Below are 57,671 nucleotides of genomic sequence, written 5' to 3'. Positions count from 1 at the left end.
CATTTCAAATTGATGAAACGATGAAGTAATGTTGCTCAAGCGCTTCTGCGATGGGTTTTAAATGACTTTATGCGGCGTTAAAGAACAAAAATATAGACTGACTATGTTTACGTTCTTCTCCTTGACTAAAGTCATTTAAATTCCCACTGAAATCGAGCACTTTGAATGGTAACGGGTATAAAGCTTAAAAAAAAGGCTTTGCAACTATGGGTAAGTAAACAAAGCCTTGATATATATGGTCACCATAGCCTCATAGTGACATAACTAACTGAGGGCTAGCTCCATGCATCTGGAACAAATAAATAACCTTGGCCCCAAATAGTCTTAATTCTAAACGGTGTATCAGTACTGTCATGTAATTTTTTACGTAAGCGAGAGATACGAACATCAACACTTCTGTCTAAACCATCATATTCACGGCCAATTACCGCTTTATAAATATAATCACGGTTTTGTACTTCACCAGCTTTACTTGACAACAACCATAATAAATCAAACTCTTGGCTCGTTAAGTCAATATTTTCATCATGTAAAGTCACTTTACGTGAGGCCTTATTGATATATAAACTTCCACAGTTAATCTCACCTTTCTCTTCACTTTGATTAGGTAAATCACCGCGACGTAATAAGGCGTTAACACGCGCTAATAATACGCGTGGTTCAACTGGTTTGATAACGTAATCATCAGCACCAATTTCTAAACCTAACACTTGGTCAAAATCAGTACTTTTTGCTGTTAGCATAAGTACAGGGCCATTAAAGTCTGGGCGTAAATCACGACAAACACCAAAGCCATCTTTACCGGGTAACATTACATCTAAAATAATAAGGTCAGGTGAAAACAGCTTTACTCGTTTAGCAACAGTGTCACCACGAAACTCTTGCTTTACATGAAAGCCTTCATTGATTAAGAAGTCAGTGACTAAGTCGGACAATTGACGATCGTCTTCAACTAATAATATTTTTTTTACGTTTGGGTTACTATCTGGCATGTTCATTTCCTTATTTATTACGTGCTATTTATTTTATAAAAAATAGCATTACGAATAACGGTACTTAATAACTGTATTAACAGTTTTCTATGCTGTGTTGCTCATTTAGGGTTAGCTTAAACAAGTTATTACGGTTAAACAATAGCTTCTACCAGTTGTTACGTTTAAATTACACTTTATAACAGAGTGTGAAAAATAAAACTTGCGAGAAGATAGATAAACACGCAAGATCATCAGCTTAATTTACCAAGCAATACATGTCGATATTGTTCGCTAAAAGTCATTAGGAATTCTATGAAAATCATCTCTTTTAATATTAACGGCCTTCGTGCTCGTCTTCACCAATTGCAAGCGATTATCGATAAACATCAACCCGATATTATTGGCTTACAAGAAATCAAAGTTCATGATGAAGTTTTTCCTCTAGAAGCGGTTGAAGCCATGGGTTACCACGTATATTTTCATGGCCAAAAAGCACATTATGGTGTTGCTATGCTCTGTAAAAAAGAAGCTGAATCTGTCCAGCGCGGTTTCCCTACTGATGACGATGAAGCACAGCGTAGAATGATAATGGTAACAACGACCAATGATAAAGGTGAAAAAGTTACCATATTAAATGGCTATTTCCCTCAAGGTGAAAACATTAGCCATGAGACTAAATACCCGTACAAGCGTAAATTCTACCAAGATTTAATGAACTACCTTAACGAACATCACACCAATGATGAAAATGTCATCGTCATGGGTGATATCAATATTTCCCCTCTTGATCTTGATATCGGTATTGGCGAAGTGAACCGTAAACGTTGGTTAAAAAGCGGAAAATGTTCTTTCCAACTAGAAGAACGTCAATGGTTAACTACCTTAATGGATTGGGGATTTATTGATACTTTCCGCCAATTACACCCAGAAACAACCGAACGTTACTCTTGGTTTGATTATCGCTCACGTGGCTTTGATGATAATCGCGGCCTTCGCATTGATGTGGTACTGGCAACAAAAGACATGGCAGCGCAATGCATTGAAGCTGATATTGATTATGAATTACGCGGCATTGAAAAACCTTCAGATCATGCACCTATTTGGTCAACATTTTCATAAGGTTCGCTATTGATGAGTACTGAAAGTTTAGCTCCTAATTTAATCACGAATATGGCCCAATACCGCTGTCCGCTTTGCCAACAAGCGTTATTACTTGTTGATAAGAGCTACCGTTGTGAAAATAAACATAGCTTTGATCAAGCCAAGCAAGGTTATGTTAATTTATTACCGGTGCAGTTTAAGCACTCAAAAGAGCCCGGCGATAATAAAGCCATGGTACAAGCTAGACGAGCCTTTTTAGATAAGGGCTATTACCAGCCTTTAATTGACAGTATGTTAGCGCTCTATGAAAAGTATGGCGATAAAACAGCAGCAGTTTTTGATGCCGGTTGTGGTGAAGGCTTTTATACTCATCAGCATAAAACTGAGTTAAATAAGGTCTACGGCGTCGATATTGCCAAAGAAACGGTAAAAATTGCGGCGAAGCGCTATCAAGATTGCTTTTTTAGCGTGGCAACGCTGTCTGATCTGCCTTTTAAGGATGAACATTTCGGCTGGCTTTATAGTGTTTACGCACCCATTTTAGAAAATGAGTTTACCCGCATTTTGCAAGATCAAGGCTATTTATTGACGGTTACCCCTGCTGATAATCACTTATTTGAACTTAAATCGTTGATATATCGCCAAGCGAATAAACATGACACGTCCAAGCTAGCCATTGAGCAATTAACCTTGGTTGAAGAACAGCGCTTAAACTACTCAATGAACTTCACCAATAGTGACGATGTGCTGAACTTATTAGCAATGACGCCCTTTGCCTTTAAAGCCAGTGAAGAGTTGATTAGCGAATTAAAGCAACAAAAAGAGTTCAGCTGCCAAGCGGACTTTGTCCTACGTTTGTATCAAAAGAAATAATATTTCGAAGGGATAGTAGTCAAAAGAAAGAGCAATCTAATGAACAGATGGCCTTGGTAACTCACTTTATGACTACAAACTTTTTCCGCAACAATAAACAAAGTAACGAGAGTTACTTTGTAGTCGCGAAAGTTAATTGTAAAAGTTGCGCAAGGTCAATATAACGTGGTTTATACGTTGCTAACTTCGCAATAGCATTTTTATTACGGTGACTATAGCTATGACCATTATTTCGGTCATTGCTATGCTCTCCTTGCTCAGGAAATTGTTTTTTCCCCTGCTGTTTTACCTTCTCTAAGCCACTGTGATACCAAGAAGCCAGCGATGGTGGTAACAACTTATCGGCTTTAACACCTGAAAGAACTAAGGCTTGTACCGGCATACTTATTAAAAACAAGCCATAGACCAGTGCTTGCGGCAATGCATTTATAGCATTATTTATCGAGCCTTGGCCCATGGGATATCCAGAAGCGACATAAAGCTGCATAATAACGGTAAACATGGCTAAAGCAGGAAAATATCGACAAACAAAGCGAGCACTCTGTACTCCTCGATAATCTTCGAAATACTGGGTTAATTCTGGCTTGTCAGGCCAAAGAGATAAGTATTTTTGCCCCAATTTAATGAGTTGTACAACAGAGATATTCATAACACTACTATAGCAGCTAGTGCTTATAAGCAACAGTTAGAAATGTAACTAACAGATTATTGCAAATATAAACAATTAAACGTCCACAAAACCGATTTTTATTGCCGTGCATCAAGATTTTTAAGCAACTCCAGCGCTATAATAAGAACACTGTTATTGTTCTATATAATTATTGTTACATGTAATCATTTAATATCTATTCACTTTTTTAAAAGACAACAGACATGACTCAACAAAAAACGCATAACAAAGCCGCTGTTAAAGCAGATGCCATTTTAGTGATCAACTGTGGCAGCTCTTCTGTTAAATTTTCTCTAATAAGGCCATTAAGTGGCGAAACGTTATTATCAGGTTTAGCTGAATGTTTACTCAGCTCAGCAGCTGCAATCACCATCAAGCACCATGGAAAAAAACAGTCCTATAAACTAACCACGCCTTTTAATCACCAAACCGCATTGGCTGTCTTGGTAGAACAATTACAGCAATTGAACTTAGTGAAAGATATCAGCGCAATTGGCCATAGAGTAGTGCATGGTGGTGAACAGTATTCAGAGCCGACATTACTTAACCCACAGGTAGAACAAGCGATTGGCGAGTTGGCAAAACTCGCGCCCTTACATAATCCAGCCAACCTAAATGGCATTAAAGCGTGCCAGCAAGCTTTTGCCGACTTACCGCAAGTCGCAGTATTTGACACGGCGTTTCATCAAAGTATGCCAGAGAAAGCTTATATCTATGGCCTGCCCTATTCTCTGTACAAGGAACATGGCATAAGGCGTTATGGCTTTCACGGTACTAGCCATTACTTTGTTGCGAAGCAAGCAGCAAAGTATTTAAACAAACCACTAGAGCAATGTAACTTGATCAGTGCTCATTTAGGTAATGGCTGTAGTGTTACTGTCATTAAAAATGGCGAAAGTGTTGATACCAGTATGGGTATGACACCTGGCGAAGGTGTTTTGATGGGCACCCGTTGTGGCGATATTGATGCCGGCATTATCTTCCATCTAGTCGATAATTTAGGTTACTCGATTAATGAGGTTGATAAATTAGTTAATAAAGAAAGTGGTTTATTGGGTGTTTCAGGGCTAAGCAATGATTGCCGCACTTTAGAAGACGCCATGCTAACGGGTAATAATGCCCAAGCTACATTAGCAATGACCATTTTTTGTTACCGTATTGCTAAAAGCATTGCCTCTTACAGTGCCAGTTTAACGCAACTAGACGGTCTTATTTTTACCGGTGGCATTGGTGAAAACTCAACGTGGGTGCGTACTGAAATCGTTAAGCAGCTTGGCTTATTAAACTTCTCTTTAGATGAAGAAAAGAACCAAGCTACACGTTTTGGCGCATCAGGTAATATTGCAGATAAAAACTCAAGAGCATGTTGGGTTATTGCCACCAATGAAGAGTGGGTTATAGCCGAGCAATCAGCTCAATTACTAGAAAATACAGCTAAGTAGATGCTACAAATAAAGATTAAATAGGATTAAAGTTATGCCACATAGAATTATGTTAATCCCTGTTGGCTCAGGTGTAGGGCTAACCAGTGTATCGCTAGGTTTATTGCATGCTTGCCAGCAAAAAGGCATTAAAGTCGGGCACTTCAAACCCATTAGCCAGCCATCGCGCAATAGCTTAGCTAAAAAAAATAAAACCATTGATGCCATTAGTTTATCGCAAAATAGCACGAGTCTATCGCTTAGTTATGTTGAAGAAAAAATGGGCGATGGCTTGCGCGATATAGTGTTAGAAGAAATTGTTGCCAACTTTGATGCCTTTAAAAAAGATCACGACGTAGTTATTATTGAAGGCTTAGTACCCACATCAAGACAACCTTATGCTGGTCGTATTAACCGTGATGTAGCTCAGGCACTCGGAGCCAACATCGTTTTGGTTGCTAGCCCAGGTAATGACAGCCCAGAAGAATTTGAAGATCGACTTGAAGTCACTGCTGAAACTTATGGTGGTATCAAAAACAAACACCTTATTGGCTGTGTTATCAATAAACTAAACTGCCCAGATCAAGACGAATACGGCATATTGCCGAAAGAAGAAGAGATAGAAAGTGATTTTAAACTAAAAGACTGGTTAGATTTAGCCATTTTCAAAGACAGACACTTTGACTTACTAGGCACTATAATATGGGACATAGACCTCATTGCGCCGCGCATCTGTGACATTAGTAACTACCTTGATGCCAAGATCCTTAATCATGGTGATATGGCGCATCGCCGTTTTCGCAGCGTTGCTTTTTGTGCTCGTACCGTATCAAATTTAGTCAGCTATTTAGTTCCCGGTCGTCTTATTGTTACCCCTGGCGATCGCACCGACATTATTATTGCTACCTGTTTATCGGCATTAAATGGTACAAAATTAGGCGGCATGATTTTAACTAATGGTTTTGAGCCATCAAAGCAAGTTTGGGAGTTATGCAAGCAAGCGCTGGATGCCGGTTTACCTGTATTATCTGTGCCATGGGACACCTGGCAAACATCACGTCATATCATGAGTTTTAACCCAGAAATACCACAAGATGATGTGCAACGCCAAGATAAAGTTAAGCAGCATGTTGCCGATAATTTAAGTAGTGATTGGCTGGAAAACCTAACCTCGAAAAACCATAGTTATAATTTATTATCACCGCCAGCTTTTAGGCATAAATTAACCGAACTTGCTCGCAAGGCCAACAAACTAATAGTTTTACCTGAGGGTACCGATATACGCACCATTAAAGCGGCAGCAATTTGCTGTGAGCGTAACATAGCTCGGTGCCAACTTATTGGTAACAGGGAAGAAATACTACAGATTGCTGAACATCAAGGCATTAACCTACCTGATAATTTATTAATAACAGATCCCGACTCTATTAGAGATAACTATGTTGGTCCTATGGTTGAATTGCGAAAAAACAAAGGGTTAACCGATGTTGTTGCGCAAGAAAACCTCAAAGATAATGTTGTTTTAGCCACTATGATGTTACAACTTGGTCAAGTAGATGGCCTAGTTTCAGGAGCCGTTAATACCACAGCTAACACCATAAGACCCGCGTTGCAATTAATTAAAACCGCACCAAATAGCTCTTTAGTTTCATCGGTGTTCTTTATGTTACTGCCAGATCAGGTGCTAGTTTATGGTGACTGTGCCATTAACCCTGAGCCTAATGCTGAGCAGTTAGCGGATATTGCCATTCAATCTGCAGACTCGGCAAAAGCGTTTGATATTGAACCCAGAGTTGCCATGATCAGTTACAGTACCGGCCGTTCAGGTCAAGGCGCTGATGTAGAAAAAGTCGCCAGGGCAACTGAAATAGCTAAGGCCAAACGACCTGATCTTATTATTGATGGTCCACTCCAGTATGATGCCGCCATTATGGAGAATGTCGCTAAGAAAAAAGCGCCAAATAGTCCTGTAGCGGGTAAAGCGACAGTGTTTATCTTCCCTGACTTAAATACCGGTAATACTACTTATAAAGCGGTACAGCGCTCAGCTGACTTATTAAGCATAGGCCCTATGTTACAAGGAATGAATAAGCCCGTTAATGATCTGTCACGCGGAGCCTTAGTCGATGATATTGTTTATACCATTGCCCTAACAGCAATACAGGCGACACAATAACGTTATACCAAACGGATTAATTAATTGACCAACTTAGAGCGGCACTAGCGAGCTTAGAACAAACAAAATGGATTAAACATAGTTATTCTATATTTCATTCATTTTGTGATGTTATCAGTTTGCTAATGAGCTCCCGAAGGGCGAGTTTAAAAGGCTTACATGCAGCGTTCTTGATTTTGATAAGGGAATAACCATTCTCTTCAATCAATGCCTTGCCTCTAAGCCTTTTAATTCTCGCTAAGTGATCAATAAATTAGTCCGATTGGTATTAGCCACCTTTTTATAGCCTGTTAAAAAGTGTTCATTTAAAGGTTTCGAGTGCGGTTAAAGTGACTTTTAACCAGTTTAACCGCATTAAAATGTTAATTTTACCAATAATAGGATCCAACAGGCTCTTTTGATCACTTATCCAATTTATTAGTATTAAACACCTAACTAGTCAAAAAATGAGCTGCTCGTTTTATCCTTATATTTCAATGGTAAAGGTAGTTACTACAGGATTACTCACAATTCTATCCACAGGTTTTGTGGATAGAATATTTCAAGATAACTATTAATAATCACCTAAGACGACCTAGTAAAACTTTCGTAAATAGGCGTTTTATATAAATTTCAGTTAAAGCTTTACATTTTCAAACACAGCTAGCGATCAAACCTATAGTCATCTTGGTCATTTAAGCCTGACGGTAATTAACAAGTGCTATAGTTAAACGACTTTAGCAATCTTTAAGGACATTGATGTCACAGTTAACACTTAGACTAATTAACGAGCACTTTGCCATTCATAGCTTATCCGAAAGTGCAACTATCCCAGGAGAGGTATTTAGCGCCAGTATTTTTTTTATCGCTAAGACTTTCGATGAAATTTCCATTGTCTTGCCACAGAGCATTACTATTGCAAGTGATGAAGTGGAGTTAAATTGGCAAGCTTTAGAGGTTGTTGGTCCTTTGGCTTTAACCATGACCGGTATTTTATCGAACATTTCTACGATATTAGCCAATGAGAAAATTAGTATTTTCGCCATATCTACTTTCGATACTGATTATATCCTGGTTAAAGAAGAGTTTATTAATCAGGCAATTGCAGCGCTGCGGGATAATCAATATCTAGTGATATAGAGCTAAAACATAATAGTCATCGACTTATAAAGCAGATTAAATTATTCAAAACTAGAGACGCAATCGGTACGTCAGCGTACATAAATATTTGGGAGACAATGGGTACTCTGTTCCCATTGAGGATAAATTTATGACTGGTTTTACTTAATGGCTACAGACAGTATTGAGTAATCTTATATATAGTAAATGGACGTTCCAAGTTCTTTTTTAGCTTCATACATTGCTTCATCTGCCAATTGTATTAAGGTGTGGGCATCGCCATTGTTATTTAAATACACAGAAACCCCAATACTAGCTTTTACCGGTATTAAATGTTTTTGAACTTTAAAAGGTGAATTGAATTCTTCTTGTAATTTATCAGCCATTATTTTTATAGATGAACGATCTTCAACACCACTTATTACTACAAGAAACTCATCACCGCCCATGCGAGTAACAATATCTGATTCTCTAATACAATGTTTTAATCTATTCGCCGTACCGACTAAAATTTCATCGCCAACACTATGACCATGTGAATCATTAATAAGCTTAAAATGGTCAAGGTCAATAAAGAAAAATCCGATCAATGTGTTTTTTAACTTTGACTTTTTAAACAGCTTTTCTAATTTATTTTCAAGTGCTCTTCTGTTAGGAAGTTTAGTTAATGGGTCTAAATTAGCTAATTCCAATGCTGCTATTTCTTTCTTTTTGCGTCTTGAAATATCTCTTACGATTGCCAGCAAATAACATTTAAGATTATATTCAATGAAACTAATGCTCGCTTCTATGGGTAATTTAGTGCCATCTTTTCTTGTATGTGTGGATTCAATAACTATGTTTCCTGCAAGCTTTATCCGTTTACAATGTTCTTTCCACTTACCTTCTATATCGAATTTCGAATTAAGGTCTGAAACTGATAGCTTGAGTAATTCATCTTTGGAGTAACCTAATCTTTGATGCGCCAACTGATTACAATTTAAAATTTGGCCATACTCAGGTTCAACAACATAAATTGCATCATTGGATTTATTTACTAAATGATTGAGTAGTATTTCTGCCGCATCTGATTTTTTGATAGTTGTTAAATCTATTAACTGTGCAATATACCTTTTTATCAAGTTGTCATTATCTGCTTGTGCAACAATATTCAATTGAACAGAAATAGTATGTCCTAGTTTATGTTTATATCTTTTTTCCACTTGAATGGGTACAAATGGGTGCAGAGTTAATTCTTTTCTTATAGCTTCATTAACATGAATATCATCAAGGTGGGTAATAGTGACTTTATTAGCATATATTTCGTCACCTTCATAACCAAGCATTCTTTTAAGTGCAGGATTAACATATTCAAGTTTGCCGCTAGGAAAAGACAAGGCAATTGGAACAGGGGTTATTTCAAATAAACGATAGATAGACTTTTCTAAGAGGAGATCATTTTCTTTCATTACTACACACACCTTTTCTTTCATAAAGATCCTCCGTGAGCAATATAAATAAATCCTTAGGAATGATTATAGACTATCTGTTTTAATTTATAGGATAGCAATAGTTGTATTCTCCACCATATGATCGAGTACTTTATATTTCTAGATAACCCGTTCAGGCGTAATGTGCTGTCGGCAAAAAATTAAAATTTAACAACGGTTCTATATTTTATTATCATCAATGCTTCTCTACATCAGTCAGGATTCCTCGCAATGAAAATTCTGCCCCGTTTTATAAATTAATGAATTATCGAAATTATATAAGCTGATTTTTTATAAAAGAAGTTATTAGTTAAAGGTTTTACATATTCGAGCAAAAGGTACTTAATCCTTTGCTATAACAGCTCTATAGCCTACTACCAGCTCATAGAGCTAACATTAAAAAAGACATCGTTTCACTACCGACAGGGCACTCATCTAGCCAAAGAAAAGCGGATATAGCCTATCGTTTCTGATATCATCTTAAGCCTTATTTATTAGATGTTTGGATACCCCCTAACTATGATCACCCTTTATGGAATAAAGAATTGCAAGCAGTTTTTTATACTAGTGCCGTAAACTGTCATCACCCCAGAACAGACCTCCCCCTAAGAAAGACGAACATTCACTTATAAATTAGCTGAAGTTTTAGTTCTGCTATTATCACAAATCGGTCTAAATTTGTTGTTCAAAATCAACCAGTATAATGACCACTTTGATACGATAGCTGACCTTAATAAAAACTCTACTTTAATACTTAATTTGTTCTGTTGGCTCATAAAATAGATGCAACGAGGGGCAGCTTTCCATTCATAAAGCTGACATTTTCACTTCATACTTCTGCGGCGTTCAGGGGCTCATAGCGCCTTAGGAACATAGTACCAATGTATGATTAGGGGTTATACCAATCAGACCAATTAAGTAATCACTTAATTAGTCTGATTGGTATTAATGAAGCCATTTAGGTGGAAATAGTTACTAATTGATATACTTCACATCAAAAATTGCTTGCACACCATCAATCGAAACTGTGCTTATCTCAACATTAAAGATAGTGTAACTTTCACCCGCTTTTAGCGCGAAGCTGTCATTGAATAGCTCTTCATCTGGGTCTAGCATGGTTGAGGTTGTTAACGTATACTGATTCGCAGGATTTCTTGCTCCGGTATAGCGAATTTGAATGCCTTGGCTATGCTCTTCTAATAATGGGTGTTTAAGGGTTTCATCATAACCATTACCGGCATGGTAACTCAGGTATAAATAACCCCCTTTAACTTTTACTTTAGTAAGACTTGGCCCCTGCGTACTGTAAACATCATTAATGATGACGCCTTCACTGCTGCTATCAATCACGTGAATATCATTACTATCTATCCAGCCCAAAAATTCCCGTGTTGATGGCGCTAAACCAATACTATGCCCTCTTGAGCCCATAATACTAAATTGATCACCATAGGAAACAGAATTCCCTGGCCCCCAACTATTGTTTATCAAGCTTGTTTCTAAGGTTTTAAAAATACTATTATCAAGACCGTACCTACTTAAGCCATTGTCATGCGTCCCTACCCCCAGCAGGTGAATAAATTCATGGGCCGTGCTACTTTCACTTAATGTTAGTGGTACCTGCCCTTGAGTATAATAGTCAGACATTATCTTGCTATTTTCTTCGAGTATGTCGTGCTCAGCCATCGTCCTATCCTCAGTATCTATTTCGAGATAAAGCGCTTCATCAAAAGGCTGATTTTGATTGTCATTCATATTAGTTATTGCGTATGCATAGCCGTCTAGCCCTTTTTCACCTTGCTTAACATTAAAGTCTTTGGTAAATCCAGAAACCAAAGGCGCATGAAAATTTTCATCATCATAGAACATAAATAACATGCTATGGTAATCATCGATGTTTATATGCTCAGGTATATTAAGGTACTGGGTAGCCATTATACCTAGATCGAAATATTGACATTTAGAGAAATCGTCAAGCTTTTCACTAAAGGTAAAATCTGCCTCGGTGCTAACGTTTTTACCTGCTTTATTCTCATTATACCAAGTGCGTGCTAAAGGTATCGTCACTGTTAGATCACATGTAATGGATGAATTAGGAGAAACAGTATTTAAAGCTGTTTGACTTAAGTAGAGAGTTCTCATTTTTTCACGCGACACTGTCATCGCCTCTAAATGAACAATATCAAATATGACTTGTTGTTTGCCGTTAGAGAGATAATTAAAATAGGCAGTCACATTTTGGTAATGTTTGTCGATGTCCGCTTGGGTAATGCTGGTTTCACTATCTGCATAGGTCGCACTAAAGACAATATGCTTAGTGATTATTTTACCCGCTTCATTGGTGATAACGATGTTAAACGGCTTAGTGCTTTTCACTTGCCCGTTGAGTGTGGCAATAATTTCAATATCAAAATAGACATATTCAACATTTTTATGAATGTTGATAAATGGCTTGGCCAACCCGGTAATAGCGCCATATTTTTCATTAAAAATTAACCAGTTAAGTTTATTTTTAATGGTAAACGTAACATCGGTATTATTATTCCAGTCAGCAAAATCGGCGCGGTAAGCATATGTCTGGCCATCAACAACACTGGTGATAGGTTTATCACTAAATGCAATATCTGCGGCATCATCAGAAGTAGAATGCTTGTTTTCGGCGCTATCATTGGAATTATTTGAGCTTTCGCTGCTAGCACTGCCGCTACCGCCGCAGCCAGTAATACTTATGACTAAAATAAGTAATAGGGATTTTAATAAAAAGGTCATTTTGTTCATATATTCTCTGTTTATATGGGAGGAGTTTACCTGTTTTAAGGGACAAACTTACTAGTATCGAAAACATAAATAGCAGAAAAACACGTTATTTAAAAAACAATCATTTATGACAAACTCACTGTTAAGCCTTGCTATTGTAAAGTCGAGGTAAAAATAGCAATACTCAACAGTGAGTGTCTGAATAAATGTTAGAACATGAATTCGGGGATAATGTTTTTACTTTTGTTCAAAAGCAAACATTGGTTAATCTAGGTAACTTATATTAAAAATCGCTTGCTCGCCGTCAACCGAAACCGTGCTTATCTCAATATTAAAAATAGTGTAACTTTCACCGGATTTTAGCGCGTAGCTGTCATTGAATAGATCTTCATCTGGGTCGAGCAATGTTGAGCTTGTTGGATACTCAGACATTTTTTCTGGGGTTCTTTCATCAGTATAGTAAATTTGAATACCTTGGCTATGCTCGACTAATAATGGATGTTTAAGGGGTTCATCATAACTATTACCTGCATGATAACTCAGGTATAAATAACCACCTTCGACTTTTACTTTAGCAAGGGTTGACCCTTGTGTGCTGTAAATATCATTAATAATGACGGCCTCACTGCTGTTATCAATAGTGTGAATATTATTACTATCTACCCAACCCAAAAGCTCTCGTGATGAAGGTGCTAAACCAATACTAAAAGCTTTTGAGCCCATAATACTAAATTGATCTCCATAATTAACGGCTCCCCAATAACCTTGTTGCAAGTTTGTTTCTAACGTTTTGAAAATACTGTTATCAAGACCATATCGAGTTAAGCCATCGTCATGATTCAAAACCCCCAGTAGATGAAAAAGCTCATGTGCCGTGCTCTTTTCACTTGATGTCAGTGGTGCTTGCTCTTGAGTATAGAACTCCGACATAATACTGGGATTTTTACGGAGTATCTCGAGTTCAGCCCACGTCCTATTGGTAGAATCTATGTCGAGATAAAGCGCTTCATTAAAATCATCGTCATTCATACTAGCTATGGCAAAATGATAACCGTCTAGCCCTTTTTCACCTTGCTTAAGGTTAAAGCCCGGCTCGAAATTGCTAGCAAAAGGCTGGTGGAAAATCTCGTCATCATAGAAGGTAAAAAGCATACTATGGTAATCGTCGATATTTATATTTTCAGGAATATTAAGGTAATGGGTAGCCATTGTAGGTAAGAAGAAAGATTCACATTTATTGATATCGCCAAGTTTTTCGGTAAATGAAAAGTCTGGTTCGGCGCTAACTGATTGACCTTCTTTATTCTCATCATACCAAGTGCGTGCTAGGGGCATCATCACCGTTAGATCACACTTGCTGGATAAATCAGCCGAATTTTCAATATAAACAATACTTAAAGCCGTTTGACTTAAAGATATTGTCCTCATTTGTTCACGCGATACTGTCATCGGCTCTAAATGAACAACATCAAATTTGACTTCGTGTTTGCCGTTAGAGAGGTAGTTCACATAAGCTGCAACACTGTTGTAATGTTTGTCGATATTCGCTTGGTTAATGCCCGTTTCACTGTCTGCATAGGTCGCACTAAAGACAATGTGCTTAGTGACTATTTTACCCGCTTCATTGGTGATAACGATGTTAAACGGCTTAGTGCTTTTCACTTGGCCGTTGAGTGTGGCAATAATTTCAATATCAAAATAGACATATTCAACATTTTTATGAATGTTGATAAATGTCTTGGCAATACCGCTAATAACGCCCTGTTTTTCATTAAAAGTTAACCAGTCAGGTTTATTTTTAATGGTAAAAGTAACGTCAATATTATCATTCCAGTCACCAAAATCAGCGCGGTAAGTATATGTCTTACCATCAATAGCATTGGTGATAGGTTTATCACTGATAATCACATCTACACCAGTGTCGGTGTCATCATTTGATTTTTTTTCACTGCCACAACCAGAAGTGCTTAGCGTTAACACTAACAATAAGAGTGTTAACATAGTTCTTTGTATATTCATCTGTAACCTGTTTCTTGTATAACCTGTTTCTTGTATAACCTGAGTTAGGGTAATAAGTGCTATTTGCTTACCCTCCTAAAATTTACTGGTCAATTGTTATAATTTTAGCGTTTTCTCGTTAAAGAAATTACTTTATCAACGACAGACAATTGACTGATTCAAAAAAAATAAGGTAATCATGAAGGTATATTCACTCCGTTTTGACGCCCTACTTTTTTTGGGAGCGAGAAGATAGCACAAAAAATTGGGTGGTGCAATATCACTCAACGTGTTTTTTACCTACAAGGATCAAGGTAAGGGACTAGTTCGAACTTGATCATATATACTATTTAATGTTGACTGCATTTTAAGTAGCCGACGTAATAGCGGTGGGTATCCAAAGCAAGAAGGTATTGTTTTTATTTATAAAAACCAAAATAGCTGATTCGAGGTCGATTAGAGTTAGTATGATGAATTAAAGCAATAACACAGACTTATAGAGCTAGTGCTATTTAGCTTTTGCGCAAGCGCCTTAGAGTAGCTATGTTAATTTTAACTATCCTTGAAATAGTCGACATAAGAGTGAGCATAACTATTACAACAAAATGTAAGCAATTGAAATTCACACATCGATGAATTCTCTAGTTTATATAAGCAGACGTTATCTAAAAGTTGTATTGGTAAAAATATTTACATGATCGAGAAAAGATGCTTAATCCTTAGATCTAGCTAACACATTGCCTATTACTAGCGGATATAGCCTACTGATTCTGATATCATCTTAGGCATTGATTATTAACTCTTGGATACTGCTCAAATATGATTACACTTTATGGGATTAAGAATTGCGACACGGTAAAAAAGGCCACTAAATGGCTTACAGCAAACGACATTGCTCATCAACTTTATGACTTTAAAAAACAACCTTTAACTGCAGAGTTATTAACACAATTTGTTAATCAAAGTGATTGGTCGTTATTATTAAACAAGCGCAGTACCACTTTTCGTAACCTACCTGAAGAGATAAAAAATAATCTTACTGATGAAGTAATGTTTGCCGCAGTGCTTGAGCAACCAACATTACTGAAGAGACCACTATTACCATTAAATGGTGAACTCAATCTCGGTTTTAAAATTGACCAGTATCAAAGTCTTTTCGACAGCAAATAATCAAAAAATATTGCAGTTAAAAGCCAGGTATTAAAAATAAATTAAGGGTAATCGTTGTGAGTCAAACCGAACAAAAAAATGAAAGTGCTGTTATCGAGTTAGCAAAAGAACTTATCGCCAGAGCTTCCGTCACCCCAGAAGATGTTGGTTGCCAAAAATTGATGGCAGAGCGCTTAGCAAAACTTGGTTTTAATAATGAAAGCATGATCTTTGCTGATACCACTAACCTTTGGTCTCGTCGCGATAGTAGCGTGTGCAAGGACAATGACTTAGTTTTTTGTTTTGCTGGCCACACCGATGTAGTGCCGGCTGGTAACCTTGAGTTATGGGATACGCCGCCATTTGAACCAACCATTATCGATGGTATGTTATATGGTCGTGGTGCTGCAGATATGAAAGGTAGCTTGGCGGCAATGATAGTGGCGACAGAGCGTTTTGTTAAAGACCACCCAGATCATCAAGGTGCTATCACCTACTTAATTACCAGTGATGAAGAAGGTCCCTTTATTAATGGCACCACTCGGGTTATTGATACCCTAGAAGCACGCAATGAAAAAATCACTTATTGTATTGTCGGTGAGCCTTCTAGTACTAATGTAGTTGGCGATATTGTTAAAAACGGCCGCCGTGGTTCAATTACTGCAGAAGTCGACATTAAAGGTAAACAAGGCCATGTTGCCTACCCTGAACATGTGAGAAATCCAATCCACTTAGCCATGCCAGCCTTAACTGAACTCAGCCTAGTTGAATGGGATCAGGGCAATGAATATTTCCCTGCGACTAGTTTTCAATTATCAAATATTAATGCCGGTACTGGCGCTACCAATGTTGTCCCAGGCCATCTCACCGCATTATTTAATTTACGCTATAGCACAGAATTAACCGACCAAATGATTGTGGAGCAAGTCGAGTCGATTTTGAACAAACATCAACTTGATTATGAGATAAAGTGGACTTTTAATGGCAAGCCATTTATTACCAAGCATGTAAACTCAGAGCACGGTTTTTTAAACGCCGTCAGCCAAGCCATACTCACGGTTACTGGTAAGAAAACTCAGCTTTCAACCGCTGGTGGTACTTCAGATGGACGCTTTATCGCGCCAACGGGAGCACAAGTGATTGAACTAGGTCCATGTAACGCGACTATCCATCAAGTCAATGAATCGGTTTCTTGTAACGATTTAGAGCAACTGGTTGATATTTATTATCACTGCTTGGTTAATGTTTTATGCACCCACAAAAACATTAATGGTTAATTTATTTACTGACAAGGTTTCATTTAATCATGCCGACTAGCAAGGACATCAATTCAGCTCAAATACTGGGTCAAACCGAGCAACACTTGTATTATGTTAATGAGCGAGTGGCTATTCACCAAGAAATGAAAACTGCTTTTTCAGCTTTAGTTGCTGCGGCAAGCGCCGCTGATATTGACTTGAAAATTGCCAGTGGCTTTCGCTCGTTTGACCGACAGCTGCTGCTTTGGAACAATAAATTTTCGGGTAAAACACCGATTAAGAATATGGCTGGCGAAGTAATTTCCCCCGCGAACTTATCGCCACTTGATTTAGCGCACAGTATTTTGCTTTATTCCGCCCTGCCTGGCGCTAGTCGCCACCATTGGGGTTGTGACATTGATGTTTACGCGCCAAACCTACTCGCTGATGATTATCAACTACAGCTTGATCCGTGGGAATATAGCGCACAAGGGCCTTTAGCTAAGCTATCAACTTGGCTGGTTAAATACGCGCACCAATTTGGCTTTTATTTCCCTTATGCTAGCTTCCAAGGCGGTGTTGCCAGTGAGCCTTGGCATTTATCTTACGCGCCGTTAGCACATCAATATCAGCAAGCTTTTAATATTGAACGATTAGCCAAGACATTAGTAAATAGCAGTATCTTGGGCAAAGACGAAATAATTAATAATCTAGATGACATAGCCAAGCGTTATATTAATAATGTCTGTGCGGTGCCAACAAATGTTATACTCACTAAACTGTAAGCTGAGTGTCTTTACTTAGCCTTAACAAACTTATTAAGAGGCATTCCAATGACCAATTGGTTAGCTATTTGTATGATCGTATTGGCGCTAGCTATCATCATAGGCAACTTGAGCACCTTTCAAAAAAACTCAAAGCAAAAAATGCGTAAACACAATTTAAATGACTTAAAAGAAACCCTGCCAAGAACCAGCAAAAGTGGCCATAAATTGGCAACTATTGAAAAGAACAAACCTTAGATTTTTGACTAATTCAAGACATAAAAAAACTCCAACCTGTGGAGTTTTTTTATGTCTGCTCTTTACCTTATTTCGGTAAAGAGCAAGTAAACGCTTTTTAGTCGATACAGCCTTAAAAAACGTTTCTAAACGATAAACCCTGCTCGAATATTGGGAATATTCTTTCTAACGTTGCCAACGGTAATGGCTCACCGGCAGCATTATAAATGGTGACTGCGGTCTTCTGATCAAGCTCATCAATAGGCGCTAAAACAAATTGATAGTGGGCATCACTTACATCAATTACCGGTACATCATCACCCCAAATACTGTCCCAAATACTACTCTCTGGTTTAACAAAGTCGACATAGTAAATTTTCTTATCATCATTCAAATCACTAATAGTAAAACCATGCTTTTCAAAGAATAGTGGCATATTGCCCCATAGGTCGTCTAAACCCATCTCAATTATATAAGCAGGTTCCTCTTCAATGTTCTGGCCTATTGTGACTAACTTTTGATTGGCACGAGTTAAGCGATCTGCACGTTGTTGCACTCGATAACTATAATCAACGGCGGCAATTAGCTCATTAAGCATGGCTTTTTCAGCTCGTTGCTTATCAATGGGATCCATTGTTTGGCTACCACCGGTTTCATCGGTTTGTAAAAAATCAACTAATGAAACACGTAATGAAACACTGCGACCATGTGGCTTAGCTAATAATTGATAACGAAAACGTACACTCTTTGAAAATTGTATGTCGGTAAAAATCCAACCAACATCCACTTCGTTGTGATACCAATCCGACTCTAGGATCGCGGTTTTAATACCTTCTCGCTTAATACTGGTTTCTTTTAAGCTGGTCGCCCCTTCAATAACTTTACTTAAAGTAACCTCAGTATCTTCTTCAACGTAGTTATAACCAATGTTATCTTCAACTAACTTTTCAGTGACAACTTTTTCGATAAAATCCAATAAATCTTTATCTTCTAAAACTTTATCAAACCAAATAATCGCGACACCAGACTCATCTACAACTCTTGAAGATGCAGCAACAGGCATAACCAGTGACGGTGCTCGAATATCCATATCTTCACCAATAGGGCCTTGATGATTTATTTTATCGGTGACAAAAAAATCCTTCACTTGCTTTGGTTTATTTAAATTAGCTGGAATAACGAGATCGTTAGCTTCAGGTTTATACTGATAATCAAAACTGCCTTGGGCTTGTTTATTATTAACAGAACCACAAGCTGTTAGTGATAAGGCTAACAGTGATAAATAAAATACTCTACAACTCATTAAAACTCCTGTGGCTTAGGTTATTGATATTCAAAACCCAACTAAGCTCACTAAAAAAACTAAAAACAATTCGATTTAATACCAAACGAGCAAATCTATTATTTTCTCAGGCGAGGCCAGAGGATCCATAACAAACTCAACGCCTTTACATTAAAATAGGGCTAAACATTGCGCCCCATGGTACTTGGCTGATTTTACAAACACAAGTTATATGACCACAAAAATGCAAGATGATTCCAACTTTAATCATGATCAGTTACAATGCGCCTTTCTGGACAACTTAGGCGTAATGAATGTCACAATATTTAGTACTAACAGCGATGGGAGCGGACCGAACAGGTTGTGTTAGTGAGTTAACTAAATTAGCAAGTGAATGCGAATGTAATATATTAGACAGCCGAATGGCCCTTTTTGGCTCTGAATTTACCTTCATTATGCTGCTTAATGGCGAAGCCAGAGCAATTAATAAAATTGAAGCCAGAATCCCCAAAGTCGCTCATAGTTTAGATTTAGTCACTATGATGAAGCGAACTTCTGGCCATAGAACCTTTGACTTGGTCAAGCATTACCAAGCCGAGTATTGTGGTATTGATCAACCAGGTATTTTAAAAGCCATGACCGCTTTTTTTGCCACACGTAAAATAGATATCTCTTCATTAAAATCAGCAATAGATCCTAAAACGAATCATATGAGTGCCAACATATTATTTGCTTTAACAGAGAAGATTAGTATTGATGAGCTTGAACGTGACTTCTTAGAGCTTTGTCAACAAACTGATGTTCAAGGCTGTATCAAAAAAGCCAATGCTAATTTATTACAATGATAACCATAAAGACCAAGACAATACCCCTAATAAGAAAAATGACTTTCATCCCTTTTTAACAGTGAGTTTATAATGAATACTTTAAACATTGGTGATACCGCGCCACTATTTACCCTAGCGAATGAAAATGATGAGTCAGTATCATTGGCTGATTATATCGGCAAAAAACAAGTATTAGTATATTTCTACCCGAAAGCGATGACACCTGGCTGTACCGTTCAAGCACAAGGTTTACGTGATATCAAAGCAGAGCTTAATGAATTAAATACCGTTGTTTTTGGTATTAGCCCTGATGAAGTAAAGCGTTTAACTAAGTTCTGTCAACGTGATGAACTAAATTTCTCCCTACTATCTGATGTTGATCATAAGGTGGCGGATGAGTTTGGAGTTTGGGGCTTGAAAAAGTTTATGGGCAGAGAGTATGACGGCATTCATCGTTTAAGCTTTTTAATTGGTCTTGATGGCAAAATTAGCCATGTGTTTAATAAGTTCAAAACTAAAGAGCATCATGATGTTGTTTTAGCGGTACTGAATGAGCTAAATTAATTAAATCAGTAAGAAAATAAATCTTTAAAGTCGTCAATTAAGTAAAAATAAAAAGGCCTAAGTTAAGTAAAATTAACTTAGGCCTTTTTAGTGATAGCTTTTGAGTTCTATGCCCGACAATAGCATTGTAGCTCTGACTAAATGGTTAGTACACTCTGTTAATCTATTTCTTCATCCTCATCTTGTGGTTCATATTCTTGCTCAATAACCGAAAACCCTTCTTTAGCAACATATTGAATGCTGATAGGCTCAGAAAAATTAGGTATATCATCATAACTGAACACCGAATAATACTTTTCAATATTGGCATTAGCAAAATTATCAAAGGTATAATCGTCTGGACCACCATACAATTTAACGCCATCATATGGTGATTTAGGTGGATGAAAACGATTTCGCACCACAAAACTGCCGACAAAATCATCATGCTTAGGATTATTCCACATCAGCTTGAGCATGCCATTTTCAATCTCTGCACTCAGTTCTGTTGGCGCAGGTAACGAGGTTTTTCTACGGTCTATGTACTCAATAACTAACTGAGGACTTTCTCCATCACCCTCTCCTGCCCATTCAATCACTTCATCATATTCTGTAGAGGCCGCCGTTGCTCTAATAATGAGGTAACAGGGTTTGTTGTCTTGATGTAGCTGTTCTAAATAGAGCTTACAATAACTATCGAAAATAAAATAGTGACTATCTTTATGCTTTAATTGCTGATTACTGACTTCGTAACCAATGAATTCTCTTTTTTTACGATGCTTCACGCTGTTAAAATCGATATCTTTTAATTCAGCAAGCTCTATGGTGAAGCGCGTATCTCGTTTGGTTTTTAATGAGGTTTTATTGCGCATAATAAGGTAGGCATCCGTGATGACCGTTTTATATGCCTCAGGTAAATCCGCTAAAGTAAACGCCATCTGCCCGTAAATGATCGCGCCTTGTTTATCAAAACCAGAGCTCAATTTATTTTCATAAACCTCGGTGGTGGTTATGGTGTTTATCGCAATCGGGGACAATATTACTTTTTGCGGAGTACGGGTATATATCAACTGCAAATTAGGTCGATAGTGAATGCCGGCACCAAACTTTCCATAACCAATATCAAACTGCATCATTTGTGAATCCGCGCCTAAGGGTAACTTCCGCGGTCCTTCAATGCGCAAAATAACCTTGCCCGCTTTTATTGCTTTTTTAAGCAGGTGACGCTCAGCAATATTAAAATGCCATTCACTCCAGATGCCTTGCGTAAGTTGATCAGATTCAATCGCGTGCCCTAACGTTTGCATTGGTGTCGCTGTGTGAATTTGAGTAAAATTAGTGACATCATCTAGGTCTTCAGCATCAAGTAACGAAACAGTCCACTCGCCGAAATTTTCAACTTTGGCGTTTACGCGGTTCATTGGGTATAAAGAGAAGCGTGCTGATTTTATCATGGCATCTTCGGGCACATTATTTAGATTAAACTCAATAACACCATAACAAATTCCTTTACGCTTATTGACGCCAACAAAGAGAGAGTTATGACCGAAGTGCTCTTTGTTGTTATCTAAGGTATATTGGCCAACATAACCAACCTCTTGATTTGAAGGGAAAAGCTCACGGGAATACTCATCATGCGCTAGCTCTGTTTTTACTCTAAGCTCTGGGGAGAAAGCAGACTTTATTTTGGTTACTCTATCAACGGCTCGTATATTGTAAAAATAAGGTTGACCACTTTTCAACTGTACATCGGTAAACTGTATATCTCTGGTAATCGCTACTAATGTTTCATCACAGCAAGGCGATTTAGGCTGCTGGGCACGATAAATTTCAAAATTAACTTCCATATCGCTCTGATAACACCAAGTCAAACTTGCACTATTGTTGTCAATATTGACCAATGAAAATTGCTCTGGACGCTTTGGTGCTAAGTCAGAATAGCTTATCGATTCTGACAAAGCATGCAATACCGCGGGAATATTCTCATCAACACTCTGTGACATATTAACCAGATAATCAGGAATATTGCGTGTACCCACTTCAACAACGGTAGATAAAATACCCAGAGAATAATAATACTCTCGACCGCTGCCGTGAATTAAATTGCTCGGTGGTTTTCCGCGGTGAATACCGTATTTCCTGCCGGTAACTTTGAAAATTTCACGGTTCATATTGGCACATAATACATTAAGATCTGTGCCTTCAATTTCGTTTTCATGATTGAATTTATGTGCAGGAAAGAAGACATTGCCTTGAGAATGATAATCCAGCGCTATGGTAATATTTTTATGGGTTATGACAAAATCTCTAATGGCACGGGTTTCAGGCTCTGAAAAAGCGTGCGGTCCAGAATAGATATTACTGTCCGTATCCATAGAATGACGAAACTTCACTGAAAAATTTCGGTTTAAATCAACGCCAAAGGTACCGTCGCCATTGTCCCTTCGGTTTTTTCGCCAAAATGAAAAATGGTTACGTGAGTATTCAAAGCCATCGGGATTTAAACATGGCACCATATATAAGGTATTGCGTGTTAATGCCTCCTTTAACTTCGGATTAAAACGATAATTTTTAATCACATAGCCAATAAACTTTATCGCCAGCTCATTGCCAATCCATTCTCTCGCATGAATAGTCCCAGTATAGAGTAAAGCGGGTTTGTTCTGCGCATACTCTACATCTAAAGAGATGGTCACTAACACTATAGGTCTCTGCTCCCACGTAGTGCCTATGGTTTGTAACCTAATTAAATGTGGATGTTCTGCCATGCAGCGCTCAACAAATGCCATGGTTTCTTGGTAAGAGGTATATTGTTTCTTCATCATTAATTCCCCAGGCTAAATATCAGCTAATCACTTTATCTTCATGCGGCATAAACATTTTCTGCCAACAATCTATGATGCTTTGTAATTTCTTCTCTTTTAAACCTTTCACTTTTAATAGCAGCTGCGGGCTGTGATTAAGTGCATCAACCGTTTCACTGACACCAAGCTGTTCGATAATCAATTGCTGAAGTTGGCTACCGATGCCTTTTACCGAGTTAAAAAAGGCAATTAACTCCGTCTCATTAATCTCGGTATAAGGCGAGTATTTGTCACCTTCAACCTCAACTTCAGCTTCTTCAAGGCCAAACGCTTTGATTTTATTTACTTGCTGGTGTGTGTTTAAAATATAATTACGGACATAGTTATCTTGAAAGTTCCAAACTTCACTTGGCCATTCTTCAAAGGCTCTGAGTTCAACGGGCAGTAATTGATACAGATCTTGGTTTTTTCGAACTAATTGATCACCACAGTCTTCAGTAACACTTGTTGTTGTTGTTGCTGAAAAAGATATGTGCCGCATTGTTCTTAATAAGGCGCTGTCTATTTTGCCTAATTCTTGCCAGTTTAATAAAGGAATATAGGGTTTGTTAAACAAGTCAGCGGCCAATAGCCACATCACATATTGACCAATCCAGTCTCTGATATAAGGAAAAGCAGCAAAGGCTGTGGCACATTCTAGAATGCGATATTTACCATCGTTACCTAAGGCAATGTCACAAGCCCAATACTCAGCATTGGCGGACTTAGATGTTTGGATGGCAATGTCTAAAGCACGTTGCGGTACATTTTGATAATCCATTTCCCCGCCTTGACTAGTATTGGTTAACCATTCACCTTCTGGCGGTCGACGCCAAAAGGCACAAACAGGTTTATGACCAATAAGCATCACTCGAATATCCGCAATCATAGGTATAAATTCTTGTACATAAACTGGGTAGTATTTTTTCTTGCTCAGCAGTAATTCGGCTTCTTTAAAACTATCAACCTTATGGACAAAATAGCCACCGTAATTTGACGGTCCATAGGATTTTTTAATGATTTTTGGGTAATCACACTGCTTTAAATAACGCCTTGCATCCGCCGGTTCGTATAAAACTTCTGTATTGGGGATAGGCAGCTTATATTTTTTACAAAAATGGGTGACATTCTCTTTCGATTTATTGGAAAACTGTGCATCAAGTGACGGGATAAACTGCACGTTGGGTAAAGCTCGACTAATATCACGAAAGCTCTCGTATGCCGTTGCCGGTATATTACCAATAAGCACATCGATGTTTTTACGCTTAACTTCATCGATAAAACGTTGTTGTCCATTACCCCAATGGTAAACAACTTCATCGATTTTATCTGGCCAACCTTTAAAATTTGAACGGTCAAAGAAACGCATAACGTGATCTAAATAGACAAAGCCTATTTTTGGCAATTTATTTGAAGTTTTCATTATTTCATCCCCACAACATGTAGATTCAAGCTGTTTTCTTTAGTCACTTTACGTGCAATCAACTCAACTATTTTATTAATTTTGTGATGATTAAAATCAAGTCCTTGCTGCTGTTGCTCAGGCGTTGAAAAAGCAGGAATACCATTGACCTCTAACACGACATACTGCTCTTTTTCAAGATCGTAAATAAGGTCAACCCCTGCGATTTCTAGACCGGTAATACCCGCCGCTTTGATAGCGATTTCAACCGCTTCTACGCTAGGTTCACGTAACATAATACTGCCGCCACTGGTGACATTGGTTTTCCAACTATCACTGGGCGCACGTCTGCCATAACAACTAACATATTGGCCATCAACCACGTCAATACGAAAGTCTGTCATATCGTAGTTAATGTATTTCTCAATGTAGAAGTAAGGGAGATTGCTTTGCTCTAAGAAGGGAAACAACATATCAAGTGAGCATTCACTTTCTATTTTGACAATGCCCATTCCTCCCCAACCGTCTATGGGTTTGTAAATCAGCTTTCCCCCCCAATCTTTCATGGTTTTTTTAAGCTGGCGCTTATCACCGCGCTTCAACATTTTATAGTCCGGCGTGGCAATACCTGCTTGGGTGAGTTTATGCGAGGTACGAAATTTGTCTTCGGTTAAAGCAAATGAGTCGAAGTTATTTATGCACGGCACCGACTCGTTTAAAATTTGATATAAGTACATTTGAAATTGACTTTGTTTACCGGCATTGTAAGAAAAAAACAAGTCCAGCTCTTCCATGGCTACTTTTTTGCATAGTATATGTCCGGCTGTTGCCATCGCATTCGCCAAGTTCAAATCAGGGATCACCTGAATATCACGTGCTCTTAATTTTCTGATCATTTCATCTTGGATAATATGGCCGCCGCCATTCTTATACATCCACATACCCACGGTATACGTTGACATTATAAAGTCCTTCTTATTACTTGAATATAAGCTAACAACCCATACAGCTTGATTAAATATATTTACAGTCATTGTTAAGACTAGGTAGGCGTTGTTACATATATATGACAAAACTCACTTTAAATAAAAGCTTCATAATTACGTAATCAAAATGACTTATATTTTTAGTGCAATAGTCGGGTATTTAGATAAAAAGGAATTATCATGTCTGACGTTAAAAGCACTCAATCAAACTTTGATTTTGCGGAATTAGCACAACTCATTGAGATAAACTCTTACACTAAGAATAAAGTTGGCGTAGATAAAGTGGGTCAGCTTTATAGCCAATGGATGCAAGCGCTAGGCTTTAGCGTAGAGCGACACGAGCGGACACATATTGGTGCACACATCCTCTACAAATCAGCCAAAAGTAATGGCAAGAAAATACTGCTGCTCGGTCATTTTGATACGGTATTTCCACCAGGCACTTTTGAAGACTTCAGTGAAGACAAAGAATGGATTTACGGACCTGGTGTTTGTGATATGAAAGGCGGCAACTATGTCGCACTTTGCGCACTAAGACAGATACACAAAGATGCTGGCCATATTGTCAATATTGATGTGTTAATGGTTAGTGATGAAGAAAGTGGCAGTGACGATAGTAAGTATTTAACCCAGTCTATCGCAAGAAATTATGATCTTTGCTTAGTTTTTGAAGCCGCTGGCGAGCAAGGCGAAGTTGTTATTGCCCGTAAAGGTGTTGCCACCTATAACATCGATATTAAAGGCAAAGCCGCACACGCAGGCAATCATTACAGCGACGGCATTAACGCTAACCTAGCAGCTGCACATATGATTGTTGAGCTCACGGCATTAACACGTAATAGTTTTGGTACCACAGTTAACGCAGGCAAGATGTCGGGTGGCATTGGCGCCAACACAATATCACCGCAGGCGAGCATTACGGTTGAAGCAAGATTCACTAACAATACTGAAAAAAATCGTGTATTGACTGCAATTGAACGCATTGCTACCACGCAAAATATTAACGGCATAAAGTCGTCCTTCTCCGGTGGATTACAACGAGACATTATGCAAACCAACAAACAGCAAGTGTTGCTAATTCAGAAAATTGAAGCGATTATTGACCGGCCACTTAAACTGGAAAAGCGTGGCGGTGTTAGTGATGCAAATACAATATCGGCTATGGGTGTACCAACACTAGATGGTTTCGGTCCCTTTGGCGATGGCGATCACACCATTAATGAACGTGCGAATAAAAAAAGTTTTGCTGATAGGATAAATGACGTAACTAAAGTACTTGCCTATTTCAATGGGCAAGTACCGCTAGAAAAAATAAAAATAAAACATATAAATTCTCGCGTATTGGCCTGTTAAACCTGCTTATTAGCGGCGTTATTGATTTTGACAAGGACGTTACATGGATGGTGATCTTAGAGAATGCAGAAGGTACAGGAAGTACCTTATTAGATAATGCAGGAGCATATTATCCTGAGCATATTCTCCTGAATAAGCATTATCTTCAATCAATGCCTTGCCTTAAAATTCTCGCTAAGCGATCATTTTCTGATAAGGATTGGTATCAACTACTTTGTTCGTACTGCTAAGTAAGCCGCATAATCAGGAATTTCAATGGCACTCTCTTGTGTCATAAGATCTGAGTCCATCAGGAAATTAGCGGTAGATTTATTAGTAGCAACAGGAATATTCCACACTGCGGCTAAGCGTAACAGCGCTTTGACATCGGGATCATGAGGTACCGCATCAAGCGGGTCCCAGAAAAAAATCATCACATCAATCTCACCTTCGGCGATTAATGCGCCAAGCTGCTGATCGCCGCCCATAGGTCCAGAAAGCAGGCATTTTATCGGTAAGCCAATGGCAGAGCTTAATAAAGTCCCGGTAGTACCGGTGGCAAATAAGTGATGGAATTTTAAATCATCACTGCGATTTTTAGCCCAAGCAATTAGATCGGATTTTTTATTATCATGAGCCACTAGTGCCATACGTTTATTTGCCGGCATCATTCTTTGCGTGTACGTTAAATCCATTTCATTTCCTCTGATTTACCTTAATTTACCTTCGCTTTGCATAACTTTGCCGTGCTTAAGTTTACTTAACTGTTTTAGTTACCTATACGTCATTGAGATTACTAACACGGTTTTTACAGTTCAGCGGCTTCATTGGTACTATCAGGCTCAGGAACTGATGGCCAAGCATTAATCACCGCTTTTACCAGCGTAGCTAAAGGAATGGCAAAGAATATTCCCCAAAAACCCCATAAACCACCAAAAAATATCACCGCAATTATAATAACAACAGGATGAAGATTAACCGCCTCAGAAAAGAGTAAAGGCACAATAACATTGCCATCGATTGCTTGAATTATGCCATAGGCGAGCATAACGTAGCCAAATTCACTACTGAAACCGAATTGGAAAAGTGCTACTAACATAACGGGGAAAGTAACCACAGTCGCGCCGACATAAGGTACCAATACCGACAGACCAACCAATACCCCTAATAACAAGGCATATTCCAAATCAAGGAACATAAAAGCGATAGTAGTTGCTGCGCCGACAATAAGGATTTCAATCACTTTACCGCGAATATAATTTAAAATTTGCTGGTTCATTTCATTACTTACTTGAATGGCCATGCGGCGCTCTTTAGGTAAAAAATAGGCAACACTGGCCATTAATTCAGTTTTGTCTTTTAAGAAGAAAAACACCATTAAGGGCACAAGAATTAAATAAACCATCAAGGCGACAATGTCAGAAATAGAGTTTAATGACGCTTTCAGCGCGACTTGGCCCCATTCAAGTAAATTATCATTAACCATAACGATAAAGCTTTCGATTTGAGATACATGGACAAATTCTGGGTACTTTTCTGGCAGTGTTAATAAGTAACCTTGCCCTTGGGTGATCATATTGGGAACTTCTTGTAATAAATTGCTGCTTTGTTTCCAGATAATTGGCATAAGCCCTAACACTGCCAACAAGGAGAAACTAAGGAAAGTAACCACCACCACTATGGTTGCACCTGAGCGCGACATAGAGCTGTGCATAAGTTTATTAACCGGCAAGTCTAATAAAAAAGCTAAGGCAATAGCAACAAACACCGGCATCAATAAACTACTAAATAAAGTAATAAATAATGCAATACAAATTAAAAGCACAACGAGGGTTACCGCATGGGGATCTGAAAATTTACGTGTGTACCAATCACTAAATAACTTGAACATAATTACCTATTTTTTATTTTGCTTAGCCTAACGGCTGTTGAACTTTCGGGATTACTTTACAGTAGTTCGTTTGATATGTAGACAAGGCTGCGCAGGTGAAATGTAATTGACGACATCAGCCGGTGATAACGCGGTATAAACAGAAATAATCGCGCCTTGCGTGGTTATACGCAAATACTAATTTCTACCGTACCATTAGCAATCATTTGTTTACGGTATTGGTAGCCTTGTTTATCTAACAACTTAGGGATATCATTTAGTGAGCCGGCATCATTAATATAAATGATACACTCATCACCGCTTTGCATTTTTTTTATCAATAAACGCATGTTAATTAAAGGTACCGGACACTTTTTACCTATACCATCATATTTATAAATCATCTGAATATTTAAAACAGCGCTTTAGTTTAATTCACTAATTTGCGACAATTAATCCATTGTACTAACTAAAAGTTATCATAACGTACCTCTATAGTTATGTCTTATGTAAAAACAACTTATTACTAGGAATATTAATTAAATGAGTTCATTAAGCCCTGAAGCTAACTTAAAAGAAATTAATGCCTATAAAAAGAAGATAAATTGGGGTGACGTCTCGGCGATGTACCATATACTTTCTTCTTCTTTAGGTGATTTAGATGGCATACTTACTCATGGTTTTGATAGTGCATACAAACAGATTTTAAATCCAAACTCATGGAATTTAACCCTCTTAGGGGCCAGCAAAAGCCCTGATGGTAATATCGAAGTTAAAAACAAAGCACAAATAAGCTTACGACATGAATTTAATGACATGGGTTATGAGTTACATTGTTACCCTGTTATAAACGGCAGTAATGTTACCCAAAGCATGACTAATAAAGCTAACTGCCCTTTTAACATTTGGTTACCTGAGAATACACAAATGCTTTTTCGTATCAATAGTTTAGTGGCCTTTTCCATATACTGCTACCAAAGTGGTGACGAAGCAGATGTCGCGTTATTAAAGTTTGCCCACTACAAAGTTGAAGAGTTAATTACAATTTTAAGCGAATCTTTTCAAATCGTTGCGGTCAAAGGTTATAGTATTGCTGAGTTTTATCAAGAAATTGCTAGTAGAAATGGTAATATCCATAACCAAGAAAGCTAATTATTTTGAATCACCTTTTAACCACGTAAGTATATTTCGATAATGAATATAGGATGTAATATTGTTTAACCTAAAACCCTTGCTTAATGCCTTGTTGCTGACATTAGCTATTGCTATGGCGACAAGCTTTAATGCCAGCGCCATTAACAATCAGAACGATAAAAACAAATTGCCCGACATTGGGATTTCAGGCTACAGCGTTTTATCAGTAGATAAAGAGCTGCAAATTGGTCAGGCGATGATGCGCCAGTTACGTGGATCACAGCCATTAATTCAAGATCCAGTGTTAATTGAATACATCAATCATTTAGGTAATAGCCTAGTAAAAAATGCCCAAGGGGTTAATTATGCCTTTGAGTTTTTTCTCATCAACAATAAAGAATTAAACGCTTTTGCATTTTTTGGTGGCCATGTTGGTATTCATAGTGGCTTAATTACCACAGCTGACACAGAAAGTGAGCTAGCCTCGGTTATTGCTCATGAAATATCTCACGTTACCCAGCGTCACTTAGCCCGTCGATTGGAGTCACAAAGCCAAACACAAAGTTTAACTATGGCGGCTATGCTTTCAAGTGTCTTAATTACCTTAATTAATCCTACGGTTGGTATGGCTGCGCTGACTGCGAGTATGGCGGTAACACAACAGGCAAGTATTAACTACACCCGTGGTAATGAAAAAGAAGCCGATAGAGTCGGTATCGCTTTGTTAGCCAGCAGTGGCTTTGACCCACAAGGCGCATCAAGTTTCTTTAGCAAGATGTCGGAAAAATATCGCTATGCCAGCAAGCCGCCAGCAATGTTACTAACTCATCCCTTACCTGAGTCGCGTATTGCTGAGGCTAGACAACGCGCACTAAATTACCCGGCAAGACCTTTGCCACCCAGCTTAGACTTTGAGCTGACCAAGTCACGCTTAAAATCAAGATACCAAGGCGATGCCAAATCAAATATTGCTTTCTATCAACATCAATTATCTAAAAATCGCTATGCAATAAAAGCCGCGGCACAATATGGTTTGGCCTTATCGTATTTTGAAGACAAACAAACCAAGCAAGCGCTACAACTTTTAGAGACCTTAAGACAAGGTGATAAAAACAACTTATTTTATATCGATGCCTTAACGGATGTATATTTAGCAAATGACCAAGCCGATTCAGCCATTAAGATGCTTGCTCAATTAAATTTATTTATGCCAAACAACCAAGTGGTCAGTTTAAACTATGCCAATGCACTACTTTCGGTGAAAAACTATGATCTAGCCGCAGAAATATTGCAGGACTTTTTATTAGTCAACCCAGGTAATTTTATCGCTTATGATATATTAACCACCTTATATCGTTCTCAAGGCAAGCTTGGTCTTATGCACATGAATAAAGCAGAAGTACTTGCCCTGTTAGGTGGCTACTCTAAGGCTGTCGATGAGCTACAAACCAGTTACACCCTTCTTGAAGCACAGCCTTTATTACAGAAACGCGTAAAGGCCCGTATTTTACAATTTCAAGAGCAAGAGAATCGTTTAAAACGTTTATAGCCATTTGATTAAATCACTAGCTATTCATATTTTTACAGCAGTTTTATTAATTAAGGAAATCCATGTTTACTATTTATCACAATCCGAGATGTTCAAAGAGTCGTCAAACACTAGCGCTACTTGAAGAACAAGCACAGCAAACCAAGCAAGAAGTCACTATCATTGAGTACTTAAAAACACCCTTTGATGTTGAACAAATTAAACAGCTATTAGGCCAACTTAATTGCTCAGCACTTGAAATGATGCGTGCTAAAGAAGCTGAATTTACCGAACAAAACTTAAAAGGTGCCAGTGAAGAAGCGCTAATTAACGCCATGGCGAATACGGCAAAGTTAATTGAACGCCCTATAGTTACCGATGGCAACAAAGCCATTATTGGTCGTCCTCCAGAGAATGTTTTAACCTTCTTCAAGCGCTAAACAGTAATTAAATTACCTTTCTATCTCAGATATAAATCACTAACATAAATAAGTACCCAATGAATAAACAAAGACTTGCAACCAATACCTACAAAAAAATAGCCTTGATGGGCTATTTTTCTTTACTTATCTTTATGCCGTTATGGTTAATCGTATTAAGCCCAAGTGAAAGTTTAAGTACTTCAACTTCCCTACTCTTATTTACCCTACCGTTATTATTTCCCTTAAAAGGTTTATTACAAAGCAATCCTTTTACCTATGCCTGGTCTAACTTTATTGTTTTAATTTACTTTTTACATAGCTTAACCACACTTTGGGTATTGCCAGCGGACAGAATATGGGCAATATTAGAGTTGATCTTTGCTAGTGCTATGTTTTTTGGCGCGACTTATTACGCTAAATTCCGTGGTCAAGAATTAGGGTTAAGCATACGCAAAAAGAAAGATAAATAATGTAAACTTGCTAATACTGTCAAGTTAAAGACGATAATGAATAAAAGGGAATTGAATGCGCTCAAACTTATATGGCTTTAACTTAGGATTATCACTAGCGGTAATGGCAACATTATCTGCTTGTGATAGTAACTCATTCAATAATGAGCCCAATCAAAATGAAACCGGCATTGTGCTGCTCGATGAAGTACCGACTATCAATCAAGGGGTAGATTTATTACTGCTCGCAGCTAACCAGCCTATTTCAAACATACTGTGGCAACAAACCTCTGGTCAAGCAGTAACTGTATTAGCCGCAAGTAGTAAGGTCATTTCTTTTACCCCTGCTGTTGATGGCGAGTATAGTTTTACTGTCAGTTTTACCGACAGTAATAATATTGAGCAATTATTAGAAAAAACCTTCCTGGTAGAATCTGCGGTTCACAAAATTACTGCTCGTTTATCACATGCTGCTTTAGCCGAGAACAAAGTCTCTTTTCGCAGTGAAATACACCAAACAATAGACGCCAGCACCCTGACATGGCAGCAAACAGGTGGCCCAACGGTTTCCTTAACAACAGATAATAGTAATGGTGAATTAGCGATATTTTTTGATGCTCCCAAGGTTAATTTTGACACTCTTATTACTTTTAATGTTTCAGCGACTGAAGCTAACAGCAATATAACCTATAACGATCAAGTGGCGGTATTAGTAGAGCCCGCAGCGGCAATTGCGGGTAATGCCTATTTTTCCGATCGCAAAGCCAAAGTTTTTGCTTATAATCCCAAAAGCCCTTACGCTGACAATTTAGTCAATTGTGTCTATTCAAATAGCTTAACTAGCTCTTGTACCTTAGCTCAAACGCCTTTACTTGCTGAAGAGGTAAAAAGCTCACCTACAATACCTTCTGTTGAAAGTATTATGGACAGAGTGGTGGTTTCTCACCAGTGGATGGGTGATCGTTTTAAAGATTATTTAACCAATAATGATGCCAATAACGATATCAGAAATTTATTAAGAGCTACCACGGCGATAGTTATCGCTTATGATATTCGCCCATCTTTTTACTGGGCAGCTACGGGGGCAATATATTTAGATGCAGAAAATTTATGGTTAACCCCCCAAGAGCGAGATACCATTAATGAAGCACCCGACTTTCGTGCTGACTTTGGTAATGATTTACAATTTGTTATGCCCTGGCGTTACGTCAAAGATAATGACTATGCTAGTCAAGGTTTTAGTAAATCAGATCGAGTTACTCGCACGCCAGCCGACGCCTTATATCGCTTAACTTCATTAATGTATCATGAGCTTGCTCATGCCAATGATTTTTTCCCCAGTAATGAATGGTATACTCATCAAAGTGGTCAACGTGTCCTTGATGCTGCAGTCAGTACTGATTTTGAATCTGATCAGCTGGCAATTAGCCTCCCCTTAGCAAGTCAGGAAATGCGTGATTTAGGGCAAGTTAGCTTTGCCGGTGAAACTGCCAACCAAACACAAAAAAACTACTTACCTACGGACATTGAAGGTTTCTTTAGCCCAGATCGTGCCACTGATTTTTATGCCTACTCAAGTAAGCGCGAAGATTACGCCATGTTATTTGAAGAGCTCATGATGCAAAGTCGCTTTGGTATTCTTCGCGATGTTGCCATCACCAATCAGCCTATTGGCGATAATATCTCTGCCAGTGACTATATAGTGACTTGGGGACAACGTGGCCGTATTGGTGATAATAAGTTAACCGCCAGAGTACTATTTAGTGCAAGTCGCGTATTACCTGAATTTGACAGTCAAGCCGCGATGGACTTAGTCGCTACGCCAATTGCTATGACGGTAGGAAATAACTGGCTGGAGAATTTAACCATCAGCCCAAGTCAAAGGAGTATGAGTCATTTGCTGAAACACCTAAAAAGCTATGCTATTCCGGGTAACTTTACTCAAGGAAACGCAGCAAAGTCTGAACTTATGCCCGACGATAATTTCAATCGTTATTATGAAAAACCTTTACCTAAACATTAGTTTTTAGGCTATTCAGTAATAAGTAAACACAAAAAAGCACGATTAATTTAATCGTGCTTTTTATTTAACTGATGACTTTCTTCGAGACCCCTAGCAAGCTATTGCAGACTGAGTACTTCTTTAATAAAAGGTATGGTAATTTTTCTTTGCTCTTGAATAGAGGCTTTATCTAACACATCGAGTGAAGTTATTAAGCTACCCATATCTCGACTCAAACGATTCAGTAAAAATTTAACTACTTCGTCTGATAAAAATAGACCTCGCTGCGTGGCACGGTGTTGTATGGCAATGATTTTCTCTTCATCTTCAAGAGGTTTTACTTGCTCAGTTAAGCCCCAAGAAAGTCTTGAAACCAGATCAGGTAAGCTAATACCGAGTTGCTGAGCACTTTCATCCCCTGAGATTAATAAGTAATTATTTTGCTCAAATACTCGGTTATACAAATCAAAAATGGCTTGTTGCCAGCGTTCATCACCGGCAATTAAATGAATATCGTCTAGACAAATTAAATCAATTTGCTCTAAACCATCTAAAACTTCCACAGGTAAATGCTTAAATTCAGCACAAGATAGACACACGGAAGACTTACCAACTTGTGCAGCATAAGTACTACTGGCATGCAGTAAATGTGACTTACCGACACTAGACAAGCCAAACATGTAAAAACTATGCGGGCTATCTTGCTTTTGATCAATATAAGATTTTAGCTGACTGACAATACCGAGGTTTGCATCACTTTTAAAACTGTCAAAAGTTTCATCATCAGGTAGTTGCACTTGCAAGGTGAGTTGAGCTACTTGCTTCATCCTTGCTCCCAATAAAAGACAGGAATGAGGGGTGCTATTGCTAGCTGTGGTTTTACTGCCAATGTTGTCTGCAATGGGTCACTCTTCGTTAGTTCAATGGTTGGATTAGTAACAACAATGTTTTTATCATTTAGCACTGTTTTATTACCATTTAAATATGCTTGGGCATCATCAAGAGCAGCGTCATCAGACATAGTACCAGCGTTGCTACTAGTATTTTGAGCCGTTGTATTTTGCTCAGCGATGTTCTGTTCGGCTAACTCTAGTTCACCAAGTACAGTAATTTTTACTTGATTATTAAACTGCTGGCGGTGATAAAGGCCATCGAGTTGATTATCAAGTTGTTGTGTTAACTTATCGTTCAATTTTAATGACGCTAAAAAAGAGGCCTTTGAACCCAGCAAGTCTAAATTATAGCGACGTACATTACCTTGAGCACTGATTAAAGTCACTCGTTTAACAGCCGACAAGTCTACTAAAAAATCAAACAATTGCGTATCATTTTTTAAGGAGGTAACATTTTTCACTTCAATAATAAAGTCATTCTCCGCCGATGTTAATAGAGCATAAGACTGATAAATCAGCTCGGTGATATCGGATAAACCTTGGTTAATCAAAGCAACTTTATTAACACCCTGATATTTTTGCGTATACAGTGTGCCCTGTGTGTAAACACGCCAATCAAGTACTTTAGCGCTTGCAACTTCTTCTGGCTGACATAATAAGCCACAAGAAATATTATCTGCCAAATCCGAGGTGTTAACTTTATCTTCTTCATTCACTAAGCTGGAGTCAGAAACTCTCATTACCACAACAGTATCAGCAAAGTAACGCAACGAGGCTTGTTGAATTTGTTCTTGGAAGTAGCCCCAAAAATCACTTAACACCACTTGTTCGCTATCGGTTAAGTCCATTAACGGCATAATAATAGGCAAACCACGTTGTATCGAAAAGTCATTAACACTTGCCGGTATATCCGTATCAGCATCAGATGCGACCATAGTGCGACTTACACCTTGCTCATCAATTAACCATAAAAGCACTTGTGGACGTAAGCTGCCCCACAAGGCTAAATTGGCATCTTTAAACAATTGATTTACTTTGTCTTTATTAAAACTGACCACTAAGCTTAGCTCATCACCTTGTCGTTGATAACGGTATTGACTAACGTAGCGACTAGCTCTTTTTTGTGCTTGTCTTAACACTTTATGTGTTAAGACACTCTTTTTTCCGCCAACTTTTAAAAACACGCCTTGTAGTGCTTGTTTTATCGCCTGCTCTCGTTGAACTCGACCTTGCGAGTCAACAACAACATTAGCTTGGTATAAATCATCTACTTCAAGGGCTGGTAAATTAGCGCTAAACAGCGTAAATATAAGAAAAATTAAAACAAAAGGGAATCTAAACATATCAACTAAAAATTTCAAAAAATCCATGGTTTCATAAATGATATCTTATCACATGGACAGTAATTAATACTTGCAAATATTGATAAAAACTAGAGAAATGCGCCGATAAAATAAAACAAGGTGAAGATACTGTAATCGTCTTGAGTATGAGCCTTAGCACTGGTAGAATACGCCCCATAAAATACTGTCGGTAATTTCAGAGGTCTCCCGTGAGCGAACAAAAACAATCGTTAAGCTATAAAGATGCTGGTGTTGATATTGATGCTGGTAATGCACTAGTTGAGAAAATTAAAGGTGCGGTAAAACGCACAAAACGCCCTGAAGTTATGGGTGGTTTAGGTGGTTTTGGTTCGGTATTTGCATTGCCTACCGGTTATAAAGAGCCTGTATTAGTAGCTGGTACCGACGGTGTCGGCACTAAATTACGTTTAGCTATCGATTTAGCTCGACACGATACCGTTGGTATCGATTTAGTGGCTATGTGTGTAAATGACCTTATCGTGCAAGGTGCAGAGCCATTATTCTTCCTTGATTATTATGCTACCGCTAAACTTGATGTAGATGTGGCTGTATCTGTAGTTGAAGGTATTGCTGAAGGTTGTTTACAGGCTGGCTGTTCTCTTGTTGGTGGTGAAACCGCTGAAATGCCGGGCATGTATCACAAGGGCGATTATGATATCGCTGGTTTTTGTGTTGGTATTGCTGAAAAATCTCGATTAATTGATGGAACTAATGTTGCAGCTGGCGATCAATTGATTGCACTTGGCGCTTCAGGTCCTCATTCAAATGGTTTCTCATTAATTCGTAAAGTATTAGAAGTAAACAATACTGATACAAATGAATTGCTCGACGGCAAGAAAATCGCTGACCACTTACTTGAACCAACCAAGATTTACGTAAAATCTGTGCTTGAATTACTTAAAAATGTAGATGTGCACGCACTGTCTCATATTACTGGTGGTGGTTTCTGGGAAAATATCCCACGTGTATTACCTGAAACAGCACAAGCTGTGATTAAAGGTAATAGCTGGCAATGGCCGAGCATCTTTACTTGGTTAAAAGAAAAAGGCAATATCACGGAACATGAAATGTACCGTACTTTTAACTGTGGTGTTGGCATGATAATCGTAGTACCTGCTGACAAAGTTGAGCTGAGTATTGAAGTGTTAACAGCGCACGGTGAAAACGCTTGGCATATTGGCGCAATAGCCGATAAAGCTGACGGCGAAGAGCAAGTTGTTTTTTCATAAACAACTAACTATCTAAGCAAGTAAAGTATTATTATAAAGGGGCTATTTATTAGCCCCTTTTATTTATCTCTGCTTTATTAATCCTTAACTAATTTACTAAGCGATAAGGAACAAATATGTCGAGCAAAATAGTTGTATTAATCTCAGGCGGCGGCACTAATTTACAAGCCATTATTGATGCCTGTACTGATAGTAATTACCCAGCAGAAGTGGTTGGTGTGGTATCAAATAAAATAGATGCTTATGGCCTAACGCGTGCTCAGAATGCTGACATTGCTACCGTAGCTCTTTCACATAAAGAATTCGCTAGCCGTGAAGATTACGATCAAGCTCTTATCAAAAAAATCGATGTTTTTGACGCTGATTTAATTGTCTTAGCCGGCTTTATGAGAATTCTCACCCCCAGCTTTGTCCAGCACTTTCAAGGCAAACTATTAAACATACATCCATCTTTGTTACCTAAATATCAGGGTTTAAATACTCATCAACGGGCAATTGATGCTGGCGATGATGTCCACGGTGTTAGTGTTCATTTTGTCACTGAAGAACTTGATGGCGGTCCAGTCATTCTTCAAGCGAAAGTACCAGTATTTGATGGCGATAGTAGTGATGATTTAGCTGCACGAGTACATGAGCAAGAACACCGTATCTACCCACTCGTAGTTAAGTGGTTTGCTGAAAAAAGACTTAGCATGCAAGGCGATCATGCAATTCTTGATGGTAATACACTGTCAGCTTCAGGTTATGCTAACGATTAACATTGATAGCTAAACGGACGGGACCCTAACTAAGCGCTAACATAAGTAGGCTTAGGCTAATTGCGGGTAGAATAGTAGAACAAATTAGTTACCAAATTATTGCTAAACACCCCACAGAAGCTGTTAGTATCATGAGTACTAATTGCTTCTGGACACTTTGCTTATTATGCGAAAATTCTTGCCCCTGCTGTTGTTAACTTTACCTTTTCTGGCTTCAGCCAATCCTGCTATTACTCAGGTCTCTAGTAAAACGCAAGCAACCGCCCAGCAACAGAGATCCCCCTTCGCAGCAATTATTCCCCCTTATCGGGCTACCTATACCTTATTACATAAATCAGATCCCGTCGGTACGGCAATTAGGCAGCTGAGTTACCTTGATGATAATAAAATAAAATACCATTATGAAACAGATATAAGTTGGTTGATTTTTTCTGATAGACGCAGTGAAACTGCCATAATTAAAGTAGAAAACAAACAAGTGATACCGTTGAGTTATGATTATCAACGCGAAGGAACCGGACGCGATAAATACTATAAATGGCAATATGACCTAGCGGGAAAAACGGCGACCGATGTTAAAAATAATAAAAAAATCACTTTAGATTTCACTGATGGCCTATTAGATAAACTCAGTTATCATCTACAAAATCGTATTGACTTAATTAACAGCCCGGAACAAAAGCGCTTTGTTTATCCTGTGATCAGTACTCGAGGCTCGATCAAGAACTATCAATATCTATACGATGGTGAGGAAGAACTTATACTTCCCTTTGGCTTAGTTAAAACGATTCGCTTAAAACGAGAGATTGTTGAGAAAAAACGTATCACCTACGTTTGGTTTGCCCCAGAGTTAAACTATTTAATGGTTAAACTCTATCAAGTTAAAGCCGGCGCCGAACAATTTGAAGCGCAATTATCAACATTAGAGCAATAAACAAAATCAAGCATAAAAGCAGAACAACGCTGCCTTTATGCTTGGTTTTAACCTTATCATTTACTACCCTATTTACCATTCATCTACTTCGATCGCACATTTTATTTATACATAAGCAGCAAATTCCTTACTAAAGAGCCTCGCTTGCTAACGACCTTAATCCAGTGATCACAGCTATAATCTAGCTTTGTCATTGTCATTGTCAGCAGAATTCGTTATCTGATATTTATCGCCAAAAGCCAAATTGATTTTCAAGGGATCGCCCTATCGATGATGGTCTTGCACCTAATCAAATACCAATTCCATTACCTTATTACCCACTTGTGCGGGGTAAATACGCCAAAACGGCGTTAATCTCACCCCAAAAAGCCAGCTGCTTTTCAATCTAATACATTGTTTTGGTTGGTTTTTACTGGGTACGATAAGAGAAAAAGTTATTGGGAATAGTATAAATATTTCCATGCCTAAATTCCCTGCCTACATAATTTTAATGTATACATTTTCTACCCTGGCATATCGATATTGTGTAAAAAATTTACAAATAATGCTTGAATAGCCAACACAAACGATATACTGTACGTTCATACAGTATATCTAGTTGTCACAATTTAGCACGAGGTTGAACTATGTACACCACAGATACAATGAATAGCAATGTCATAAACAATGTTATAGAAAATGCCATCAGTACTCCCGTTGCAGAGCAGACTTGGTTAAAACTAACCAATGTAGCCAACCATCAAGAATTGTCATATCACTATGCAAATATTTGTCAGCAACATAATCAAGAAAAAAAGTGGGTATTGTTTATTAACCCTGAAGAATCATCATTAGAGCAATTAGCGAAAACCCATGGTGTCGATATTTCAAAAGTGCTTTGTGTTAGTTTTAAAGGCAAAAACAAGGTGAATTACTTAGTTGATAAGAAGTCTGCACACTTAGATATTGAACAAATAAAAAATGTTTTATGCCGTGGCAACTGCTCTGCGGTTATTCTTTCAAATGCTTCTTTTAGAGCCGATGAGATCGCCGAACTGGATAGCTGTGCGCGCTTAGGAGAAACTCAATGTGTGCTACTTAAAAATCAACGTACAAATGAACTTACCAGCAATGACCATAACATTCACTAATACCTCCAGCTCATCAAAATATAATCAGGCGATAAGCTAATATGACTTATATAACTTACCGAAAATAAAAAAGCCGTATTGTTAAAAACAATACGACCTTTTTATTTACCCGCTAACCATGTAGAAACAGCTATTTTTTAGCGAACATATCGGCAAGATATTATAGCTAGAGCTAACGGTTAAATAAATTTACCTATGACTTACCATCTAACCAATAGTTCACATTACGTGATAATACCGCCATAGGCACTGCGCCATTTAACAGCACAACATCATGAAACTCGGCTAAATCAAAATTCTCACCTAAACGTTTTTCCGCTTGCTCTCTTAAACTCAATATTTTTAACATACCTAGTTTATAGCCGAGTGCTTGGCCTGGCCATGCCATATAACGTTCAATTTCAGCAATAACATCAGACTCAGCGGTACCCGTTTGCTCTGACATATAGCTAATCGCTTGCTCTCGTGTCCAGCGCTTATCATGTAGGCCAGTATCAACCACTAAACGTACCGCTCTAAATAACTCCGCTTGTAAACGACCTAAGTTGCCAAAGGGATCATTTTCATACATACCTAACTCGAAAGCGACCTGCTCTGAATAAAGCGCCCAACCCTCGGCATATGCGTTATACGGAGCGATTCTACGTAAAAAAGGTAATTCAGCTTGATCTAAATTCAACGCTATTTGCCAATGATGTCCCGGATTTGCTTCATGGTAGGTTAAGGTTTTTAAACCAAATTTAGGGTTAGCTTTCATATCACGTAAGTTAATCCAATAAATCCCCGGTTTACTACCATCAACAGCCGGTGAAGTATATTGACCGCCTGGCGCACCATCTTGTACTTCAACTGGAAAAGCTTTCACCTCAACTTGATAACTTGGTGTCGTTTTAAATACCGGAGCCATTTTTGTGGTCATTTCAGTGATATAACCATTAATATCACTTAATAACTCTTCTCGCCCTACTGTTGAATCTTCATATAAAAAGCGTGGCTCTTCATTTAATGCCACCATACGCTCGCCAACAGAGCCTTGTTTATAACCTTGCTGTTGTAAAATGGTGTCCATAGCAACGCTAATGCGAGCGACTTCACCCAAACCTAGTTGGTGTATTTCACTTGGCGTAAGTTCACTATCACCTAATTGTTTAATCGCATCTTGGTAATAATCACTGCCATTTGGCTGTGCCCATATACCTGATTCATCACGAGATTTAGCCAATAATTGTTCACTGGCTTTTTGCACCGATTGATATGCTGGATAGACCACTTGGCTGACTTTCGAGATAACTTGTTTTATTAATGCTTGCTTTTGCTCAGCATTAAGCGAGTCAATTTTGTCAACTTTATCGGCAAATACACTGACAAAAGTATGCTGCTCTGCGGGAACACTGGTAAAGCCCTTAAGGTACTTAATTGCTCCTTGTAAAGTCACTTTCGGTGGTAACCAATTTTGTCCGGCATCGGCTGCTTGTTTTTCAATAATACTATTAGCAAGACGGTCAAATGCTCCTAACCGCGCGATATAATCTAATGCTTGTTGCTCTGTGGTAATTGGCTGGTCGTTTTGCATAATACGAGGGATATCAATCAAGGGGCCATTAATTTGATTGACTATAAAGGGCGAAAGTCCCATCCAAGTATCAATAAAACCAACAGTAAAGTTTGGCTCGCCAGCAAAATATCGTGTTAACCCTGCCATCACTTGCTGGTTGTTTTTCGCGGTAATATCATCACCTTCAAGCTTAATACCCGCAATTTTATTCGATATCGATAATAACTCAGCACGTAACTTGGCTTCGTTTGCAGAGCCGTAAAGCTCCATCTTGCTGCTGACGTCTTGGCCAACATCTTGCTCGGATAAGCCATACATGGTTGCTGATAAAGCACGCTGTTTAAAGAGACTTTGCTTAGCTTGCAAATAGAGCGCCGTTAAATTTTGCTCTGCGCTAATAACGACAGCATTGTCAGCCCCTTGTGACGCTGGTGTTGATTGAGTTACTGCCACTGTATCGCTTTGTTTAACACAGGCACTTAAGCCAAGAGCTGTGACAATAGCGCTTGCCAACAAGCTGTTTTTTAGGTTCTTATTCATAGCTTCCTCTAAAATATTAATAACACTCTTTATAATTTTTGTTTTTATTGCTTTCTTTATGGTAATCATCAGACTAAATATGACTCAAAGTGATTAGAGCAAATACCGTCAAGATTGTAAACATTATACAATCCTTATTTTTTACCAAGTCACTTCCAATCGTACAAAAAACATACTGATATATTTGGGGCTCGCATGATATTTCTGATATAATCCCGCGCCCGCTATTTTCATAGTGCTGTTTCACAGTACACGGGCGGCACAGTCATTTGGTGACATAGTAATTTTAGAATTGGTTAACCCCAACGGGAATGGTGATATGGCTTCAGTAAAAAAACAAATAATTTCGAAATCACAGCAAGGATTATTTGATTATCCAAAGTACTGGGCTGAGTGCTACGGCACAGCGCCATTCTTACCTATGTCACGCAAAGAAATGGACATACTAGGCTGGGACAGTTGTGACATTATTATTGTCACCGGTGATGCTTATGTAGATCACCCAAGTTTTGGTATGGCTATTATTGGCCGTATGCTTGAAGCGCAAGGTTTTAGAGTGGGTATAATTGCACAACCCGCATGGCATTCAAAAGACGCCTTCATGGAATTAGGCAAACCTAATTTATTTTTTGGCGTTACTGCCGGTAATATGGATTCCATGATCAATCGATATACTGCCGAGCGAAGAATGCGTCATGATGATGCCTATACACCGAATGATGAAGGCGGTAAGCGTCCAGATCGCGCAGTGACTGCATATACTCAGCGCTGTAAAGAAGCCTTTAAAGGTGTACCTGTTATTATTGGCGGAATTGAAGCCAGTTTACGCCGAATAGCCCACTATGATTACTGGTCAGATAAAGTTCGTCGCTCAGTATTATTTGATTCAAAAGCCGATTTATTAATCTTTGGCAATGCAGAGCGGCCATTAGTTGAAATTGCCCACCGTATTGCTCGTGGTGAAGATGTTAAAAATATCACCGATGTTCGTGGCAGTGCTTTCTTAACCAACCAGGCTCTGCCAGGCTGGAAAGGCATAGATTCCCGTGATATCGACCGTCCGGGTAAAATTGATGCCATTCTTAGCCCTTACACAGAAATTACGCCAGAAAGCTGTAGTGATAACGAAGCACAATCGGCCGCAGAAGATCAGGCTAAAGACGTTACTAAAACGGCTCAGCCTATTGTAATGGCGGACTACCGTAATAAAACATGGGAACAAAAAGCTAAACCTTGGGAAACCACTTACATTAATTTACCGACATTTGAGCAGGTAAAAGATAACAAGGTTCTGTATGCGCATGCATCACGTATTTTTCATCAAGAAGTTAACCCTACTTCAGCTAAGCCGTTAGTACAGAGTCACGGCACACGACTAATTTGGTTAAATCCACCGGCGAAACCGCTGTCAACAGCGGAAATGGATGGCGTATTTGATCTTGAATATAAACGAGTACCACACCCAAGTTATGGTAAAGCCAAGATCCCAGCATATGACATGATAAAAACATCGATTAATATCATGCGCGGTTGTTTTGGTGGTTGTACTTTCTGCTCAATTACCGAGCATGAAGGCCGCATTATTCAAAGTCGCTCCCATGAATCGATCATCAAAGAAATAGAAGATATTAGAGAAAAAGTACCAGGTTTTACTGGTGTGATATCAGATCTTGGTGGTCCAACGGCGAATATGTATCAGCTCAATTGTAAAAGTGAAAAAGCCGAAGCGACTTGTCGTAAGCCTTCATGTGTCTGGCCAACTATTTGTGGCCACTTAGATACCGATCATACCCCAACCATCGAGCTTTACCGTAAAGCGCGTAAAGTTAAAGGCATTAAAAAGGTGTTGATCGCTTCAGGTGTTCGTTACGATTTAGCCATAGAGCATCCTGAATATATTCAAGAATTAGCCACCCATCATGTTGGCGGTTATTTAAAAATTGCTCCAGAGCATACCGAACAAGGCCCGCTTGATAAGATGATGAAACCAGGCATGGGCAGCTATGACAAATTTAAAGAAATGTTTGACCATTATTCTAAACTTGCTGGCAAGAAACAGTACTTGATCCCTTACTTTATCTCTGCTCACCCAGGCACCACTGACAGAGATATGGTTAATTTAGCGCTATGGCTAAAAGACAATGATTTTAAGTTAGATCAGGTACAAAACTTTTATCCTTCACCATTAGCTAATGCGACCACCTTGTATCATACCGAGTTGAACTCGTTGCGCAACGTGACCAGCAAAAACTTAGCTAAGGAAGGTGGTCGAATAACCGTACCTAAAGGCACCATTCAACGACGTTTACACAAAGCCATACTACGTTATCATGATCCCCTAAACTGGGCACAGATTCGTCAAGCGTTAACCAAAATGGGCTTAACTAAACTGATTGGCTCAGGGCCAAACTGTTTAGTACCAAGAGAAACACGTAATGAGCAGAATTTAGCCAATAAAAACAGACAAGGTAAGAATAACTCGCAAGGCTTTAAAAGTAGCCCAGGTCAGAATAGATCTAAACCGGGACAAGGCAATGGTAAGGGTAAGAGAACGCCAATGCACAAAAAAGGTTTGACGCGTTTTTCAGACGATCAATTTTCCGATAGAAAAAAGCATAACTAAGTCTAACTTACCGAAAATGAAGTAGATAATCATTAATACAGGTTACCTACTTCATTTGTTAACCAAAATTCAAGTTTTTCTGCTAGTAGTTGCGGGTTAATTGGTTTAGCTAAATAATCATTCATCCCTGCATCTAAACATTTTTTCTGATCACCTTGCATGGTGTTAGCTGTCATGGCAATTATGCTCACTTGATTAAAGCGCCGATATTTTTCATCTGTTCGAATGGCTTGTGTTGCCTGATAGCCGTCCATCTCCGGCATTTGGCAATCCATTAAAACTAACTCATATGGCTCAGAGAGTTCACTCTGCAATAATAACTCTAATGCATGCACGCCATTTTTAGCGACATCGGCGTTAAAACCAAATTTACGTAGCAAGCCGAGCGCAACCTCTTGATTAATCCTATTATCTTCAACCAAGAGAATTTTTGCTTGTTTATTGTTTTTATGCGTTATGTTACTTATTAAGGGGGCAATCGCTAAATCACCATTCGCTAACTTAGTGCATTCTTGTGACAGTACATTAGTTAATACGTTATAAAGCATTGAGGGACTCATAGGCTTAGCTAAGTGGTGAGTATTTTCATCATTGCTTAATGCCAAAAGTCCGTTATTTTTTTCAATACAGCTATGATTCATGGATGTCAGCAAAATAATAGGCACAGCTTTTGACCTTAGCTTATTATTTATCAACAACAAATGGGCAATACAATCTAGCGCAGCTTTATCTAAATTGCTATCTAGCATAATGACGGAGAAGTCGTGATTCTTAATTTTATCACAGATGGCGATAACTTCATCTGAGGCTGTTTTTATCACCACATTTAGCCCCCACAGCTGTAATTGTTTACTAATAATTTTAGCGCTATTTTCATTACTATCAATGAGTAATATCGGTTTTTCGGTAAAGGCCTTGAAAGGTTTTGTTGATAGTGTGCTTTTATCTAAACTCAGGTAAAAAGTAAACTGGCTGCCCAGCCCCAGCTGACTATTAACGTTTATATCTCCCCCCATAAGCTGGCACAGTTGTTTAACGATAGTTAATCCTAAGCCAGTTCCGCCATACTCTCTCGTTGTTGAGGCATCAACTTGAGTAAAAGCAGTAAATAAATCAGCACATTTTTTCGCCGGGATACCTATGCCAGTATCAGCTATAACTACCGCTAACTTAAATTGACTTGAACTTTTCTCTTCCATGGTCACAGTGATATTAATTTCACCTTGTTCGGTGAACTTAATCGCATTACTGAGTAAATTAGTAATTATTTGCTTCAACCGGCTAGGGTCACCCATCACAAAATTTTCTGTCAAACCTGTGGTATCAACAATAATCTCAATATTCTTGTCTTGTGCTTGAATAGCCATGGCTTGTATTGTTTCAATTATGCTGTCTGGCAGATTAAAAGCTATTTTTTCAATCTCAAGTTTACCGGCTTCTATTTTGGAAAAGTCTAATATATCGTTAATTAGATGCAATAATATTTCCGCGCTAACCCGAGCAAGTTTAGAAAAATGGCGTTGAGTTTTACTTAACTGAGTATCCGCTAATAACGTTAGCATACCGAGCACACCATTAATTGGCGTTCTTATTTCGTGGCTCATGTTAGCAAGAAACTCAGATTTAGAGCGGCTTGCTATTTCTGCCTTTTGCTGCTGAATCTTATTGTCATCCGCTAGTTTTTGTAGCGTTTTCTCCTTTTTCACCATATGAGTAACATTAACAATAACGATTTGGCAAAGAGGGCTTGATGACTCTATAGCAATTTTTTTAACACTAATTTGCTGTTGAATTAAAAACTTTTCATCTCCGAAAAAATTATTTTGATAAAGCGGTAAAGGTGCTGGGTTAAAGGTATGTGATAGTCTTGCGGGTAAACCCAATGACAAAGCAGACTCACAGGCATCACTCAAACGAGAGTCTTGATACTGTGTGAATACTGCCCCTAAATATTTACCTTCATGGTCAGCTAAGTTCTTGCCTGAATAATCACTTAGCCATTGATTAAAAAAAACTAGTTTTTGCTGTTCATCAATGATAACTATGCCAACAGAAAGTTGGTTTAAAGAAGCAAAAAGTATGTCACTAGTTAAGTTTGCCATGTAATCACCTTAGCTTTTGACGGTATTGGTGATTCCAAAAACAAACTTACGCACTGATTCTTGAAAAATTTCCAGTGAGGTTATATCCATAATAAAGGAGATATGACCGGCAATATTTTCACTGGGCAGCGAAAATTTCACTTTTATATACAGTGACCAATCATGCTCACTGCTATAGGTGAAAATTTTATTTAAGTTACCTTGAATAAACTCGGGCATTTCAATTGAAATAGACGCTTGTAAAAAGTTAATCACGGTACCAAAACAAGCATTTAAAATAACATTCCCTATTTCAACTAAAGAATCTTGCTCTAACTCGGATAAGTCTTCAATGGGTATTTTATTGCCAAGTAATAATCTCACCAGTTGTAAGCCATTCTCTTTACTAAACATTAATAAAGCTTGCCCTTGAAAGTCACCCGAAAATCGTTGAGTAACTGCACTAATTTCCATCGCTGTATCCAAATCAAGTTTATGTTTGGCCTGCTTATTAGGCAATATTTCAATTTCAGGAATAGTTAAATCAACCGTTTGAGAAACCATTTGATTCAATGACTTAGCAGCACGGCCAATGCCAATATTAAAAATTTCCGTTAAGGCATCTATTTCAAGGGGGGTCAATTTATCAGGCATATAATAATTACTCGTTTGTGACTCTAACGGCTAGCTTTGTAAAAACGTTGCGATAACCTCTTCATCGATCGGCTTATTCATAAAAGTTACTCCCGCAGCTAATGCTTGAGCTTTGATTTCATCTTGAATATTTGCTGTCAGTAAGACTACTTTGGGAATGGTCAGTTTTGCTGCTAAGGCACTAATTAATTCAAGTCCCGTCATACCCGGCATATTGTAATCAACGAAAGCTACATCAATGACCTTACCTTCAGCCACCTTATCAAGTGCTTGTGCTCCATTGCCTGCCTCGATTATGTCTACCCCTTGCACATGGGATTCTATAATTGTTTTTATCATCATGCGTGAAACTATGCTGTCATCAACTACTAATATTGTTTTACTCATTGCGCCGCCTAAAAGTTAACCCACTGAAGATCATAAAGTTGCTAGAAAGCTTATGCAGGGACTTGGCTTTTATCAAGCTAATCAACAAAAATAGCTTGATTAGCCATAAAGATAAAAGACTTATAGTGAGAGTTATTGCAAATGACTTATTTCCTTGCAGATAAAACACGAACCACTTTTATACGACTTGGCCTTAGGTAAACCAGACAAAACATCGATAAATAAAGCTGCTGCTGTTTTCAGCGGTTAGTGCATCAATAAGTCCATTGACTTCACCCGTTAATAACACCGCTTTTTCGTGGCTAGGATCAGGATTTTCTTGGCTTTGGATAAAGGCTTTTAATTCTTTTACTTTGAGCACAATTTTACTGGTGAGCCATGTTGCTTTATCTGAAGATATCTTTAGTCCGACGTCCTTAGCAACATTGATAAAACGAGTTTGGCTATAAATCCCAGCTAACCTGAACGGCTTCGAGCTAATAGCAAAAAATACAAATAGGCCTAAATATAAAAATTTTATCAGTGCTTTCATAATACTACCTCTTATTCAATTTAGAAGTGAAAATATCCTCCCTGAAAGCATTTTTTATCCATCTATTTAGTATATGTGAATATGTTATTTTTGCTGAGATAGCCCTACTCTTAAATTGGCCTATTGGACTTAGCTAAGTTCGAAATTATCGTATGCGACTTTTCAACACTAGTGTATAATCGCGCGCATAACTTGTCCGGTAACTACATCTTGTTCGGTAGCTATCGGTAAATTTACTGACACATTTGACCCAGTAAACCTCAACATTCGACGGAACACATATGCTAACAGCTAATAATATAACCCAACAATTTGGCGCTAAGCCATTGTTTGAAAACATCTCACAAAAATTTGGTGGCGGTAATCGTTACGGTTTAATTGGCGCCAATGGTTGTGGTAAATCTACCTTTATGAAAATTTTAGGTGGTGATTTAGAGCAAACAGGTGGCAATGTTACTCTTGATACCGGTGAACGTTTAGGTAAATTACGTCAAGACCAATTCGCTTTTGAAGATAACAGTGTTATTGATACAGTTATCATGGGTCATACCGAACTTTGGGCGGTAAAAGAAGAACGCGACAGTATTTATGCTTTACCTGAAATGAGCGAAGCCGATGGTATGAAAGTTGGCGATTTAGAGTCTGAATATGCCGAAATGGATGGTTACAGCGCAGAAGCTCGTGCTGGTGAGTTGTTAATTGGTGTTGGTATCCCCGTTGAGCAACATTACGGTTTAATGAGCGAAATAGCGCCTGGTTTTAAGTTACGTATATTACTTGCACAAGCACTGTTTTCAAATCCTGATATTTTGTTACTCGATGAGCCAACCAACAACTTGGATATTCACACTATCCAATGGTTAGAAGAAACGTTAAATGAACGTAATTCAACCATGATCATCATTTCTCATGATAGACATTTTTTGAACAGTGTTTGTACCCATATGGCCGATTTAGATTACGGTGAGCTACGTGTTTTCCCAGGTAACTATGACGAATACATGTTGGCGGCAACACAAGCAAGAGCACGTTTATTATCAGATAACGCTAAGAAAAAAGCACAAATTGGCGAACTGCAAGCCTTCGTGGCGCGTTTCTCTGCTAACGCTTCAAAAGCGAAACAAGCCACTTCTCGTGCTAAGCGCATTGATAAAATTCAGTTAGAAGAAGTGAAAGCATCAAGTCGTAGTAACCCGTTTATTCGTTTTGAGCAAGAAAAGAAATTATTCCGTAATGCCTTAGTAGTTGAAAAGTTAAATAAAAGCTTTGATGGTAATCATATCCTTAAAGATCTTTCAGCCCTAATTGAAGTAGGTGAACGCATCGCCATTATTGGTGAAAATGGTATTGGCAAAACTACCTTTTTACGCACCTTAATGAACGAAGTAGCCTATGAGCAAGATTCAGGTGAGTTTACTTGGTCTGAAAATGTCAATATTGGTTATTACGCGCAAGATCATGAATTTGAGTTTGAAAATGACATGACCTTATTTGACTGGATGAGCCAGTGGCGCCAACCAACCGATGACGAGCAAGCGATTCGCGGTTATTTAGGACGTTTACTTTTCTCATCTGATGACATTAAAAAGTCAATTAAAGTGTTATCAGGTGGTGAAAAAGGTCGGATGTTATTTGGTAAGCTAATGATGCAACAGCCTAATATTTTGCTGCTTGATGAACCAACCAACCACATGGACATGGAATCAATTGAATCCTTAAATATGGCGTTAGAGCAATACGAGGGTACACTGTTATTCGTGAGCCATGACCGAGAGTTTGTTTCAACTATCGCCACTCGTATTATTGAATTAACCAAAGACGGTTATATCGACTTTGCCGGTACTTATGATGAGTACTTAGCTAGCCAAGCATAAGCTAAGCTATAAACTAAATATTGCTAACGGCTATCAACATCATAACTTGATAGCCGTTTTTATTTTCTTGTTTAACATGATATCCATTACCTCCCTACTTTAAGGAATTACCTTGCTTAGTTATCGTCACGCTTTTCATGCTGGCAATTTTGCCGATGTACTCAAACACAGTGTTTTATCACTGATACTTGATTATATGACTCGTAAAGAAAAAGGCTTTTGTTATATCGATAGTCACTCTGGGGCTGGTATGTATCAATTGGCTGATGAGTATGCACAAAAAACCGGTGAGTATAAAGACGGTATTGCCAAGATTATGAACGATGAAGATGCCCCTGAGTCACTTGAACCGTATTTATCACTAATCAACAGCCTTAACCTAAACCCTAGCGATGATGAACTTGAGGTTTATCCCGGCTCTCCTGGCATAGCTAAAGCCTTTGTTCGTCGTCAAGACTCTAGTCACCTTTTTGAATTACACCCAACTGATATTCAGCACTTAGAAGATTTTTGTCAGCGTTGGCGTAAAGTATTTGTTAAGCAGTCCGATGGCTATAAAGGTGTGCTTGGTTTATTACCACCACCAAGTCGCCGTGGTGTAGTACTTATTGATCCGCCTTATGAGCTTAAAGAAGATTATCAAAAAGCGGTAAAAACCATCATTAAGGCCTATAGCAAATTTTCTACTGGCACTTACATTCTTTGGTACCCGGTTGTTAAGCGTGAGCTAGTTGAAGAAATGCAGCAAGCATTCAAAGCCAGTGCGATTAAAAATGTACTGCAAGTTGAGTTTTGCATGGCCGCTGATACTGACGAATACGGCATGACCGGCACAGGTTTGTTTATCGTTAACCCGCCATGGCAATTAACAGAACAACTTGAAGAAATATTACCGTATATGAAGGCTAAACTTGGCACTGATGCGACAAGTTATACCCTCTCTCAGTTAATCGCTGAGTAGTAGACTACAACAGTAAACAGTAGTGCCCGTACACGTGTTTACTCGGTTTGAGTTCAGCTTTTAAATAGGCCTGAACTCAAACCGAAACTCGAAATAACTCAAATTAAGTAAAGTTAAAACCTTCCCAAACTCCTTCATTAACGTAATCTAAATAACACCTTTAAAAGTCAATAAGCTCGCTGAGCGTTAACTTAATGAGCTCGACTCTGGTGAAACTCCGGCGCTTTCAATATAAAGAAATCATCAACATAAAACTGCTCAGCACTACTTGCTTGCCACCAGTGTTGCCACGATTCATCAAGTTCATTCTCATTTGATGATGGGTCAATTAAAGCATTTTCTGATAGCGCCGCAACAAGGCTGCCCATCGACATTTGCATACCATAAGGTGAGCGCCTTTTTATCATTTGCGGAACAAGTTTCGCAGGGTCGTCCAAACCCATACTGCCAACCAACTCATAAAAGCTTGCTAAGGTATTATTGTGGAAGTTTTTCACGCGATCACTTTTACTATCAACATCAATGGCCTTTGCACGCGCGGGATCTTGAGTTGCCACACCTGTTGGGCAAAGGTTGGTATTACAATGTCTTGATTGAATACAACCTATAGCCATCATCATAGTTCTTGCGGCATTAACGACATCAGCGCCGGCAGCAATTTTTGCCAGTAAATCAAAACTCGATGCGGTTTTACCTGAAGCAATAATTTTTATTTTATGCCGAAGCCCAACACCAACCAAGGCGCTGTTTACTATGCTTATACCCTCTAAACAAATTAACCCTAAGCGGTTAGTAAATTCAACCGGCGCAGCGCCTGTTCCGCCTTCAGCGCCATCAACGGTGATAAAATCAGGGGTAATGCCTGTTTCGAGCATAGCTTTACAAATACTTAAAAATTCGGCCGGATTACCAATACATAATTTAAAGCCAATAGGTTTACCACCACTTAAACTACGTAACCTTTCTATAAAAGCTAACAGGTCTTTTGGCGAAGTACATTCAGGGTTAACCGCGGGCGAGATACAATCCTGATCTTTTGATATATGCCTAATGCGAGCAATTTCATCGGTAATTTTGGCTTTAGGCAGTACACCGCCATGACCTGGTTTGGCGCCCTGACTCAGCTTTATTTCGATCATTTTAACTTGCGGTAGCTTAGCTGTTTTTTCAAAGCTAGCCGGGTTAAATCGCCCCTGCTCATCACGGCAACCGAAAAGCCCTGTTCCAAGTTGCCAAACAATATCACCACCATGTTTTAAATGATAAGGACTCGCCGCGCCTTCACCGGTATTGTGATAACAACCGGCTTTTTTAGCACCTAAATTAAGCGCTTCAATGGCATTGGTACTTAACGAGCCAAAGCTCATCGCCGAAATATTCAAATATGATGCTGAGTAGGGTTGCTTGCAGCTATCACCGCCAATAAGTATACGTTTAGCACTCTCTTTTATATGAGTAGGCGATAATGAATGCCATAAACTTAAGTAGTTATCTTCAACGAGATCACGTTGGGTACCAAACGCTATAGTATCACGGACGTTTTTCGCACGTTGGTAAACTAAGGTACGTTGTTCACGGTTAAAAGGACGCTCTTCAGTGTCATTAGCAATAAAATATTGCTGAATTTCAACGCGGTAAGATTCAAGAAAATAACGCAGATATGCCACTACCGGGTAAAGACGGTTCAGGCTGTGCCGACTATAGAAAACATCATAAATGCCAATAATGCTATAGAGAAATGTGGTGATTAATAAAGCAAAACTCACTGCACTTTGGCTGAGCATGAAGAAATAGCCTGCTGACAGATTACCTAGGCTAACAATTAGCCAAAGAGCTTTTTGCATTATGGTCATAAAACATCCCTATAAAATTTATAATTATTATATTAATCAAACACATTTATCATACCTAACTATCAAATATCTTGTTAGTAATAACTTATCATTTTCATCAATATGATAGTTTCAGTGACTCTGCCAGTCACTCTATAGTCAAATTATGGCCATAAAAAAAGGCAACGCTAGGTTGCCTTTTTATTCATTAGTTAATGTGTTTTTTTAACGCTGAAGTGCTAATCCTGTTCTTTTTTAGCCGAATTTTCAATTTGCTCAGGTGTTAACGCTTTCTTACGCTTAATAATTTTCATTGCGCCAAAATCTTCTATATCAAGGAAAGTTTTCTTAATAACTTTTCTGGGTTTACTCGCAACCACTTTGTTATCTTTAGTAGTATCAACTTTAACTTTAACCACTTTTTCTTTTTTCGGTTTTAAGCCTTTAAACTTAACCTTAAACCCGGCAACTTTAGTAAAGCTTATTTTTTGCTGCAAGAAAGCTTCAACGTTTTTAAAGCTTAACCAATCATTAGGACCTACTAATGAAATGGCATCACCTTTAGTGCCAGCTCGACCCGTACGACCAATGCGATGGACAAACTCTTCCGCATGTTTTGGCATATCAAAGTTAATTACGTGGGATACATTGATTAAATCAAGGCCACGTGAAGCTAAATCTGTGGTTACTAATATTTTATGTTGGCCTTTAGCAAAGCTGTCCATAATTTGATTACGCTGACCTTGGTTTAAGTCACCACTTAAAGCAACGGCATTAAGCTCTTGCTCGGTAAGCAACTTAGCTAAACGGTCAGTATCACTACGGGTAGCAGTGAAAATAATAATTTGCTTCGATGTTTCAGTGGTTAAGAAATGCTGCAAAAGTACTTCTTTTTGACTGAGATTGTCTGCTAAAAAGAAACGTTTGGTAATATCTTCATGTTCGGTATGAGCCGATGCTATGGCAATACGTTTCGGTTTGGTCAGTAACTCTTTGGCAAAATCATTCACTTGCGCATGGTCTAAGGTTGCTGAAAACAGTAACGTTTGACGTTTACGGTGATCGGCAGCATTATTTATTTGCGTGAGCTGTTTACTAAAACCTAAATCAAGCATACGATCAGCTTCATCTAAAATGAGTAGCTCTAAGCCATTTAAATAAAAGTGACCTTGTTTTAAATGATCCGCTAAACGACCCGGTGTCGCAACAATAAAATGCGGGTCTTTTTCTAACACTTTCACTTGGTCGTTAAAGTTTTCACCACCTAAAATCAATACTGCTTTAAATTGGGTATTGGCGGTAAATAAACGTAATTGACTAAACACTTGTTTCGCTAATTCACGTGTCGGCGTTAAAATAACCACACGAGGATCACGCTTAGATAAAGCGCGGTTTTTACTTAACCTTTGTATCGCCGGTAGGATAAAAGCTAAGGTTTTACCTGAGCCGGTTTTCGACGAGGCGATCAAGTCATGCCCCGCCATTGCCGCAGGAATAGCCTGTTGCTGAATTTGTGTTGGCGCGCTAAAACCAAGATGATTAACCGTATCTATTAAACATCTGTCTAAACCAAAATCACTAAATTGCACTAGGTGTACTCCTAAACGTATCTAACATGGATAAAATTTTCATTAACTCGCAGCAATTCTTGCTTCGACTACAACTAAGGCTTGGTCAATTCTTTCTAATACTTTCTTTTGATCTAATAAGGCCAAAGTAATATCAAGTGATGGTGAGTTACCGCCACCTGTTGCCGCTACACGAAGTGGCATACCTACTTTCCCCATACCAAGCTCTAACTCAGTTGCAGTATCATTAATTGCCGCATGAATAGGCTCTGGTGACCAATCAGTTAATGCGGCTAGTTTTTGTTTAACTAACATCATTGGCTCTTTAACTACTGGGCGTAAATGCTTTTTAACGGCTTTGGCATCAAGCTCGGTAAAGTCTTCATAGAAATAACGTGATATTTGCGCCATTTCTTTCAAAGTTTTAACTCGGTCAGCTTGAATTTTAACTACTTCGCTAAGCGCTGGTCCATTAGTAGTATCTATACCTTGGTCTTTCATGTGCCAGGCAAGGTGCTCAGCAACATATTCAGGGTCCATGGTTTTCATGTAATGCTGATTAACCCAAATAAGTTTATCTGTATTAAAACCAGACGCTGCGCGGTTACAGTCTTTTAAGTCAAATAACTCAATCATCTCTTCACGAGAGAAGATTTCTTTATCGCCATGTGACCAGCCTAAACGTACTAAGTAGTTTAGAAGCGCTTCAGGTAAATAACCATCATCGCGATATTGCATAACACCTACAGCGCCATGACGTTTTGATAAACGTTTACCATCATCACCTAAAATCATCGGGATATGAGCATATTCAGGGATATCAGCACCTAAGGCATTAAGGATATTAATTTGCTTAGGCGTATTACTAATATGATCATCACCACGGACAACGTGTGAAACTTTCATATCCCAGTCATCAACCACAACCGTTAAGTTATAAGTAGGAGTGCCGTCAGAGCGAGCGATGATTAAATCATCTAACTGCTCATTGCTAATGGTAATATCGCCTTTAACCATATCTTTGATAACAACATCGCCATCTAATGGGTTTTTAAAACGAATAACAAAAGGTTTATCTGTGGGGTGATCGGTACGGTCACGCCATAGACCATTGTATTTTTCAATACCGCCTTTTGCTTTCGCTTCTTCACGCATAACATCAACTTCTTCCGCTGTGCTGTAACAGCGATACGCATTACCCGATGCCAATAATTGTTCGATAACTTCTTTATAACGATCAAAGCATTTTGTTTGAAAGTAAGGACCATGAGTCCAATCAAGGTTCAACCAATTCATACCATCCATAATGGCATCAACTGATGCCTGGGTAGAGCGCTCTAAATCGGTATCTTCTATACGAAGAATAAAATTACCACCATTTTTCTTGGCATATAACCAGCTATACAAGGCAGTACGGGCACCACCAACATGTAAATAACCTGTTGGGCTTGGAGCAAAACGTGTCGTTAAAGTCATAAGAGTCTCTACAAGGTGTCACTAATAACGCTTATTTGGCGGCATTAGGAGTATGAATCAATAAATTGACGGCATTTTAGCATTGCGCCTTAGACAATTCATCACTTTGCTGTAATTAAATGATGTTATCGGTCAAGGGTATAGTGCGGGATATAAATGATAGTTCTGTGCGCAAGAAACTTTGATCTTTAATGAGTAATACCAATTTCATTAAGTTTGTGATCTTGTTGCGCGCAGGAAAAATAAATCAGGGCAAGGCGCTTGATTGAGTAATAGCTAGCTATTAGGATTGAGAGCAACGCCGCCTTGGGGTATTTTAACCAGCACAAGTGGGCAATAATTTAATGAAATTGGTATAATTATGATTTATAAATTATAGGTTTAGATATTTGCTGGCGGTTTATTGATAATCTCAGGCTCGAGCCAGTGAAATGGTTCGGATTGTAACTGATGAAATTTATAGCTTAGATTTATCTAAATGATAATTAAGATGAGTTTAATGAAATAGATTTTTAGCTTTATAAGAATTATTTAGGTATTCAAAGATGGTGGACGATACAGGGCTTGAACAAGTGATATGGCGCGGGGTGTAAAAGGTAGAAGGTGCTTTAATAACTAAGTTATATCTAAAATATACAAGGAAGATAATTGAACATAAAAAGTGGTGGACGATACTGGGCTTGAACCAGTGACCCCCGCCTTGTAAGGGCGGTGCTCTCCCAACTGAGCTAATCG

Annotated in this window: 47 protein-coding genes; 24 read left to right on the top strand and 23 right to left on the bottom strand. The window is 38.5% G+C overall.

Translation table 11 applies throughout. From position 1 onward, the window contains the following. Positions 1-275: 275 nt before the first annotated feature. A complete protein-coding gene (locus tag HRT55_RS02840; protein WP_291618662.1) occupies positions 276-992 on the bottom strand; it encodes a winged helix-turn-helix domain-containing protein in 717 nt (238 codons plus the stop codon). A 294-nt stretch (positions 993-1,286) separates the two neighbouring features. Between HRT55_RS02840 and xthA the strand changes: the two genes are divergently transcribed. Further along, a complete protein-coding gene (gene xthA / locus HRT55_RS02835) occupies positions 1,287-2,093 on the top strand; it encodes an exodeoxyribonuclease III (RefSeq protein ID WP_291618660.1) in 807 nt (268 codons plus the stop codon). 12 nt (positions 2,094-2,105) lie between these two features. Beyond that, positions 2,106-2,948 (top strand): 23S rRNA (guanine(745)-N(1))-methyltransferase, encoded by an 843-nt coding sequence (rlmA, locus tag HRT55_RS02830; protein WP_291618659.1) that lies wholly within the window; start codon positions 2,106-2,108, stop codon positions 2,946-2,948. 112 nt (positions 2,949-3,060) lie between these two features. Here rlmA and HRT55_RS02825 read toward each other — a convergent pair whose 3' ends face one another. Then, positions 3,061-3,597 (bottom strand): DUF412 family protein, encoded by a 537-nt coding sequence (locus HRT55_RS02825; protein WP_291618657.1) that lies wholly within the window; start codon positions 3,595-3,597, stop codon positions 3,061-3,063. Positions 3,598-3,821: 224 nt separating this feature from the next. Between HRT55_RS02825 and HRT55_RS02820 the strand changes: the two genes are divergently transcribed. The 3 genes from HRT55_RS02820 (at position 3,822) to HRT55_RS02810 (ending at position 8,334) form a co-directional block, all read left to right on the top strand. After that, complete coding sequence (locus tag HRT55_RS02820) at positions 3,822-5,060, top strand: acetate/propionate family kinase (RefSeq protein ID WP_291618655.1); 1,239 nt, start codon at positions 3,822-3,824, stop codon at positions 5,058-5,060. Between the two features lie 34 nt (positions 5,061-5,094). Continuing rightward, positions 5,095-7,215 carry a phosphate acetyltransferase gene (pta, locus tag HRT55_RS02815; protein WP_291618653.1) on the top strand — a complete coding sequence of 707 codons (2,121 nt, stop codon included), beginning with the start codon at positions 5,095-5,097 and terminating at the stop codon, positions 7,213-7,215. A gap of 738 nt (positions 7,216-7,953) precedes the next feature. Continuing rightward, positions 7,954-8,334, top strand: coding sequence for an ACT domain-containing protein (locus tag HRT55_RS02810; RefSeq protein ID WP_291618651.1), 381 nt, complete (start codon positions 7,954-7,956; stop codon positions 8,332-8,334). Positions 8,335-8,507: 173 nt separating this feature from the next. On the opposite strand, the gene HRT55_RS02805 is transcribed toward HRT55_RS02810, so the two are convergent. From HRT55_RS02805 to HRT55_RS02795, 3 genes are all read right to left on the bottom strand, one after another. Further along, positions 8,508-9,785 (bottom strand): bifunctional diguanylate cyclase/phosphodiesterase, encoded by a 1,278-nt coding sequence (locus HRT55_RS02805; protein ID WP_291618650.1) that lies wholly within the window; start codon positions 9,783-9,785, stop codon positions 8,508-8,510. A gap of 972 nt (positions 9,786-10,757) precedes the next feature. Further along, complete coding sequence (locus HRT55_RS02800) at positions 10,758-12,560, bottom strand: hypothetical protein (protein WP_291618648.1); 1,803 nt, start codon at positions 12,558-12,560, stop codon at positions 10,758-10,760. Between the two features lie 243 nt (positions 12,561-12,803). After that, positions 12,804-14,558 (bottom strand): hypothetical protein, encoded by a 1,755-nt coding sequence (locus HRT55_RS02795; protein WP_291618646.1) that lies wholly within the window; start codon positions 14,556-14,558, stop codon positions 12,804-12,806. Between the two features lie 798 nt (positions 14,559-15,356). Here HRT55_RS02795 and HRT55_RS02790 point away from each other — a divergent pair. The 4 genes from HRT55_RS02790 to HRT55_RS02775 are packed head-to-tail and all read left to right on the top strand — an operon-like array spanning position 15,357 to position 17,946. Further along, the gene (locus tag HRT55_RS02790) at positions 15,357-15,707 is read left to right on the top strand and encodes an arsenate reductase (protein WP_291618644.1); all 351 of its coding nucleotides are present in this window, start codon (positions 15,357-15,359) and stop codon (positions 15,705-15,707) included. Positions 15,708-15,763: 56 nt separating this feature from the next. Next, complete coding sequence (gene dapE, locus HRT55_RS02785) at positions 15,764-16,963, top strand: succinyl-diaminopimelate desuccinylase (RefSeq protein ID WP_291618642.1); 1,200 nt, start codon at positions 15,764-15,766, stop codon at positions 16,961-16,963. Between the two features lie 29 nt (positions 16,964-16,992). Beyond that, positions 16,993-17,709 carry a M15 family metallopeptidase gene (locus HRT55_RS02780; RefSeq protein ID WP_291618640.1) on the top strand — a complete coding sequence of 239 codons (717 nt, stop codon included), beginning with the start codon at positions 16,993-16,995 and terminating at the stop codon, positions 17,707-17,709. Positions 17,710-17,757: 48 nt separating this feature from the next. Further along, complete coding sequence (locus tag HRT55_RS02775; RefSeq protein WP_291616302.1) at positions 17,758-17,946, top strand: hypothetical protein; 189 nt, start codon at positions 17,758-17,760, stop codon at positions 17,944-17,946. Positions 17,947-18,058: 112 nt separating this feature from the next. Here the strand turns inward: HRT55_RS02775 and bamC are convergent, their stop codons facing one another. Then, a complete protein-coding gene (gene bamC / locus HRT55_RS02770; protein WP_291618639.1) occupies positions 18,059-19,228 on the bottom strand; it encodes an outer membrane protein assembly factor BamC in 1,170 nt (389 codons plus the stop codon). Between the two features lie 293 nt (positions 19,229-19,521). Between bamC and HRT55_RS02765 the strand changes: the two genes are divergently transcribed. Together HRT55_RS02765 and bcp are read left to right on the top strand one after the other, a co-directional pair. Continuing rightward, positions 19,522-20,052 carry an ACT domain-containing protein gene (locus tag HRT55_RS02765; RefSeq protein WP_291616305.1) on the top strand — a complete coding sequence of 177 codons (531 nt, stop codon included), beginning with the start codon at positions 19,522-19,524 and terminating at the stop codon, positions 20,050-20,052. A 72-nt stretch (positions 20,053-20,124) separates the two neighbouring features. Continuing rightward, positions 20,125-20,598 (top strand): thioredoxin-dependent thiol peroxidase, encoded by a 474-nt coding sequence (bcp, locus tag HRT55_RS02760; protein ID WP_291618637.1) that lies wholly within the window; start codon positions 20,125-20,127, stop codon positions 20,596-20,598. Between the two features lie 158 nt (positions 20,599-20,756). Here bcp and HRT55_RS02755 read toward each other — a convergent pair whose 3' ends face one another. The 3 genes from HRT55_RS02755 to HRT55_RS02745 are packed head-to-tail and all read right to left on the bottom strand — an operon-like array spanning position 20,757 to position 25,784. Next, positions 20,757-23,402, bottom strand: a complete 2,646-nt coding sequence (locus HRT55_RS02755; RefSeq protein WP_291618635.1) for a M14 family zinc carboxypeptidase — start codon at positions 23,400-23,402, stop codon at positions 20,757-20,759. A gap of 19 nt (positions 23,403-23,421) precedes the next feature. Continuing rightward, positions 23,422-24,843 carry a hypothetical protein gene (locus tag HRT55_RS02750; protein ID WP_291618633.1) on the bottom strand — a complete coding sequence of 474 codons (1,422 nt, stop codon included), beginning with the start codon at positions 24,841-24,843 and terminating at the stop codon, positions 23,422-23,424. Then, positions 24,843-25,784, bottom strand: a complete 942-nt coding sequence (locus HRT55_RS02745) for a RimK family alpha-L-glutamate ligase (RefSeq protein ID WP_291618631.1) — start codon at positions 25,782-25,784, stop codon at positions 24,843-24,845. Before HRT55_RS02745 ends, HRT55_RS02750 begins: the two co-directional genes overlap by 1 nt. Before the next feature lie 204 nt (positions 25,785-25,988). Between HRT55_RS02745 and HRT55_RS02740 the strand changes: the two genes are divergently transcribed. Further along, positions 25,989-27,161: a M20 family metallopeptidase gene (locus HRT55_RS02740; protein WP_291618628.1), complete on the top strand. Its 1,173-nt coding sequence runs from the start codon at positions 25,989-25,991 to the stop codon at positions 27,159-27,161. Between the two features lie 209 nt (positions 27,162-27,370). Here the strand turns inward: HRT55_RS02740 and HRT55_RS02735 are convergent, their stop codons facing one another. The 3 genes from HRT55_RS02735 to HRT55_RS02725 form a co-directional block, all read right to left on the bottom strand. Beyond that, positions 27,371-27,835: a methylglyoxal synthase gene (locus HRT55_RS02735; protein ID WP_291618626.1), complete on the bottom strand. Its 465-nt coding sequence runs from the start codon at positions 27,833-27,835 to the stop codon at positions 27,371-27,373. A 113-nt stretch (positions 27,836-27,948) separates the two neighbouring features. Beyond that, complete coding sequence (locus tag HRT55_RS02730; protein WP_291618624.1) at positions 27,949-29,031, bottom strand: AI-2E family transporter; 1,083 nt, start codon at positions 29,029-29,031, stop codon at positions 27,949-27,951. 164 nt (positions 29,032-29,195) lie between these two features. Beyond that, on the bottom strand, positions 29,196-29,414 hold the full coding sequence (locus HRT55_RS02725) for a sulfurtransferase TusA family protein (RefSeq protein WP_291618622.1): 219 nt from the start codon (positions 29,412-29,414) through the stop codon (positions 29,196-29,198). A gap of 139 nt (positions 29,415-29,553) precedes the next feature. Between HRT55_RS02725 and HRT55_RS02720 the strand changes: the two genes are divergently transcribed. The 5 genes from HRT55_RS02720 to HRT55_RS02700 all read left to right on the top strand — a co-directional run bounded on the left by HRT55_RS02720 (position 29,554) and on the right by HRT55_RS02700 (position 34,566). Continuing rightward, positions 29,554-30,162, top strand: a complete 609-nt coding sequence (locus HRT55_RS02720) for a hypothetical protein (protein WP_291618620.1) — start codon at positions 29,554-29,556, stop codon at positions 30,160-30,162. Positions 30,163-30,223: 61 nt separating this feature from the next. Further along, positions 30,224-31,693, top strand: a complete 1,470-nt coding sequence (locus tag HRT55_RS02715; protein WP_291618618.1) for a M48 family metalloprotease — start codon at positions 30,224-30,226, stop codon at positions 31,691-31,693. Between the two features lie 62 nt (positions 31,694-31,755). Next, entirely contained in the window at positions 31,756-32,112 is a 357-nt protein-coding gene (gene arsC / locus HRT55_RS02710) for an arsenate reductase (glutaredoxin) (RefSeq protein WP_291618616.1), read from the top strand. A gap of 59 nt (positions 32,113-32,171) precedes the next feature. After that, the gene (locus tag HRT55_RS02705; protein ID WP_291618614.1) at positions 32,172-32,564 is read left to right on the top strand and encodes a DUF2069 domain-containing protein; all 393 of its coding nucleotides are present in this window, start codon (positions 32,172-32,174) and stop codon (positions 32,562-32,564) included. A 55-nt stretch (positions 32,565-32,619) separates the two neighbouring features. Then, the gene (locus HRT55_RS02700) at positions 32,620-34,566 is read left to right on the top strand and encodes a hypothetical protein (RefSeq protein WP_291618612.1); all 1,947 of its coding nucleotides are present in this window, start codon (positions 32,620-32,622) and stop codon (positions 34,564-34,566) included. 98 nt (positions 34,567-34,664) lie between these two features. On the opposite strand, the gene hda is transcribed toward HRT55_RS02700, so the two are convergent. Both hda and HRT55_RS02690 read right to left on the bottom strand, forming a co-directional pair. Next, positions 34,665-35,372, bottom strand: coding sequence for a DnaA regulatory inactivator Hda (gene hda, locus HRT55_RS02695; protein ID WP_291616036.1), 708 nt, complete (start codon positions 35,370-35,372; stop codon positions 34,665-34,667). After that, the gene (locus HRT55_RS02690; protein ID WP_291618610.1) at positions 35,369-36,808 is read right to left on the bottom strand and encodes a DUF2066 domain-containing protein; all 1,440 of its coding nucleotides are present in this window, start codon (positions 36,806-36,808) and stop codon (positions 35,369-35,371) included. Before HRT55_RS02690 ends, hda begins: the two co-directional genes overlap by 4 nt. 182 nt (positions 36,809-36,990) lie before the next feature. On the opposite strand from HRT55_RS02690, the gene purM reads away from it, so the two are divergent. From purM to HRT55_RS02675, 3 genes are all read left to right on the top strand, one after another. Further along, the gene (purM, locus tag HRT55_RS02685; RefSeq protein ID WP_291618608.1) at positions 36,991-38,031 is read left to right on the top strand and encodes a phosphoribosylformylglycinamidine cyclo-ligase; all 1,041 of its coding nucleotides are present in this window, start codon (positions 36,991-36,993) and stop codon (positions 38,029-38,031) included. A 116-nt stretch (positions 38,032-38,147) separates the two neighbouring features. Beyond that, entirely contained in the window at positions 38,148-38,789 is a 642-nt protein-coding gene (purN, locus tag HRT55_RS02680) for a phosphoribosylglycinamide formyltransferase (protein WP_291618606.1), read from the top strand. Between the two features lie 166 nt (positions 38,790-38,955). Further along, entirely contained in the window at positions 38,956-39,723 is a 768-nt protein-coding gene (locus tag HRT55_RS02675) for a DUF3108 domain-containing protein (protein WP_291618605.1), read from the top strand. Positions 39,724-40,008: 285 nt separating this feature from the next. Here the strand turns inward: HRT55_RS02675 and HRT55_RS02670 are convergent, their stop codons facing one another. Next, complete coding sequence (locus tag HRT55_RS02670) at positions 40,009-40,185, bottom strand: hypothetical protein (protein WP_291618603.1); 177 nt, start codon at positions 40,183-40,185, stop codon at positions 40,009-40,011. 164 nt (positions 40,186-40,349) lie between these two features. Between HRT55_RS02670 and HRT55_RS02665 the strand changes: the two genes are divergently transcribed. Continuing rightward, complete coding sequence (locus tag HRT55_RS02665; protein WP_291618601.1) at positions 40,350-40,853, top strand: hypothetical protein; 504 nt, start codon at positions 40,350-40,352, stop codon at positions 40,851-40,853. 193 nt (positions 40,854-41,046) lie between these two features. Here the strand turns inward: HRT55_RS02665 and HRT55_RS02660 are convergent, their stop codons facing one another. Further along, positions 41,047-42,948, bottom strand: coding sequence for a DUF885 family protein (locus HRT55_RS02660; RefSeq protein ID WP_291618599.1), 1,902 nt, complete (start codon positions 42,946-42,948; stop codon positions 41,047-41,049). 319 nt (positions 42,949-43,267) lie between these two features. On the opposite strand from HRT55_RS02660, the gene HRT55_RS02655 reads away from it, so the two are divergent. Further along, entirely contained in the window at positions 43,268-45,571 is a 2,304-nt protein-coding gene (locus tag HRT55_RS02655; protein WP_291618597.1) for a YgiQ family radical SAM protein, read from the top strand. Between the two features lie 32 nt (positions 45,572-45,603). Here HRT55_RS02655 and HRT55_RS02650 read toward each other — a convergent pair whose 3' ends face one another. The 4 genes from HRT55_RS02650 to HRT55_RS02635 form a co-directional block, all read right to left on the bottom strand. Next, positions 45,604-47,673 carry a response regulator gene (locus HRT55_RS02650; RefSeq protein WP_291618595.1) on the bottom strand — a complete coding sequence of 690 codons (2,070 nt, stop codon included), beginning with the start codon at positions 47,671-47,673 and terminating at the stop codon, positions 45,604-45,606. 9 nt (positions 47,674-47,682) lie between these two features. Further along, positions 47,683-48,306: a chemotaxis protein CheX gene (locus tag HRT55_RS02645; RefSeq protein WP_291618593.1), complete on the bottom strand. Its 624-nt coding sequence runs from the start codon at positions 48,304-48,306 to the stop codon at positions 47,683-47,685. 30 nt (positions 48,307-48,336) lie between these two features. Further along, positions 48,337-48,693 (bottom strand): response regulator, encoded by a 357-nt coding sequence (locus tag HRT55_RS02640; RefSeq protein ID WP_291618592.1) that lies wholly within the window; start codon positions 48,691-48,693, stop codon positions 48,337-48,339. Positions 48,694-48,886: 193 nt separating this feature from the next. Then, complete coding sequence (locus HRT55_RS02635; protein WP_291618590.1) at positions 48,887-49,225, bottom strand: hypothetical protein; 339 nt, start codon at positions 49,223-49,225, stop codon at positions 48,887-48,889. Between the two features lie 281 nt (positions 49,226-49,506). Between HRT55_RS02635 and HRT55_RS02630 the strand changes: the two genes are divergently transcribed. Both HRT55_RS02630 and HRT55_RS02625 read left to right on the top strand, forming a co-directional pair. Continuing rightward, positions 49,507-51,099 carry an ABC-F family ATPase gene (locus tag HRT55_RS02630; RefSeq protein WP_291618588.1) on the top strand — a complete coding sequence of 531 codons (1,593 nt, stop codon included), beginning with the start codon at positions 49,507-49,509 and terminating at the stop codon, positions 51,097-51,099. Between the two features lie 112 nt (positions 51,100-51,211). Beyond that, the gene (locus HRT55_RS02625) at positions 51,212-52,060 is read left to right on the top strand and encodes a 23S rRNA (adenine(2030)-N(6))-methyltransferase RlmJ (protein WP_291618586.1); all 849 of its coding nucleotides are present in this window, start codon (positions 51,212-51,214) and stop codon (positions 52,058-52,060) included. 191 nt (positions 52,061-52,251) lie between these two features. On the opposite strand, the gene HRT55_RS02620 is transcribed toward HRT55_RS02625, so the two are convergent. The 3 genes from HRT55_RS02620 to gltX all read right to left on the bottom strand — a co-directional run bounded on the left by HRT55_RS02620 (position 52,252) and on the right by gltX (position 56,936). Then, positions 52,252-53,913 (bottom strand): FMN-binding glutamate synthase family protein, encoded by a 1,662-nt coding sequence (locus tag HRT55_RS02620; protein WP_291618584.1) that lies wholly within the window; start codon positions 53,911-53,913, stop codon positions 52,252-52,254. Between the two features lie 218 nt (positions 53,914-54,131). Then, entirely contained in the window at positions 54,132-55,481 is a 1,350-nt protein-coding gene (locus HRT55_RS02615) for a DEAD/DEAH box helicase (RefSeq protein ID WP_291618582.1), read from the bottom strand. A gap of 42 nt (positions 55,482-55,523) precedes the next feature. Next, positions 55,524-56,936: a glutamate--tRNA ligase gene (gene gltX, locus HRT55_RS02610; RefSeq protein WP_291618580.1), complete on the bottom strand. Its 1,413-nt coding sequence runs from the start codon at positions 56,934-56,936 to the stop codon at positions 55,524-55,526. Positions 56,937-57,671: the final 735 nt, after the last annotated feature.

Origin of the sequence: Colwellia sp., from assembly GCF_013214175.1 — a bacterium.
Taxonomy (GTDB): domain Bacteria; phylum Pseudomonadota; class Gammaproteobacteria; order Enterobacterales; family Alteromonadaceae; genus Colwellia.
Note: the sequence above shows the minus strand (reverse complement) of the source record. Positions and strands in the feature narration are given on the sequence as shown.

Bases quoted from the DNA above. Each gene is read 5' to 3' on its own strand.
- arsC (WP_291618616.1), top strand. From the start codon at position 31,756: ATGTTTACTATTTATCACAATCCGAGATGTTCAAAGAGTCGTCAAACA.
- HRT55_RS02650 (WP_291618595.1), bottom strand. From the start codon at position 47,673: ATGGCAAACTTAACTAGTGACATACTTTTTGCTTCTTTAAACCAACTT.
- HRT55_RS02660 (WP_291618599.1), bottom strand. From the start codon at position 42,948: ATGAATAAGAACCTAAAAAACAGCTTGTTGGCAAGCGCTATTGTCACA.
- rlmA (WP_291618659.1), top strand. From the start codon at position 2,106: ATGAGTACTGAAAGTTTAGCTCCTAATTTAATCACGAATATGGCCCAA.
- HRT55_RS02630 (WP_291618588.1), top strand. From the start codon at position 49,507: ATGCTAACAGCTAATAATATAACCCAACAATTTGGCGCTAAGCCATTG.
- HRT55_RS02670 (WP_291618603.1), bottom strand. From the start codon at position 40,185: ATGGAAATATTTATACTATTCCCAATAACTTTTTCTCTTATCGTACCC.
- HRT55_RS02645 (WP_291618593.1), bottom strand. From the start codon at position 48,306: ATGCCTGATAAATTGACCCCCCTTGAAATAGATGCCTTAACGGAAATT.
- gltX (WP_291618580.1), bottom strand. From the start codon at position 56,936: ATGACTTTAACGACACGTTTTGCTCCAAGCCCAACAGGTTATTTACAT.
- HRT55_RS02840 (WP_291618662.1), bottom strand. From the start codon at position 992: ATGCCAGATAGTAACCCAAACGTAAAAAAAATATTATTAGTTGAAGAC.
- bcp (WP_291618637.1), top strand. From the start codon at position 20,125: ATGAATACTTTAAACATTGGTGATACCGCGCCACTATTTACCCTAGCG.
- HRT55_RS02800 (WP_291618648.1), bottom strand. From the start codon at position 12,560: ATGAACAAAATGACCTTTTTATTAAAATCCCTATTACTTATTTTAGTC.
- HRT55_RS02730 (WP_291618624.1), bottom strand. From the start codon at position 29,031: ATGTTCAAGTTATTTAGTGATTGGTACACACGTAAATTTTCAGATCCC.
- HRT55_RS02720 (WP_291618620.1), top strand. From the start codon at position 29,554: ATGAGTTCATTAAGCCCTGAAGCTAACTTAAAAGAAATTAATGCCTAT.
- HRT55_RS02655 (WP_291618597.1), top strand. From the start codon at position 43,268: ATGGCTTCAGTAAAAAAACAAATAATTTCGAAATCACAGCAAGGATTA.
- HRT55_RS02665 (WP_291618601.1), top strand. From the start codon at position 40,350: ATGTACACCACAGATACAATGAATAGCAATGTCATAAACAATGTTATA.
- HRT55_RS02740 (WP_291618628.1), top strand. From the start codon at position 25,989: ATGTCTGACGTTAAAAGCACTCAATCAAACTTTGATTTTGCGGAATTA.
- purN (WP_291618606.1), top strand. From the start codon at position 38,148: ATGTCGAGCAAAATAGTTGTATTAATCTCAGGCGGCGGCACTAATTTA.
- HRT55_RS02705 (WP_291618614.1), top strand. From the start codon at position 32,172: ATGAATAAACAAAGACTTGCAACCAATACCTACAAAAAAATAGCCTTG.
- HRT55_RS02735 (WP_291618626.1), bottom strand. From the start codon at position 27,835: ATGGATTTAACGTACACGCAAAGAATGATGCCGGCAAATAAACGTATG.
- HRT55_RS02745 (WP_291618631.1), bottom strand. From the start codon at position 25,784: ATGTCAACGTATACCGTGGGTATGTGGATGTATAAGAATGGCGGCGGC.
- HRT55_RS02635 (WP_291618590.1), bottom strand. From the start codon at position 49,225: ATGAAAGCACTGATAAAATTTTTATATTTAGGCCTATTTGTATTTTTT.
- HRT55_RS02700 (WP_291618612.1), top strand. From the start codon at position 32,620: ATGCGCTCAAACTTATATGGCTTTAACTTAGGATTATCACTAGCGGTA.
- HRT55_RS02675 (WP_291618605.1), top strand. From the start codon at position 38,956: ATGCGAAAATTCTTGCCCCTGCTGTTGTTAACTTTACCTTTTCTGGCT.
- HRT55_RS02725 (WP_291618622.1), bottom strand. From the start codon at position 29,414: ATGATTTATAAATATGATGGTATAGGTAAAAAGTGTCCGGTACCTTTA.
- HRT55_RS02755 (WP_291618635.1), bottom strand. From the start codon at position 23,402: ATGATGAAGAAACAATATACCTCTTACCAAGAAACCATGGCATTTGTT.
- HRT55_RS02780 (WP_291618640.1), top strand. From the start codon at position 16,993: ATGCCGACTAGCAAGGACATCAATTCAGCTCAAATACTGGGTCAAACC.
- HRT55_RS02790 (WP_291618644.1), top strand. From the start codon at position 15,357: ATGATTACACTTTATGGGATTAAGAATTGCGACACGGTAAAAAAGGCC.
- HRT55_RS02795 (WP_291618646.1), bottom strand. From the start codon at position 14,558: ATGAATATACAAAGAACTATGTTAACACTCTTATTGTTAGTGTTAACG.
- HRT55_RS02820 (WP_291618655.1), top strand. From the start codon at position 3,822: ATGACTCAACAAAAAACGCATAACAAAGCCGCTGTTAAAGCAGATGCC.
- HRT55_RS02810 (WP_291618651.1), top strand. From the start codon at position 7,954: ATGTCACAGTTAACACTTAGACTAATTAACGAGCACTTTGCCATTCAT.
- HRT55_RS02690 (WP_291618610.1), bottom strand. From the start codon at position 36,808: ATGGATTTTTTGAAATTTTTAGTTGATATGTTTAGATTCCCTTTTGTT.
- HRT55_RS02640 (WP_291618592.1), bottom strand. From the start codon at position 48,693: ATGAGTAAAACAATATTAGTAGTTGATGACAGCATAGTTTCACGCATG.
- HRT55_RS02805 (WP_291618650.1), bottom strand. From the start codon at position 9,785: ATGAAAGAAAAGGTGTGTGTAGTAATGAAAGAAAATGATCTCCTCTTA.
- xthA (WP_291618660.1), top strand. From the start codon at position 1,287: ATGAAAATCATCTCTTTTAATATTAACGGCCTTCGTGCTCGTCTTCAC.
- bamC (WP_291618639.1), bottom strand. From the start codon at position 19,228: ATGAGTTGTAGAGTATTTTATTTATCACTGTTAGCCTTATCACTAACA.
- HRT55_RS02825 (WP_291618657.1), bottom strand. From the start codon at position 3,597: ATGAATATCTCTGTTGTACAACTCATTAAATTGGGGCAAAAATACTTA.
- HRT55_RS02620 (WP_291618584.1), bottom strand. From the start codon at position 53,913: ATGACCATAATGCAAAAAGCTCTTTGGCTAATTGTTAGCCTAGGTAAT.
- hda (WP_291616036.1), bottom strand. From the start codon at position 35,372: ATGAAGCAAGTAGCTCAACTCACCTTGCAAGTGCAACTACCTGATGAT.
- HRT55_RS02775 (WP_291616302.1), top strand. From the start codon at position 17,758: ATGACCAATTGGTTAGCTATTTGTATGATCGTATTGGCGCTAGCTATC.
- HRT55_RS02750 (WP_291618633.1), bottom strand. From the start codon at position 24,843: ATGAAAACTTCAAATAAATTGCCAAAAATAGGCTTTGTCTATTTAGAT.
- HRT55_RS02765 (WP_291616305.1), top strand. From the start codon at position 19,522: ATGTCACAATATTTAGTACTAACAGCGATGGGAGCGGACCGAACAGGT.
- pta (WP_291618653.1), top strand. From the start codon at position 5,095: ATGCCACATAGAATTATGTTAATCCCTGTTGGCTCAGGTGTAGGGCTA.